At 55.3% G+C, this 57,671-nt stretch carries 36 protein-coding genes (2 of these 36 cut by a window edge); 29 read left to right on the forward strand and 7 right to left on the reverse strand.

Annotated features, from left to right (window positions below; all coding sequences use genetic code 11):
* From F1379_RS21185 to F1379_RS21210, 6 genes are all read left to right on the forward strand, one after another.
* On the forward strand, positions 1 to 1,263 hold the 3' portion of the coding sequence (locus F1379_RS21185; RefSeq protein WP_150273676.1) for a response regulator. 387 nt of this gene lie to the left of the window's left edge; the window shows 1,263 of its 1,650 coding nt (coding positions 388-1,650); its start codon lies off the left edge, out of view; the stop codon is at positions 1,261 to 1,263.
* A 3-nt stretch (positions 1,264 to 1,266) separates the two neighbouring features.
* Positions 1,267 to 3,093 (forward strand): sensor histidine kinase, encoded by a 1,827-nt coding sequence (locus F1379_RS21190; protein ID WP_150273678.1) that lies wholly within the window; start codon positions 1,267 to 1,269, stop codon positions 3,091 to 3,093.
* The gene (locus F1379_RS21195; RefSeq protein WP_150273680.1) at positions 3,090 to 4,130 is read left to right on the forward strand and encodes a substrate-binding domain-containing protein; all 1,041 of its coding nucleotides are present in this window, start codon (positions 3,090 to 3,092) and stop codon (positions 4,128 to 4,130) included. The genes F1379_RS21190 and F1379_RS21195 overlap by 4 nt, the downstream gene beginning before the upstream one ends.
* A gap of 181 nt (positions 4,131 to 4,311) precedes the next feature.
* Positions 4,312 to 5,361: a galactose ABC transporter substrate-binding protein gene (locus F1379_RS21200; protein ID WP_150273682.1), complete on the forward strand. Its 1,050-nt coding sequence runs from the start codon at positions 4,312 to 4,314 to the stop codon at positions 5,359 to 5,361.
* Positions 5,362 to 5,528: 167 nt separating this feature from the next.
* The gene (locus tag F1379_RS21205; protein ID WP_150273685.1) at positions 5,529 to 7,490 is read left to right on the forward strand and encodes a WG repeat-containing protein; all 1,962 of its coding nucleotides are present in this window, start codon (positions 5,529 to 5,531) and stop codon (positions 7,488 to 7,490) included.
* A gap of 308 nt (positions 7,491 to 7,798) precedes the next feature.
* Complete coding sequence (locus F1379_RS21210; RefSeq protein ID WP_150273687.1) at positions 7,799 to 8,590, forward strand: CAP domain-containing protein; 792 nt, start codon at positions 7,799 to 7,801, stop codon at positions 8,588 to 8,590.
* Between the two features lie 193 nt (positions 8,591 to 8,783).
* On the opposite strand, the gene F1379_RS21215 is transcribed toward F1379_RS21210, so the two are convergent.
* Positions 8,784 to 10,616, reverse strand: coding sequence for an ABC transporter permease (locus tag F1379_RS21215; RefSeq protein ID WP_150273689.1), 1,833 nt, complete (start codon positions 10,614 to 10,616; stop codon positions 8,784 to 8,786).
* Positions 10,617 to 10,631: 15 nt separating this feature from the next.
* A complete protein-coding gene (locus tag F1379_RS21220) occupies positions 10,632 to 11,324 on the reverse strand; it encodes an ABC transporter ATP-binding protein (RefSeq protein ID WP_150273691.1) in 693 nt (230 codons plus the stop codon).
* A 276-nt stretch (positions 11,325 to 11,600) separates the two neighbouring features.
* Between F1379_RS21220 and F1379_RS21225 the strand changes: the two genes are divergently transcribed.
* The 7 genes from F1379_RS21225 to F1379_RS21255 all read left to right on the forward strand — a co-directional run bounded on the left by F1379_RS21225 (position 11,601) and on the right by F1379_RS21255 (position 20,685).
* On the forward strand, positions 11,601 to 12,497 hold the full coding sequence (locus tag F1379_RS21225; RefSeq protein ID WP_150273693.1) for a GDSL-type esterase/lipase family protein: 897 nt from the start codon (positions 11,601 to 11,603) through the stop codon (positions 12,495 to 12,497).
* 29 nt (positions 12,498 to 12,526) lie between these two features.
* Positions 12,527 to 13,507 (forward strand): ABC transporter ATP-binding protein, encoded by a 981-nt coding sequence (locus F1379_RS21230; RefSeq protein ID WP_150273695.1) that lies wholly within the window; start codon positions 12,527 to 12,529, stop codon positions 13,505 to 13,507.
* Positions 13,500 to 14,489 (forward strand): ABC transporter permease, encoded by a 990-nt coding sequence (locus tag F1379_RS21235; RefSeq protein WP_150273697.1) that lies wholly within the window; start codon positions 13,500 to 13,502, stop codon positions 14,487 to 14,489. Before F1379_RS21230 ends, F1379_RS21235 begins: the two co-directional genes overlap by 8 nt.
* Positions 14,490 to 14,557: 68 nt before the next feature.
* Positions 14,558 to 16,540: a DNA topoisomerase IV subunit B gene (gene parE / locus F1379_RS21240; protein ID WP_150273699.1), complete on the forward strand. Its 1,983-nt coding sequence runs from the start codon at positions 14,558 to 14,560 to the stop codon at positions 16,538 to 16,540.
* Positions 16,541 to 16,978: 438 nt separating this feature from the next.
* A complete protein-coding gene (gene gyrA / locus F1379_RS21245) occupies positions 16,979 to 19,417 on the forward strand; it encodes a DNA gyrase subunit A (RefSeq protein ID WP_150273701.1) in 2,439 nt (812 codons plus the stop codon).
* A 187-nt stretch (positions 19,418 to 19,604) separates the two neighbouring features.
* A complete protein-coding gene (locus F1379_RS21250) occupies positions 19,605 to 20,132 on the forward strand; it encodes a GNAT family N-acetyltransferase (protein WP_150273703.1) in 528 nt (175 codons plus the stop codon).
* 121 nt (positions 20,133 to 20,253) lie between these two features.
* Positions 20,254 to 20,685 (forward strand): MarR family winged helix-turn-helix transcriptional regulator, encoded by a 432-nt coding sequence (locus F1379_RS21255; protein ID WP_150273705.1) that lies wholly within the window; start codon positions 20,254 to 20,256, stop codon positions 20,683 to 20,685.
* 70 nt (positions 20,686 to 20,755) lie between these two features.
* Here F1379_RS21255 and F1379_RS21260 read toward each other — a convergent pair whose 3' ends face one another.
* Positions 20,756 to 21,499 (reverse strand): RluA family pseudouridine synthase, encoded by a 744-nt coding sequence (locus F1379_RS21260; RefSeq protein ID WP_239004753.1) that lies wholly within the window; start codon positions 21,497 to 21,499, stop codon positions 20,756 to 20,758.
* 3 nt (positions 21,500 to 21,502) lie between these two features.
* Positions 21,503 to 22,366, reverse strand: a complete 864-nt coding sequence (locus F1379_RS21265; RefSeq protein ID WP_150273707.1) for a class I SAM-dependent methyltransferase — start codon at positions 22,364 to 22,366, stop codon at positions 21,503 to 21,505.
* Positions 22,367 to 22,532: 166 nt separating this feature from the next.
* Between F1379_RS21265 and F1379_RS21270 the strand changes: the two genes are divergently transcribed.
* From F1379_RS21270 to F1379_RS21290, 5 genes are all read left to right on the forward strand, one after another.
* Complete coding sequence (locus tag F1379_RS21270) at positions 22,533 to 23,054, forward strand: hypothetical protein (protein ID WP_150273709.1); 522 nt, start codon at positions 22,533 to 22,535, stop codon at positions 23,052 to 23,054.
* Positions 23,055 to 23,101: 47 nt separating this feature from the next.
* On the forward strand, positions 23,102 to 24,004 hold the full coding sequence (locus F1379_RS21275; protein WP_150273712.1) for a helix-turn-helix domain-containing protein: 903 nt from the start codon (positions 23,102 to 23,104) through the stop codon (positions 24,002 to 24,004).
* 19 nt (positions 24,005 to 24,023) lie between these two features.
* Positions 24,024 to 24,434: a VOC family protein gene (locus F1379_RS21280; protein WP_239004754.1), complete on the forward strand. Its 411-nt coding sequence runs from the start codon at positions 24,024 to 24,026 to the stop codon at positions 24,432 to 24,434.
* A 194-nt stretch (positions 24,435 to 24,628) separates the two neighbouring features.
* Entirely contained in the window at positions 24,629 to 25,081 is a 453-nt protein-coding gene (locus F1379_RS21285) for a flavodoxin (protein ID WP_150273714.1), read from the forward strand.
* Between the two features lie 2 nt (positions 25,082 to 25,083).
* Positions 25,084 to 25,863 carry a hypothetical protein gene (locus F1379_RS21290; RefSeq protein WP_150273717.1) on the forward strand — a complete coding sequence of 260 codons (780 nt, stop codon included), beginning with the start codon at positions 25,084 to 25,086 and terminating at the stop codon, positions 25,861 to 25,863.
* 85 nt (positions 25,864 to 25,948) lie between these two features.
* Here the strand turns inward: F1379_RS21290 and F1379_RS21295 are convergent, their stop codons facing one another.
* Both F1379_RS21295 and F1379_RS21300 read right to left on the reverse strand, forming a co-directional pair.
* Positions 25,949 to 26,800 carry a GNAT family N-acetyltransferase gene (locus tag F1379_RS21295; protein WP_150273719.1) on the reverse strand — a complete coding sequence of 284 codons (852 nt, stop codon included), beginning with the start codon at positions 26,798 to 26,800 and terminating at the stop codon, positions 25,949 to 25,951.
* Between the two features lie 35 nt (positions 26,801 to 26,835).
* On the reverse strand, positions 26,836 to 27,126 hold the full coding sequence (locus F1379_RS21300; protein ID WP_150273720.1) for a GNAT family N-acetyltransferase: 291 nt from the start codon (positions 27,124 to 27,126) through the stop codon (positions 26,836 to 26,838).
* A 212-nt stretch (positions 27,127 to 27,338) separates the two neighbouring features.
* On the opposite strand from F1379_RS21300, the gene F1379_RS21305 reads away from it, so the two are divergent.
* A complete protein-coding gene (locus F1379_RS21305) occupies positions 27,339 to 28,256 on the forward strand; it encodes an ArsR/SmtB family transcription factor (RefSeq protein WP_150273722.1) in 918 nt (305 codons plus the stop codon).
* Positions 28,257 to 28,268: 12 nt separating this feature from the next.
* Here the strand turns inward: F1379_RS21305 and F1379_RS21310 are convergent, their stop codons facing one another.
* Positions 28,269 to 32,738 carry a non-ribosomal peptide synthetase gene (locus F1379_RS21310; RefSeq protein WP_150273724.1) on the reverse strand — a complete coding sequence of 1,490 codons (4,470 nt, stop codon included), beginning with the start codon at positions 32,736 to 32,738 and terminating at the stop codon, positions 28,269 to 28,271.
* Between the two features lie 159 nt (positions 32,739 to 32,897).
* Between F1379_RS21310 and F1379_RS21315 the strand changes: the two genes are divergently transcribed.
* The 10 genes from F1379_RS21315 to F1379_RS21360 all read left to right on the forward strand — a co-directional run.
* The gene (locus F1379_RS21315) at positions 32,898 to 33,977 is read left to right on the forward strand and encodes a serine hydrolase domain-containing protein (protein ID WP_150273726.1); all 1,080 of its coding nucleotides are present in this window, start codon (positions 32,898 to 32,900) and stop codon (positions 33,975 to 33,977) included.
* A gap of 236 nt (positions 33,978 to 34,213) precedes the next feature.
* Positions 34,214 to 37,210 (forward strand): cyclic peptide export ABC transporter, encoded by a 2,997-nt coding sequence (locus F1379_RS21320; RefSeq protein ID WP_239004755.1) that lies wholly within the window; start codon positions 34,214 to 34,216, stop codon positions 37,208 to 37,210.
* A 2-nt stretch (positions 37,211 to 37,212) separates the two neighbouring features.
* The gene (gene uvrA / locus F1379_RS21325; RefSeq protein ID WP_239004756.1) at positions 37,213 to 39,942 is read left to right on the forward strand and encodes an excinuclease ABC subunit UvrA; all 2,730 of its coding nucleotides are present in this window, start codon (positions 37,213 to 37,215) and stop codon (positions 39,940 to 39,942) included.
* Between the two features lie 13 nt (positions 39,943 to 39,955).
* Positions 39,956 to 40,984, forward strand: a complete 1,029-nt coding sequence (locus F1379_RS21330; RefSeq protein ID WP_150273730.1) for an O-methyltransferase — start codon at positions 39,956 to 39,958, stop codon at positions 40,982 to 40,984.
* Positions 40,985 to 41,005: 21 nt separating this feature from the next.
* Positions 41,006 to 42,430: a condensation domain-containing protein gene (locus F1379_RS21335; protein ID WP_150273733.1), complete on the forward strand. Its 1,425-nt coding sequence runs from the start codon at positions 41,006 to 41,008 to the stop codon at positions 42,428 to 42,430.
* Positions 42,417 to 43,571: an archaeosine biosynthesis radical SAM protein RaSEA gene (locus F1379_RS21340; RefSeq protein WP_162551231.1), complete on the forward strand. Its 1,155-nt coding sequence runs from the start codon at positions 42,417 to 42,419 to the stop codon at positions 43,569 to 43,571. The genes F1379_RS21335 and F1379_RS21340 overlap by 14 nt, the downstream gene beginning before the upstream one ends.
* 37 nt (positions 43,572 to 43,608) lie before the next feature.
* Positions 43,609 to 51,234, forward strand: a complete 7,626-nt coding sequence (locus tag F1379_RS21345; RefSeq protein ID WP_150273737.1) for a non-ribosomal peptide synthetase — start codon at positions 43,609 to 43,611, stop codon at positions 51,232 to 51,234.
* On the forward strand, positions 51,231 to 56,207 hold the full coding sequence (locus F1379_RS21350; RefSeq protein ID WP_150273739.1) for a condensation domain-containing protein: 4,977 nt from the start codon (positions 51,231 to 51,233) through the stop codon (positions 56,205 to 56,207). The genes F1379_RS21345 and F1379_RS21350 overlap by 4 nt, the downstream gene beginning before the upstream one ends.
* Before the next feature lie 3 nt (positions 56,208 to 56,210).
* A complete protein-coding gene (locus F1379_RS21355; RefSeq protein ID WP_239004757.1) occupies positions 56,211 to 57,389 on the forward strand; it encodes a pyridoxal phosphate-dependent aminotransferase in 1,179 nt (392 codons plus the stop codon).
* Positions 57,386 to 57,671 carry the 5' portion of a B12-binding domain-containing radical SAM protein gene (locus F1379_RS21360; protein WP_150273742.1) on the forward strand. 1,298 nt of this gene lie beyond the right edge of the window, so only the first 286 of its 1,584 coding nucleotides appear in the window; the start codon lies at positions 57,386 to 57,388; the stop codon falls past the right edge of the window. The genes F1379_RS21355 and F1379_RS21360 overlap by 4 nt, the downstream gene beginning before the upstream one ends.

A 57,671-nucleotide genomic window follows, 5' to 3' on the forward strand; every position in this document is an offset into this window, starting at 1 on the left:
AAGGAGAATGTCTTTGTCCTCAGCGAGCATTACCGCAAAAGTCTGCCGGTGCTGCGGGAGCAGTTCTTGTCTTCTCTGGTGTCACGGCGCCTGCCGGCGGCGGAAATCGCCGCAAAGAGCACAGAATATGATCTCAATCTATCGGGCCGGCTGTACCAGGCTTCAGTTATCCGTGTTGATTATGTGCGGACGGAGGCACAGACGGACAGGGCGGAGGGGCATCCGCTGTCGCTGCGCGATACCGGTGACCGCAATCTTCAGCTGTTCGCCGTACTGAACATCGCCGAAGAGCTGTGCCTGAAGCATGGCTTCGGCAAAGTGTTCATCCACCGTGATGAGGTCGTGCTGCTCTCGGTCAGCCCTGCGGATGACAAAGGCGCTGTCAGCGGACAGACGCTGGCGCTGCTGGAGGAGATCCGGCGCCATGTGCAGCGCTTCCTGAAGCTGACAGTCACCGCCGGAGCGGGAACCGTCTGCACGGCCCCCGCCCACTTGTCCGATTCCTTCAGCGACGCGCTGCAGGCGCTTGATTACCGGCTGATCCTCGGCAACAACCGGGTCATCTGGATTGAGGACGTGGAATCGCGGGCCAACCAGCTGCCGGCTTATGATGAGCTTAGCCGGCAGGCGCTGATCCGCACGATCAAGCTCGGCACCGTGCAGGAGCTGACAGAGGTGATCGACGGGCTGTTCGGCGGACTGGATGCGGACCAGCTGTCTACAGCCGATTATGAGATTTTCCTGACGGAGATCATTACATCCGTACTGCGGGTGGCCAAGGAGGCGGGCAGCGACACTGCCGCTTTCCTCGGACCGGGCATTTCCGCGCTGGCCGAAATCCATAAATTCAACAACATGGGCGAAGCCAGGCAGTGGATCGTTAGCGTCTGCAGCAAGCTGATGGAATTCATCGCCCGCGACCGGCAGTCCGGATACACGCAATTGGTCGAGGAGGCGCTGGAGTATATCCGGAGCCACTATCAGGAGCCGGATATGTCAATCGGCAGGGTCTGCCAGCACCTGCATATCAGCACCGGCTATTTCAGCAGCGTCTTCAAGAAGGAAATGAAGCTGACCTTTGTTGCTTATCTGCTGCAAATCCGGCTGGAGGCGGCCAAGGAGCTGCTGCGTTCTACGGAGCTGAAGGCTTTTGAGATTGCCGAACGGATCGGGTTTGCAGATCCCAATTATTTCAGCTTTTGCTTCCGCAAGAAATTCGGATTCTCGCCGAAGGAATACAAGAACAGCGCGCGGGGAGGCTGAGCCATGCGGGAGCGGAAATACCGTTTCTTCCCGCTGCGGCCGCAGCACACTCCGGGCGGAAGGCGGCGGAGATCGAACAAGCTGCGCAGCATCCAGCTGATTATTACGGTTTCTTTTACAGCGGTGACAGTACTGGTTGCGGTCATTGTCAGCTTCATGCTGTACAACAAATTCGCCCGGACGGCTGAGGAGAACGCCAATATCAACATGCAGCAGATTATTGAGCAGGTGAACTACAATCTGGAGCTGTATGTGACGGGGATGAGTCGAATTTTCGCCACCGCCGAAGGCCAGATTACCGGCAGTGCCTCCATCGATTCACCGCTGCTGTCGGAACGGATGGATACGCTGATGAGCAGCCGTGAGGATCTGGTGTCGGTCTCCGTGTTCACTCCGGAAGGGGATTACGTGGTCGGCACGCCGGGGCTTGTCCTGCAGCAGAACACCCAGCTGGAGAATCAGAGCTGGTTCACCTCCGCCAGTAAGTCAGCGGAAATCGCCTATTCGGCGCCGCATGTCCAGAATCTGTTCAAGGGCAACTATCCCTGGGTCGTCTCGATCAGCAAAATGATCTCCTACCAGGAACAAGGACAGACTCATCAGGGCATTCTGCTGCTCGACTTCAATTTCCGCACCATCGACGAGCTGAGCCGGCAGGTCAAGCTGGGCAAGAGAGGATACGCTTACATTCTGGATTCGCTCGGCAATATTGTGTACCATCCGCAGCAGCAGCTGATCTACGCCGGCCTGAAATATGAGAATGTGGAGCCGGTGCTGGAATATGCCTACCGCAGTTATATTGATACTTCGACAGGCGACAAGCGGCTGATTACCGTGCGCACCCTGGCGGAGACCGGCTGGAAAATCGTCGGGGTCGCTTATTACGACGAGATTGTGACCACCAAACGCGACTTGAACCAATTTCTGTTCTGGTTCCTGGGAGTAGTCATTTCACTGGTCATTGCCGTCTCGGTGCTGCTCTCGTGGCTGATTGCCAGTCCCATCCGCAGGCTGGAGCGTACGGTCAAGCAGGTGGGCGAGGGGGATTTGCATACCCCGATCCAGGTCAGCGGCGCTTATGAAGTGGAGCAGCTGTCGCTGCGCTTCAATATGATGCTTCAGCGCATCCGCCAGCTGATGGATCAGATCATCTATGAGCAGGAGACCAAGCGCAAGGGCGAGCTGGAGGTGCTGCAATCGCAGATTAACCCGCATTTTCTGTACAACACGCTGAATTCCGTGATCCGGCTGGCGGAACGGGGAAAGACCGATGATGTGATTACAATGATCCAGTCACTCTCCAAATTCTTCCGGATCAGCCTCAGCCGGGGCAAGAATTTCATCACTGTACAGGAGGAGCTCGATCATATCCGTCATTACCTGGTCATCCAGAGCTTCCGCTTCCGGGGCAAATTCCGCTTTGAGATCAAGGCGCAGGAGGAAGTGCTGCAGTACCAGACCATCAAGCTGATTCTCCAGCCGATTGTGGAAAATGCGCTCTACCACGGCATCGAAATGTCACCGGACGAGGGCTTCATCTCTATTGCCGCCAGTCTGCAAAGCGGCAGCATTGTCATCACCGTTGCGGACAACGGACTGGGCATGTCCCCGGAGACGCTGGGCTCCCTGCTGAAGGGCGGAGTGCGGACCGGCGGCGGTTCCGGCGTCGGAGTACGCAATGTGAATGAACGGATCGGATTGTTCTACGGCCGGGAATACGGCCTGAGCTTCGCCAGCGAGCTGGAGGAAGGCACGACGGTCACGATTGTATTCCCGGCAGTGCCGGCGGAGATTCCCGCAGAATCCGGAGAGGAGGACACTTCATCATGAGAAACGGAAGATTCCGGCTGAAGCCGCTGCCTTGTGTGGGGCTGTGCGTGCTGCTGGTATTGCTGGTGCTGGGTGCGACCTCCTGCGGCGGGGTGAGGGAAGGGTATATCAATACGGACCGGGCGCGCAATATCCATATGATTGTCAAAATGAATCAGGGCGACTACTGGAACACGGTCAGACTGGGAGCCGAAGCCGCCGCTCAGGAGTTCAACGTCAACCTGACCTTCAAAGCGCCGGATGCGGAGAGTGAAATCGACAGGCAGATCACCATGGTGGAGGACTCCATCGCACAGAAGGCGGATGTGATTATCCTCGCGGCCAGCAGCTATATGGGACTGGCGCAGGTGGTCGATCAGGCCGCTTACTCCAGAATTCCCGTCATCTCCGTGGATGCCGAGGTCGGCTCGGCGCGGGTAAGTACCTATGTAGGCTCGAACGGCTATGAAGCCGGACAGAAGTCGGCACAGCGGCTGATCGAGCTGCTGGACGGCCACGGGGAAATCGGTATCCTGAACTTTACGAAGTCCTCGGCAGGGAGCTCGCTTTCCGGCGGTGCCATTGATTACGGAGCACGCGACGCGGAGGAGCGTGAAGAGGGCTTTCTGAACTATGCCGCCCGTTATCCGAACGTGGAGGTGGTGCAGATTTCCTATACTTCGTCGAGCGTAGCCGATGCCGAGCGTCTGACCCGTGAGATGCTGGCTGCCCATCCGCAGCTGCGCGGCATTGCTACCTTGAATGAGACCGCCTCGCAGGGAGCGGGCAAGGTGATCCAGAGCCTGAGCGCCCATTCGGTCAAAATGGTAGCCTTCGACAGCTCCCCGACGATGATGGAAATGCTGCAGGATGGAACGGTCCAGGCGACCGTCATTCAGAATCCGTTCAGCAACGGGTATCTGGCGGTCAAATATGCGCTGGAGCTCACGGAGGGGCTCGATGTGCCGGAGCGGGTGGATACCGGAACGAAGCTGATTGATCTGGGCAATATGCTGTGGCCGGAGAATCAGAAGCTGCTGTTTCCGTTCGTCCGCTAAGGGAGGCCGGGCATCCGTTCCGGAGCCGCCCGGGAATTTACATCCGGAATTTTTATAAAGAGATGAGAATTTTAATAGGAATGCGCAGAATATTATATGGGAACCCGCATTGGCACAAGCCATAATAAGGATACGGCAATGGCTCGCCTGCCTCAGTTCATCTCGCTCCAGGAGGTTAATCATGAAAAAAACAGCTTTCCTCTGCCTTGCCGGGGCCGTATTGGCTGCCGCTTTGGCAGGCTGTGCCGGGCAGGCTGAGGATACCGGAAACCGCCCGGACCGCGTTAGCCCGGGCGGCGTGAAACCGAAGCTGGGCGTTGCCATTTATAAATTCTCGGACACCTTCATGATCGGGGTCAAGAGTGCAATCAAATCCTCCGCCAAGGGTATAGCCGATTACGAACTTGTAGACAGCAAGAATTCCCAGCCGGACCAGAATGGTCAGGTGGACGGTTTTATCGCGAAGCGCGTCGACGCCATGCTTGTCAATCCCGTCGACCGGACGGCCGCCGGCGTCATTATAGATAAAGCGCAGGCGGCGGATATCCCCGTGGTCTTCCTGAACCGCGAGCCGCTCGAAGGTGATATGCAGAAATGGGATAAGGTCTATTATGTCGGAGCCCAGGCCAAGGAGTCAGGCACGATGTCCGGCCAACTGCTGGCCGATTACTGGAAGGCCCATCCGGAAGCGGACAAGAACGGGGACGGTGTGCTCCAGTATGCGATGCTCAAGGGTGAGCCGGGGCATCAGGATGCCGAGCTGCGTACGACTTTTTCCATCCAGGCGATAGAGGATGCAGGCATTAAGGTGGAGAAGCTGGCGGAGGATACCGCCAAGTGGGACCGCGTCAAGGGCCAGGAGAAGATGGCGGCCTTCCTGGAGACCTACGGCGACCGCATCGAGGCCGTGCTGGCCAATAACGACGACATGGCGCTGGGCGCGATCAAGGCGCTGAAGGCTGCGGGATACTTCAAAGGAGACAAGTATATGCCGGTGGTCGGCGTCGATGCCACGGAACCGGCGGTGAAGGCGCTGAAGGACGGAACTATGCTCGGGACGGTGCTCAATGATGCCGCCAACCAGGGCAAGGCTGCAGTGATGCTGGCCGCCGTACTCGCCCGGGGCGAAGCGCCGACCAGGGATAATGTAGGGTTTGACATTACCGACGGCCAGTATATCTGGATTTCGTATAAGAAGATCACCAAGGATAATGTGGACGAGGCGGACTGAATTCCTGCTGGCAAGGGGAGCGGCCGCCGAATGCTGATTGTTGAGTGCAGGCAAGCTGACCGGGAAGCCGGAAGGCTTGCCTGTTCTTTTCTGCCTCCGGCAAGTCACGCTTTTCCCGCTCTTCACATATTCTATGGGCAAATGCCTTTGTAAGGGAGAGCGAAGACATGCTTAGAATCAAGCTGAACGAGCTGACAAAAGGGACCGACAACGGCCTGCTTCAGACCGAGGTGTGGAGGTGGGACGGCATCGGCTGGAATGAATATATCGCCCAGCAGGAGGAGGACTTTATCCGCGCGGATGACGATTTCTTCGTGACGATTCCGGCAGAGCCGGGACTGTACCGGGTGGATCTCTCGGCCAGGCCGCTTGACGGGCTCGCTGCCCTGGGCGAAGCCGGGCTGGAGGGACTACGCGCCGATGTGCTGCATCCGGCGCCGTTTACCACCAAGGAAGGGCTGCTGTGGGGATATATCAGCAGCGATGGCGGCACGGCCATCGAGCCGCGGTATGCCTATGCCGAGGAATTCCAGCCGAACGGGCTGGCGATTGTGCAGCGGGGGAACGGCAGCGGACTCATTGACCATACCGGACGGGAACGGGTCAAACCGGTGTATTCGTTCATCGCTCCGTTTGCGGAAGGCCGTGCCGTCGTATCGGACGCCAAAGGATATACCCTGATCGACGAAATAGGCAAGGAAGTGACAAAGGCGCGCTATGATTACCTGAACTCGCTGCAGGAAGGGCGGGCGTTGTTCTCCAAATATAGTCCTTCCGGCGCTACCCGGTACGGTTATCTGGACGCGCAAGGCAAGGAGGTGCTGCCTGCAAGCTATCTGGACGCGGCTGATTTCATGAACGGCACCGCACTGGTGAAGCTGGCGGAACGCGAATTTGCGCTGATCGACCTGCAGGGGCAGGTGCTGCATACGTATCCTTATCCGTACGTCGGAAGTCCCGGAGACGGTCTGCTGGCCTATCAGGCGGATGAGAACGGCAAATACGGTTATCTGCGCACGGACGGCAGCATCGCCATCGCCCCGCAGTTCACCTCTGCACTGCCCTTCTCCGGCGGACGGGCGGTGGTCAACACGGCGGAGAATTACGACAATGCCTACGGCCTGATCGACGGGCAAGGCCAGTTTATTATCCCTCCGCAGTATTACGAGGTGCAGCAGCTCGGCGAAGACCGGGTAGCTCTGGGCACACCGCTCTATCCCGATCAGCCTTACCGCGGCTCGCGTTATGTAATCGCAGACAGTGTGACCGGACGGATTCTGGCCACCCATCCGCTGCTCGGCGTGAACAATTACGTGAACGGGCTCGCCTCGGTTTATGATGCCAAAGACACCTATTTCATCGACCGCAGCGGCAAGAAAGCCGCGCAGCCGCCGACCGTGCCCGGATCGGGAGCACTGTCCTTCAGCGGCAGTCTGATCCGCGCGGATGTGGACCAGCGCACGGCCTATTATGACCGCCGGGGTAAGTTGGTGTGGCGGCAGAGTGATGTTATTCCGCTGCGGCCGCCATACAGTGTTCTGGAGAAGAAATACAAGCCGAACCGGAATTACCTGGTATATTATCCGCAGGTGGAAGGCATCGCCAGCATTGAAACGTCCAAGAAGGTCAATGATGAGCTGCGCAGCCTGTCGCTGGCTGAAGGAGCGGGTGCAGGGGGAGAAGACCAGGATTTCAGCTATACCGGGGATTTCTCTGTCTCCTTCTTCCGCAAGCATCTGCTGGTGCTTGAGCTCAGCGGCTATAAATATCCGTTCGGCGCTGCCCATGGCATGCCGACCCGGCTGTTCCCGCACATTAACCTGAAGAACGGCCGTTTCTACAAGCTGAGTGATCTTTTCAAGCCGGGCAGCAAATACACCGAGAAGCTGAGTGAAATCGTCGGCAAGCAGATCGCGACCGATCCCCAGTATAGCTACGTCTTCCCGGATACCTACAAGGGGATTGCCAGGGATCAGCCGTTCTATGTTGATGAATCGGCGCTGTACTTGTACTTCGCCCCCTACGAAATCGCTCCTTACGCTGCTGGCTTCCCCACCTTCCGCATTCCGTTTGCGGAGATTATGGGCCTGATCTCCACCGAGGGAGAGTTCTGGCAGGCTTTTCATTGAATGAGGCTTTCCTTACATGCAAACCGCTGAGTCAGCACATATGGAACAGAAACAAGACCGTACCGATCAAGGTTACTCCTTGCCCGGTACGGTTTTTATTTTTACGCAGAAGTCTACGGATTGTTATTCTAATTATATGTTCACATGTTAGACATATAATCTAAAGTTTTATCAAAGTGTAAAAATTTAGAAGCGCACAATGCTAGATTATGTGCTACAATGACTGAGTAAGAAATGACAACTTTGTAATCTTTGCCACTGATTCACTGGCGGCACGGATAATACACCAAGAATAGGGAGATGGATGAATGAAGCGCAACACGTTTAGAAAAGCAATCGGGGGAAGCGTGGCCGCAGTGCTGGCGCTCAGCATTTCGTTGCCACTGCAAGCTAATGCCGCAGACAGCAATTCGGGAGCGGCGGCTGCCAATAACGGATTTACTCAATTCCTGCAATCTATTAATTCCTATAGCATCAAGACCCTGCACTTTAGTGGCGGAAGCATCGCCAAGGGGCAAATCTATTACTTCAAGAAGCCGGTAGTTACGGCAGCTCCTGTTGCTACCCCTGCAGCTACGGCCCAGCCGGCCGCTACAGCTAAGCCGGTAGCTACACCAGCAGCAACTGCGAAGCCAGTGGCGACGCCTGCAGCAACTGCGAAGCCGGTGGCAACACCTGCAGCAACTGCGAAGCCAGTGGCAACAGCAGCTCCAGCCGCTGACAGCACACAGGCCTCGTTCGTGAAGCAAGTGGTGACGCTCGTGAACAAGGAACGTGCCGCTGCCGGATTGTCTCCGGTTACCGCGCTGGACAGCCTGAACAAAGTGGCTGCCGCCAAGGCGACCGATATGCGCGTCAATAATTACTTCTCGCATACTTCGCCAACGTATGGTTCCCCGTTTGATATGATGAAATCCTTCGGCGTTACTTACCGTGCCGCCGGCGAGAACATCGCTATGGGGCAGAAGACGCCGGAAGCGGTTATGACCGCCTGGATGAACAGTGAAGGTCACCGGGCCAACATTTTGAGCCCGAACTTTAACTACATCGGCGTAGGCTTTGACAACTACTACTGGGTGCAAGAGTTCATCGGCAAATAAGTCAGGCGTAGCCTGCATATTGACGATATCTAACCTGGCATAACCATGCACAGCCCGCTTTTCCGTTTTATCGGACGAGCGGGCTGTGTTTTGTTATGCGGTTCATGCAAGGCTCTGGTAGCCGGGTTATAGACTGTTTTACGGGCTACCACGGTCGTAGTAGCCTGCAACTTATACTAGCCCGTCATAACGCTCAATAACTCTGCTTCAGCCGCTCCACCACATTTTGCCGGGAAATAGTGTACCCCATTAACCGGATCACACCGCCCAAGATGAGTGCAATCACCGCCCCATACAGGATGATCGCTGCACCCGGGAAGCGGTAGCTGATGTAGGAGAGCCCGCCGACCCGGCTTACGGCTGAGGTCAGCCAGTATCCCAGGAGGTTGCCTAAGCTGAATGCAAATGCAGCCGATCCTGCAATAAGCATGCACGCTTCATACGTGAGCATAGCGGTCAGCTGTTTCCGCTTCATACCGATCGCCTGCATGATCCCGAGTTCATAGGTCCGCGCCACAATGGCGGCGATCAGGGTGTTGAGCAGGTTCAGGAGGCTGAAGGCGGCAATGCAGCCGATCAAAGCATACCCGGCCAAGGTGATTGACCGGAAAGCGTCCCGGAAGGACTCCGCTACTTCCTGATAAGAAACCAGCTTGAGTGTAGCCATCCCCTTTTGCGCCATAAGCTGCTGTATATCCTGGCCTACCTGCTTCTCCATATGATTGGCAGCGGATATTTCCATGCTCTGCGCCGGGTTGAAGCCGGCCAGCGCCGGCATGGTTTCGGATGCCGCAAGAAAGAGCGTGCCGGAGTCCGTATCGCGGATCTCCCCGGCAATGACTGCCTCATGCTCCGACTGCCGGCTGCCGCTGCCGGTACGGAGCAGTACTCGGTCGCCTACAGCAAGCTCGAGACCATAGGCGGCATACTCGCTGCTGGCGCTGTTGATGACAAGTGCAGGAGCACCGCCGGATGTATGCTCCGGAATTGTCCCGGTTATCAACTGCTTATCCAGTTCCCCGCGATTATGCTCCGTAATATTCGCAATGCCCACCACCACCGGCTCCCCGGTGTTATTCATGCCTGCCAGTTCGGCCTCAAGGTATTGATGAACATAGACGGCCTCTACTCCAGCTATCGACAGCAGCTCATCGTGCAAACCGGCGGATAACTCGCCTTTGCTTTGGAGATCGTCCAGACCTACCTCCGGGGAGTAGAGCGCATCATCAAGCTGCACGCTGAATTGTCCGCCGCCCGGGAAATAAGCCTGTGCCCTTGAAGCCGGATCTGCGGATGTCAGCAGCGCGGCGAAGACCATGAACAACACACCGCTAAAAGCCAGCGACAACAGTGAGAATACGGTCTTCTTCCTGCTGCGGGAGAGCTGGAGCCAGGCGAGACGAAAAGGGGATAGCCGGCGCGTGCTGATCCGCTTCTGTCCACCGGAGATGCTGGCTTCGATATGGCGGATGCCTTCGGCCGGTGTGATTTTGGCGGCATAGGAGGCTGGTGTACGCAGCGAGATTCTGACGGTCAACCCTGTGAACGCAGCCGCCAGCGCAGCAAGCAGCAGGGCAGTCCACCCGTCCCACCCTGAAGAGACCATAAGTCTTCCGGCGAGATAACCCGGCAGAATTCCGCAGGGAATAAATCTCCGGGACAGCAGTTTACCTTCGTAAACAACCAGCTGCCGGATCTGTTGATGCACAGCGCCGAGCGCCCGTAGCCGCCCGTAGAAGCGGACTCGCATTGCGACGGATATGTAGAAAATATTGTACACCGCCATCCAGCAGGCCAGCAGAATTATCAGTACCACCGCCAGGAGGGCCAGGAGCCCATCAGCGGATACGGAGGGGACAGCAGCATTGTGCCCGGCACCCTTCATTATGAAATAACCGTAGGTCATGACCACGGTCAGCAAAAAAGCGGCAGCCGCAATAACGGTACCGGCCAGCACTGTTTTTACCTTCTCGGCCTTGAGATTGGCCGCTGCCATTTTATGAATAAACGATTCTTTGCTCTTCAAGCGTTACACCTCACTTTAGACTTGGACAACGTCATTAACAGTATCGGCTGTGATAACTCCATCCTCAATCCGCAGGATTCGGTCGGCCATTGCGGCGATTTCGGGATTATGGGTAATCATAATCAGCGTCTGGTTATACTTCCGGTTGCAGCTGCGCAGCAATTCCAGCACATCCTGGCTTGACTTGCTGTCCAGATTCCCTGTCGGTTCATCCGCCAGCAGGATTGCGGGCCTGGTGATCAGCGCTCTGGCGATGGCCACTCTTTGCTGCTGTCCTCCGGATAGCTGGTTCGTCATGGCTTCCTGTTTGCCTGAAATTCCGAGCATCCGCAGCATTTGTTCAAGCTCGTTCCGCTCCATCTGCTTGTCGTCCAGCTCCAGCGGCAGAACAATGTTCTCGTAGACATTCAGGGACGGCAGCAGATTATAATGCTGAAAAATAAACCCGATTTTACGCCTCCGGAACTCCGTCAGCTCATCCTCACTAAGCCGGGACAGCTCACAGCCGTCGACCTTCACCTGTCCTTCCGAGGGGACATCCAGGCCGCCCAGCAGATTCAGTAAAGTTGATTTACCGCTGCCCGAGGTGCCCACAATCGCTACGTATTCGCCCTCTTCGACGGTTATATTGATGTCTTGTAGCGCCCGGACCTTGTTCAGCGCCGTTCCGTAATGCTTGCATACTTGCTTTGTCTCCACAATGGCCACAGTATCCATCCTTCCGTGATTCATTTGGTATTCAAAAATTTTCAAACTGTATTCACCGATGTTAGACGCCGTCCGGCAGATTATCCCTGCGGAAATCCTGCGCGGCAGCCTTTTGAAGAGATTTAATTTCAAGGTCCGGCGGAAGTTGACACAATTTGTACAGCCCGGTCCGTATATTTGCATATTCAAGATAGAAGAATTATGTTTATCTACATAGTTAAGAAGTACGAAAAAAGTGGCACACTGGAACTATGAACGGCACACGGAGGGATAGCTTTGAATGATTCCAAATGGACCTGGCGGCTCGTCAGCCTGTCCTCCATTGCGACAACGATACTGCTGCTTGTCGGATTTATTTACGCCGTGAGCGACATTCTCTACCCTAAAGGCGAGGCTGCGGTTACTTCACTCCCGGCAGAGACACAGACTCCCGCAGCGGCTTCCGGCGGCGAATATAGAATTATGGCGCTGGGAGATTCTCTGGCCAAAGGGACCGGCGATAACACGGGAAACGGCTTTGTAAAGCGGACGGTGGACGGGCTCCTGCAAGACGGGAAGGCCCGGCTGGTCGGCAATATGGGCATTAACGGCCTGACGACCGCCGGACTGCTGGAGAAGCTTCAGGAAGAGGGCGTCCGCTACGCAATGCGCCAGGCAAATATCATTCTGCTCTCGATCGGCGGCAACGATCTGTTCGGCGATTCGGGAATTCTGGATACGGGCGGCGACGGCGGGGCCGAAATACCGGAAGGGGCATCGGTGCCTGTGCTTCCCGGAACAGCGGCCGGGGATACCGGCACTGACTTGACGGAGGAAGAAGCGCCCGAGCTTACACCAGAGTCCCTTTTGGCGGGGCTGCCGGAGGCGGCTGGACGCTTGGGCGAGGCGCTGCAAAGGATAGCGGAGATCAACCCGGAGGCGCACATTTACTATGTCGGACTGTATAATCCGTTCGGCGATGTGCAGGAGCTGCTGGTTCCGGGCAATCAGGCGGTGACCGCCTGGAACAATGCCGTGATGGACCTGATCAACACTCGTGGCAATATGACGCTGGTACCAACCTTCGATCTGTTCGGCGGCCATCTGGACAAGTATTTGTCGAGCGACCATTTTCATCCGAACGGCGACGGCTACCAGCGGATCAGCGAGCGGATCATTCAGGCGGTCCGATAATTTAATGAACCTGAGGAGCTGGTGAGTGGATGTTATTGGAAAAGAACGTCGGCGGCCCGCCCGTTGTCCTGGCGGTCGAAGGCGTCCGCAAAAAAATCGGCCGCAAATGGATCATCGACAATGTCACATTTGACGTCAAAGAAGGCGAAATCTTCGGCTTCCTCGGACCGAACGGCGCCGGCAAAACGACAACCATCCGCATGCTGGTGGACCTGATCCGTCCGACGGAAGGCACGATCACGGTATGCGGCTACAATGTCAACAAGCATCCGGAGCAGGCGCTGCAATTTGTCGGCTCCATTGTCGAGAATCCGGAGGTCTATACGTATTTGACCGGCTGGGAGAATCTGCAGCATTTTGCCCGCATGCAGCCGGGAGTGGACAAGGCGCGCATCGCCGAGGTGGTGGACATTGTCCGGCTCGACCAGCGGATTCATGACAAGGTCAGCACTTATTCACTGGGGATGCGGCAGCGGCTCGGGATCGCACAGGCTCTGCTGGGGCGTCCGCGGCTGCTGATTCTGGACGAGCCGACGAACGGGCTGGACCCGAAGGGAATCAAGGAGCTGCGCGAATTCGTCCGCAAGCTGGCCGGGGAAGGGATGGCCGTATTTGTCTCCAGCCATCTGCTCAGCGAAATCCAGCTGCTCTGCGACCGGGTGGCGATTATCAGCAGGGGCAAGGTGCTGGCGGTCGGCGGCGTCAATGACCTCGTGGCCCGCAATTCGCCTTATGTGCTATGGGAGCTGGAGCCGCATAGCCAGGCTGAGGCCTTGCTGGGCATGCATCACGGTATCTCGGTGCTGCCTCCGGACGAAGTGACGCTGGACGATGCCGTCACCGCCGGAATGGGACCGAATTCCATTGTCACTGTTATGGAGGAAACGCTGATTCCGGAAGTGGTCTCCCTGATGGTCGGCGCCGGTGTAACCGTACGGGCCGTGCATAAAATCAACCCCACACTGGAACAGCTATTCTTGAAGCTAACGGAAGGTGAAACTATTGATTAATCTGCTTCCCCTGATCCGCAATGAATGCCTGAAGATCATCAAGAAGAAACGCTTTTATGTCATTCTGCTCATTCTGGTAGTGCTCGTCCCGATGTTCACCTATGCACAGATGCGCATCTCCGAGCGCAGCCGGGATAAATTCAACTCCGACTGGCGGCTGGAAATCCAGCAGCAGATCACCGATAACCAGAACTCGCTCAGCAGCGACCGGATTCCCGAGGAGTGGAAGACGTACCGGCGGATTTTTGTGCAGCAGCTGCAGTACTATCTGGACCACAACGTGAATCCCAATGAACCGAGCGGCGTGACGTTTACGCGTGAATTCCTCGATAACTCGGTCAATTTGTTCATTCCGCTGCTGATTATGGCGGTTGCCTCCGATCTTGTGTCGGGGGAGCGGACGACAGGCACAATCAAGATGCTGCTGACCCGCCCGGTCCGCAGATGGAAGGTACTGCTGAGCAAGCTGGTGGCGCTGCTGATGTTCGTCTCGCTGATTGTGCTGTCGGTGGTGATCATCAGCTATCTGATTTCCGGGCTGGTTTTTGGCTATAAAGGCTTCAATGTCCCTGTGTTTACCGGCTTCCAGATCAGCGGGGATACGGTCGACATGTCCACGGTTCATGCGGTTCCGCAGTGGAAATACCTGCTGATGCAGGGCGGACTGATCTGGTTCGTCAGTGTGGTCGTCGCGCTCCTTGCCTTTATGGTGTCGGTGCTTGTGCGCAGCACGGCCGCCAGTATTGTGGTGATGATGGCAGCGCTGATTGCGGGAACGATTCTGAGCAACATGGCTTCTGCCTGGACAACGGCGAAATATTTATTTATGGTCAATTTAGGCCTGACCGGGTACCTGGCCGGCACGCCGGCGCCGATTGAAGGGATGACGCTGACTTTTTCCATGGCTGTACTGGCGGTTTGGGGACTGATTTCCATAATCATTTCATTCGCCGTCTTTACGAAAAGGGATATTTTGAATTAGAATGAACAAAGCAACGAAAACGTTTGTTTGCATGTTCATAGATAGCGTAACTTAAAGGAGGAGCATGAATGCTCGAACAGATCGATATGTTTGCAAAAGTCTCCAAGAACGGCGGGCAAGCCGGGACCGGATACGATGCTGACGACATTCAGGTGCTCGAAGGGTTGGTTGCTGTACGCAAACGGCCCGGTATGTATATCGGCAGTACAAGTTCTTCGGGACTGCACCATCTCGTATGGGAGATTGTGGATAACGCCGTAGACGAGCATTTGGCCAAGTTTTGCTCGAAGATTGACATTTCGCTGCGCAAGGACGGTTCGGTGACGGTGGCGGACAACGGCCGCGGCATTCCGACCGGCATGCACAAGACGGGAGTGCCGACTCCGCAGGTGGTCTTTACCATTCTGCACGCAGGCGGCAAGTTCGGCGGCTCGGGCTACAAGAAATCCGGCGGACTGCACGGTGTCGGAGCATCTGTCACCAACGCGCTCTCGGAGTGGCTGGAAGTGGAAATTTACCGTGAAGGCAAAACGCACCGGCAGCGTTTCGAATATTGGGTGGACAAGAAGGGCGTGGAGCATGTCGGTGAGCCGGTTACTGGACTCGAAGTGCTCGGCAATACGAACAAGACCGGTACGAAGGTAACCTTCAAGCCGGATATTCGCGTCTTTGCAGGCGGCATCTCCCTGAACTACGATACGCTCGCCGAGCGGGTACAGGAGATTGCTTTCCTGAATTCCGGACTGCGGATCGCTCTGAGCGATGAGCGCAGCGGACGTCAGGATGAATTCTACTATGAAGGCGGAGCGAGCCAGTTTGTGCAGTTCCTGAACGAAGGCAAGGACGTGCTGCATGAGGTCGTCCACTTTAGCGGGGAGAAGGACGATATCGAGGTCGAGGTGGCACTGCAGTATAACGCTGGTTACACCGAGACGCTGGCTTCGTTCGTCAACTCCATTCCGACGCGCAGCGGGGGGACGCACGAGACCGGTTTTAAGACGGCCTATACCCGCGTGCTGAACGAGTACGCACGGCGTACACAGCTCCTGAAGGAGAAAGACAAGAATCTGGAGGGCAACGACCTGCGCGAGGGCATGATGGCTGTCATCAGCGTCAAGATGGCCGACGTGGAATTTGTCGGCCAGACCAAGGATCAACTGGGCAGCGCCTCGGCACGGAGTGCGGTAGACACCATCGTCTCCGAGCATATGGCTACCTTTCTGGAAGAGAACCCGCAGGTTGCCCAGAGCCTGCTCAAGAAATCCATTCAGGCGGCCAAGGCCCGGGAGGCGGCGCGCAAGGCCCGCGATGAAATCCGCAGCGGCAAGAAACGCAGCGAGAGCCTGAGCCTCGGGGGCAAGCTTTCGCCTGCCCAATCCAAGGATGTAACCCGCACGGAGCTGTTCATCGTGGAAGGTGACTCCGCCGGCGGCTCGGCCAAGCAGGGACGGGATTCCAAGCACCAGGCCATTCTGCCGCTGAAGGGCAAGCCGATGAATCCCGAGAAGGCCAAGCTGCTGGATATTCTGAAGAACGACGAATACAAGGCGATTATCTCCGCCATCGGGGCAGGAATCGGACCGGATTTCGCCGTGGAAGACAGCAATTATTCCAAGATTATCATTATGACCGATGCCGATACCGACGGCGCGCACATCCAGGTGCTGCTTCTGACCTTCTTCTACCGGTACATGAAGCCGCTGCTCGATGCCGGCAAGGTGTTCATTGCCCAGCCTCCGCTGTTCAAGATCACGCGCAAATCCGGCAAGCTGGAGACGGTGCGCTATGCCTGGAGCGACGAGGAGCTGGCGAATTACCTGAAGGAATTCGGCAAGAGCTTCGAGCTGCAGCGCTATAAAGGGCTAGGCGAGATGAACCCCGAGCAGCTGTGGGAGACGACGATGAATCCCGAAACACGTACGCTGCTGCAGGTGCAGATTGATGATGCCGCGAAGGCGGAGCGGCGCGTATCCACGCTGATGGGCGACAAGGTCGACCCGCGCAAGCGCTGGATCGTCGAGAACGTCGATTTCACCGAGGTGGAGGAATAACGCGTTCCGCGAATGCCGGATGCCGGAGCAACCGGCGCAACACCGGCTACCCCGGCGCTACACCAGCCGCCCCGGCGCAACACCGGCTGCCCCGGCGCAACACCAGCCGCCCCGGCGCAATACCGGCTGCCCCGGCGCGCAATACCGGCCGCATGACCTGCGGCCACATCAATGCCGCATATTCCATGCGGCATGCTGTTTGTACGGAAGTGACGAAACCTTCCGTTTTCTTAAAGTTTGGTGATTAGAGGAGCGAAGGGGAATTTTGGAACTGGAGGAGCGCGAGCGTCCGCCTTTGTCTTCGGATTTCAACCGCTAATGCGGTTATTCAGGAAATCCTAAGACAACAGCGGCCGGAAGTCCAAACATTCACCGCAGCTACAGAGCGATCACCAGCCTTTTTGCAAACGGACAGAATGAGGAACAGAAGGTGAGCCAATGAGCAGTTTAGAAGAATTTTCCCCGGCCGTACTCGAAGAGGTCGTCGGCGACCGCTTCGGCCGGTATTCCAAATATATCATTCAGGACCGGGCGATTCCCGATGTCCGCGATGGCCTGAAGCCGGTGCAGCGCCGGATTCTGTATGCCATGTACGATTCGGGCAACCACCCGGATAAACCGTACCGTAAATCCGCCAAGACCGTCGGCGACGTCATGGGGAATTATCATCCCCATGGCGACTCCTCGATCTATGACGGCATGGTGCGGATGGCCCAGCCTTGGAAGATGGGCCATGTGCTGGTCGATGGCCACGGCAACTGGGGCTCGATGGACGATGATCCGGCGGCGGCGATGCGTTATACCGAAGCACGCCTGTCACCGATCGCTCTGGAAATGCTGCGCGACATTGAGAAGCGCACCGTACAGTTCAAGGACAATTTCGACAACACCGCCAAGGAGCCTGTTGTGGTCCCTTCCCGGTATCCGAATCTGCTGGTCAACGGGGCCAGCGGAATCTCCGCCGGATTCGCGACGGAGATTCCGCCGCATAACCTGCGCGAAGTCATCGACGCCTGCATCGCAGTGATGCAAAAGCCGGAGATCGAGCTGGAAGAGATTATGACCTTTATTAAAGGACCGGATTTCCCGACAGGCGGCACCATTATGGGCGGCGAGGGCATACTTGAGGCTTACCGGACCGGTAAAGGCCGGATTTATTTGCGGTCCAAGACGGAAATCGAGAACCTGCGCGGCGGCAAGCAGCAGATTGTCATTACCGAGGTGCCGTTCCAGGTCGTGAAATCCCGTATGGTCATCGCGATGGAGAACATCCGTCTGGAGAAGAAGATCGACGGCATCGCCGAGGTGCGCGATGAGAGCGGGCGGGACGGCCTGCGCATCGTGGTGGAGCTCAAGAAGGATGCCGACGCCCAGGGCGTTCTGAACTATCTGCTGAAGAAGACGGATCTGCAGGTGACCTATAACTTCAACATGGTGGCCATCGTCAACAAGGCACCGCATCAGCTTGGCCTCAAGGCGATTCTGGAAGCCTACATCGCGCATCAGCGCGAGGTGGTTACCCGCCGCACCCAGTTCGATCTGGAGCGGGCCGAAGACCGGGCGCAGGTGCTGGAAGGGCTTGTTAAGGCACTCAATATTCTGGACGAGGTTATCGCAGCGATCAAGGCCTCGAAGAACCGCCAAGACGCGCAGAACAACCTGGTCTGGATGTTCGGGTTCACCGAACGCCAGGCAGACGCTATTCTTACCCTGCAGCTCTACCGCCTGACCAACCTGGAGATTCATTCGCTCCAGAAGGAGCTGGACGAGACGCAGGCGCGCATCAAGACCTTGCGGGGCATACTGGAGAGCGACAAGAAGCTGGTCTCCGTCATCCGTAAGGAGCTGCTGGAAATCCGCGACAAGTACGGCATTGACCGGCGCTCGGTAATCCAGGGTGAAGTGGAGGAAATCAAGGTCAGCCTGGAAGTGCTGGTGAACGCCGAAGACGTGCTGGTGGCGCTGTCGGCTGACGGCTACATCAAGCGGACGGGCATGCCGTCGTTCACCCGTTCCGGCGGCGAGCGGCAGAGCTCCGGGGTCAAGGACGGCGACCACATTGTCAAGGTGCTGGATCTGAATACCCGCGATAACCTGCTGGTATTCACCCGCAAGGGCCAATATTTCCTCCTGCCGGTGCATCAGATACCGGAATTCAAGTGGAAGGACCCCGGCACGGCCATTGTCAATGTCATTTCCCTGGCCAAGGGCGACGGCATTGTCAGCGTGATCCCGGCCGGCAATCTGGATGAACCGCAGCGCAGTCTGGTGTTCGTAACCCGCAAGGGCCAAGTGAAACGTACGGAGCTGAAAGAATATTCCACCTCCCGCTCCGGGGCGGTGGCGGCCTGCAAAGTGGCCGACGGCGATGAGATTGTGACCGTAGCGATGAGCAGCGGCAACAAGGATATCGTGCTTGTCACCCGTGAAGGCATGAGCATCCGCTTCCGTGAGAATGAAGTCAATCCGATGGGCCGGGTGGCCAGCGGAGTGCGCGGCATCCAGCTGCGTGAAGGCGATGAGGTGGTCTCCTGCTTCTGGGTGGGTGAGGATGAAGGCGAGATTTTGACCGTATCCGATCTGGGGTATGCTAAGCGTTCCCTGCTGGTCGATTATCCGTCGCAGAGCCGCGGCGGCAAGGGTATGCCGACCTTTGAGTTCAAGGAAGGCAAACGCGTCAAGCCGAACGGCAGCCGAATTGCCGGAGCCTTCCATTGCACGGAGCCGCTGGAGCTGACGGCGATTACCCGTGAAGGGGAGCTGCATGTCTTCAGCTCCGAGGCTGCACCGCTTGGAGAACGGAAGTCCATCGGCAAGCAGCTTATCCCGGTTGAGAAGAAGGATGAGATCGTTCATCTGCTTCTGTCGGTGAAGTAGACATATACAATTATGACAGTGCTTGAAGGTGCCTTAGGGCCGGCAAGCACTGTTTTTTTATGAGAATCCTTAAAATCCTAGGAATTATCAGTGATGCTCTTGGTTACACAGGGGAAATTTCTATGATAGTATGGAATTACCTGGAATATGACGGTAAACCGGTTGACTGGAAGGAGGCCATTACGGTATGTACCTGCAGCATGGCAATTTGCTGATCCGTGACGCGCGTGAAGAGGATGCCATGATATTGTGCAAATGGTGGAACGATGGAAGAATTATGGCGCATGCAGGCTTTCCCTTTGGCCTGAGAACGACGGAGGAGGCTGTGAAAGACAGCATCCAAGCAGCTACGGATCATAACCGCCTGCTTATGGTCGAAATCGACGGCGGGCCTGCGGGAGAGATGAACTACCGGACGCTTCCCGGCAACGCAGCGGAGATCGGTGTCAAAATTTGCGACTTCCAGCAGCAGGATAAAGGCTATGGCACTGTTTTAATAACTATGCTGATCGGCTCATTGTTTAAAGAGATGAAGTATGACACAATCAGATTGGACACCAATGTGAAGAACACCAGGGCTCAGCATGTGTACGAGAAAATAGGCTTCAAACGCAAAGCGCTTCACACCGATTCCTGGAAAAATCAGCTCAGCGAATGGCAATCTTCGGTTGAATATGAAATGGGCAAGGAATATTATTTTTCCCGGTTTGGCTGATGCCTTGTATGGCCGGGCTATCAACGGAGATTAAATTTTCAGAGTCAGGCAGGAAATGGAATTTATTTCGCGAAATCATGTAGTATAACGGATTCAATCCGCAGGGAAGGAAGGAATAAGTGTGCATTCCGCTGAATTTAGTAAAATATGGCACAAAATCTTAAAAGATTATAAGCTGCATATGGATACCAAACTCGCCCCGACGCTGACCGATGCCCAGCTTACCGTGCTGGAACTGCTTCAGGAGCGCGATGCTATGAAGCCTTCCGACCTGGCGCCGCATCTGGCTACCAGTCCGGCGGCGGTTACCATGCTGCTTGACCGGATGGAGAAGCATGATCTGATTAACCGGGAGCGCGATGCGGTAGACCGGAGAATCGTCTGGGTAAGCATTACGGAGACGGGACTTAGGGAGACGGAGCGCGGACTGCGCATCCGCAGTGAGTTCTTCGCAGAGGTTCTGGATCCGATCTCCTCTCATAATCAGCAGCTTCTGCTATACCTGATGGGCAAGATGGTGATGGCTCCGGCCACGGAAACCTCCGCCACTTAAGCCGCTGCCAAGGATACGGAACCAGAGATATTGCATTGATATCCTGACATACATAAGAACAGGCCGTCCGTTACCGGACGGCCTGTTCTTGCAAATGACGCGGCCACAGATTCCAGGGATGGGTCTGCGAAGGCAGCGAAATCAGTTCAATCTCTTCTTTGCTGACCGGATGCGGAAATCCGACTACAGCTGACCAGAGCGCAATCTGCTGTCCCGGCTTGTTCACGGCTGCTCCGTATTTCTGGTCTCCATAGAGGGGACAGCCGATTCCGGCAAGCTGCACGCGAATCTGATGCGAGCGGCCGGTGAGCAGATCAATTCTAAGCAGACTGAAGCCCTCGGCGCTTCCCAGTACGGTGTAGTCAAGAATGGCTTCTTTGCCGCCCGGGGTTCCCTTGCGGACGATCCTGACCGTGTTGCTCTTCTCATCCTTGAGGAGGGTGTTAATCAGCCGGCCGCTGGCTGCGGGCGGCTTACCATGCACCACGGTCAGGTAGATCTTGCGGAAGCTGTGGGTGCGCACGCTGTCCGACAGGCGCGAAGCGGCCTTGGAGGTCTTGGCGAAGATCATTGCTCCGCCGACCGGGCGGTCCAGCCGGTGAACCAGACCCATGAAGACATTGCCCGGCTTGCTGTAGCGCTGCTTGACGTCTTCCTTCAGCAGGCTCAGCAGGTCTGCATCCCCCGTAGCGTCCTCCTGCACCGGGATATTGACAGGCTTCACGATTCCAAGCAGGTGATTATCTTCATACAAGATCTCGAACCGTGAACTATCGCTGCCAGCCATTCCTGCACCGGATGGATGCTCCGCCATGGCTTAAGACTCCCAGCGGCCCAGAATGCCGCAAGGCAGCGTCATGCCGGAAGCCGTAATCGGCAGACCGATCTCGCCCGAGGACAGCTTGCCGCCGAAGCGCTTGCCCATTGTCATGGCCAGCATGTTGCGCAGTACCGTCGGGGAAATGCCGGTAGTGTAGGAGTTGATCAGCAGGAAGAGCGGCTTGTCGCTCATAATCTCCATACAGCTTTCCAGGAAGGGATAGAGACTGGTCTCCAGCTTCCACATTTCGCCGTTCGGGCCTCTTCCGTAGGAAGGGGGGTCCATAATGATGGCGTCGTATTTACTGCCGCGGCGCTGCTCACGCTGGACGAATTTGAACACATCGTCGGTGATGAAGCGGACCGGACGCTCGCCCAGACCGGACAGCTGCACATTCTCCTTGGCCCATTGCACCATGCCCTTGGCGGCATCCACATGCACGACCGAAGCTCCGGCGCTGGCCGAGGCCACCGTTGCTCCGCCGGTATAAGCGAACAGATTGAGCACGGAGATCGGACGGTTCGCCGCAGCGATCTTGTCCATCATCCAGCTCCAGTTCGCCGCCTGCTCGGGGAACAGCCCTGTGTGCTTGAAATTAGTCGGGCGCAGATGGAATTTCAGCTTGCCGTAATTAATCTTCCAGTCGGCGGGAATCGGCTTCTTCATTTCCCATTGGCCGCCTCCGGAAGAGCTGCGGTGATAATGTCCATGAACATCGCGCCATTTGCCGGAATCACTCGCGAGCGGCCAAATAATCTGCGGGTCCGGCCGGCGGAGAATGACATCCCCCCAACGCTCCAGCTTCTCGCCGCCGCCGGTGTCAATAACCTCATAGTCTTGCCAATCGCCTGCTATATACATGAGTAATCCATCCTTCAAAAAAATTCATTTAGCCTTAATTGTACAACATTACCCCCTGCCGCTACAAACCGTTTTCTGCCATTCCTGCGACTATTCTCATTTTGTCCAGAGTGAAGCCCGTGTATAATATTTCCATTCATTATTAAAAAAGAGGTGGAGAGCCATAATGATCCCAAGCAGATGGAGAGCATGGATTACAGGAGGCGTGATAGTAGCGCTTCTTGCGGTAATTGGTTATGATCAAATCAGAATGCACCGGACTCCCGTGGAGTACCGGCTGGATATTGCCACTGAGGATTTCCGGATCAATAACATCAACCTGGTTGCTTCAGCTAATCATGTATATCTGGCAGGAGGCTGGTTTCTTGAATTGACCGGCGGCAACCCTGCGGTTGATCATATAGTGATTGACGGCAGGGCCGGCGGGACAAGATTGCTGGATATGGCAACGGGCGAGCCCTTCCTGCGCAGTGATGTGATGCCGATCACCAATGGATCGGTATTCGATGGACTCAGTCTGAGCGACCGCTCTGTACTTCAACTGAGAATCACATACACGGTGGACGGAAGGAGCAAGACCTACGAGGATAAGCTCTTGCTTGGAGACAGCCGCAAGCCGTTCGCCGAGACGGGCAGACCGGAGTATAAGCTGTACGAAATTCGGCCGCGGGAGACGGTAATGAGATAAAAGACCACAATGTGGGCAATTCCAGGGTCTAAGGAGGAGCGGAGCACATGTTTGACCTCTCAGAGCTATTTATTCCGCTCACGGCGAATCCGGCGGCAGCCAGCGAATTCGCGCCGTGCCGCGCGCTGCGGCCCTATATCCGCTGCTTCTGGGGCACGGCCGATGTGCAAGGCAGCGGACCCGAACCTGCACCGGAGCTTTCCCCATCCGGGGGAAGCGGTGCAGAGCTGATCATACCGGATAGCTGCATGGATATTATCTGGCAATTGGACGCAGTCTCCGGCCGTTCCGGGGCCGTCTTTAGCGGGATCAACGACGCTCCCTTCGAGACGGAGGCGGGCAGCGCCACAGGTATGCATTTCGGCATACGGTTTCATTTCTGGGCGGTGCATCTGTTTGCGGACGAGCACCTGAGAGAGGTGCTGAATGTGCACACAGAGGTAGAGCAATATTTCCGCTCATTCCACCGTGAGCTGGGGGACAAGCTGCTGGCCGCGTGCTCCCTTGCCGAGCGGATCGCTGCTGCGGAAGCTTACCTGCTGCAGCGGCTGGAGCGGAGGAGCCGCAGCCATGACGGGATGATGAATGCCGTGTACTCCATCGTCGCACGCAAAGGGGTGGTGTCCGCCAAGGAGCTGGCGGATGAATCAGGCATCAGCGGACGGCAGCTGGAACGGCTGTTCCGCGAGCTGATCGGAGTGGCACCCAAGCGGGCGGCTGATCTGGTCCGCTTTCAGAATGTATGGCGGGAGCTGTACCGGTCCTCCAGACAGACACGGGATATCCAGGACATTGTGTACACCTACAATTTCAGCCATCAATCACATCTGATCAATAATTTCAAGAAATATGCCGGAAGAACACCCGGCGAGGCGCTTGCCTTTGCGCATGGGGGCAGAGAAAGGTCGCTTTTTTGCAATACGGGCAGCAGGGATGCGGGTACACTATAGAGGCAGGCATCAAGCGTGGGTGCCAATCTATTCAGAATCGAGGGATCAGCTGATGATATCGTCCTTTGACGGAATCAATCTGTACAGCAAAGACACAGCAGCACTGGCCGCGTTCTATGCGGAGGTGCTCGGTATACCGGTGCCGTTTGAGGGCTTCGGCGGCTTTGACGGAGCCAAGATCGGCTTTCACCGCCACCAGCCCGGCCTGATTATCTGGGATGAGACCAAGTGGGGGAAGCATACAACCGGCGTCGTTAATATGGTGTTCTCCTGCTCTAACCTCGATGAGACCTATGAACAGCTCAAAGCCAAAGGGCTGGATTGCCATCCTCCGGAGACGATGGAATACGGCGGGCGGGAGATGAATTTCCGTGATCCCGACGGGAATGGCATTACCTTGCTGGAAGGCGGATATCTGGCTCCGGAATAAACGGTTGACCGGTGAAAAGTACGAACTTTAGTCCCGATTCTGCGGACGAGGGTTCGTATTTTTCTTTTTCTTATTGACATTGATAATCATTATCAAATAGAATGTGGTTAGCAATCCCGGTAGACGATTTGGATGAATGATCCAGCGAATTTAACAATGCAGCGAACTTGATGAATCATAGGGAGGAACTATAGATGCCGAAGGTATTGGTGGCATTCGCCAGCTTGACGGGCAACACCGAAGAAATGGCGGAGCTCATTGTAGAAGGAATACGCGCAGCGGGCGGGGAAGCGGTAATGAAATCGGTCACCGACTGCAACGCGGTTGAGATAGCGGAATATGAAGGGGTACTGCTCGGAGCTTATACTTGGGGCGACGGTGAGCTGCCGGATGAATTTCTTGATTTCTATGAAGAGATGGATGAGCTGGACCTGAAGGGGCTGAAGTCGGCTGTGTTCGGCAGCGGGGATACCGGGTATGAGATTTATTGCGGCGCGGTAGATCAGCTGGCGGCGAAGCTGCAGGAACGGGGTGCGGTCATCGTGCAGGACAGCCTGAAGGTCGAATATGGACCGAATGCAGCGGAAAAAGAGCTCTGCCGCGGCTTCGGCCGCCAGTTCATCGAGACCTTCGCGGCGGTGTCCTGATCATGGGCCGCGCGGCGGGTGGATTGATGCCCCACAGGCCGGAGCAGCAGGTCTTCCGCTACAGCCGGATCAATGATTTCCGTGCCGAGCATATGATGCTGAGCGGAGCCGGAAATCCTGCCTCCGGAGGTACGGGGACCGGGCTGCCTGTGTGGAGGCAGCAGGTACAGTATGCGGTAGGCCATACGCTCAACGATTTCTACAGCCTGCAGCCGGAGGTACGCCGGGAGACGCCGATTCAGTTCCTGCTGGAGCGGCGCTGGCCGCCGAAGGGGAATGCTTTTCCGTCGCTGATGCATTACTGGGATGTGAAGACCGCCATTGCCGACGAGCTGATGCGGATCGTCTCCGGCAATCATCTGCCGGATATCCCCGTCAAGCTGTATGAGCAGTGGCATGTTCAGGTGCCGGAGCTGGAAATTGAGCTGGCAATGATCTTTCAGCTGGTCTGGAATTCACAGATGAGCGGGCGCTGCCTCAAGATTCAGAAGTTCATGGTCAGCGGACAGGAAGATTTAATTACGGGCTTCCTGCATATGAGCAATGTATTCTGCCACAAGGCATACGGCAAGCCGGCGGAGACGGTGGAGGTGTTCTCGTTGCTGGACGGCGCCAGGCATTGCTATGATGGCTCCGGTATTTCACTTACAGAATCGCTGGATTATGTCCGCCTGCTGGCGGTAACGCTCAAGCTGGAGGAAGAAGCGGAGCAGGCCGCAAGGCTCGGCGGCCGTGCGGCTGAGCGGCCGGCCGCCTGCTTCGGCGGCTATGGATTAATGTAACCGCTAAAGTGGTGTCAGCGCTCATAGCCAAAGCTAAACAGCCTGCTCCTTAAATGGAGCAGGCTGTTTAGCTTTAAGCTTATAGTTATCCGTTGTAGCTGTAATAATTCTGCCGGTTCTGAATGACGAACCCGCAGCTTTCGTATAACTTCAGGGCGTTCGGATTATGGAGCGCCACTTCCAGGCTAATCCCGTTGCCGTGCTGCCGCTCCCGCTCGATCGTCTGGAGCAGCGAGCTGCGGCCGATACCTTGGCCGCGCAGCCGCTTGTCGACGACGAACCCGTAAATCCAGGTTTCGCCGTCTTCGGTGTACAGCCGCATTTTGCCGGCGGGCTGTCCGCTCCATTCAATCAGAACATGCTCTTCCGGTGTGCCGGATTGCTGATTGTACATCTCGGCGGCGTCCGTTTCGTTCATCTCGAAGCCATCCATGTCCAGGGCGATGAGCAGCGCGGTCTCATCGGTACGCGCCGGCCGCAAGATGACATCTCCCGCAGCGGCCGGGACTGCACCGTTCGCTTGCTCCGCAGCAGCTGCGCGGTCCCATTTCATCTGGTATTCGGCATGATGGAAGGAGACAGGCAGCTTCTTCAGGAAGCCGGCGGCCGAGGCCGACGTCTCGGGAGCGTTGAGCAGAACCGAACGGGACGGTCTCTTGGCGAGCATGTCTTGGGCCTGCTGCCACAGGCCGGTGAAGATTCCCCGGCGGCGGTAGCCCGGGCGGACCATCCCGCAGATTTCCAGCTCACTCCCGATGCCGTACAGCCCGATGAACCCGACCAGCTGATCCTCCTCATAAGTTACCAGCCACTGCACCCCGCTGTCCTCGGACGGTTGGCGCAGCATATCCCAGTTCAGCTTCAGGCTGATGTTCTCATATTGCTCGCAGCGCTGCTGCAATTCCTCTATTTGCTTCAATGTTTCTTCATTATTCAAACCTTGTTCCTCCCAGCGATTACACGCCGGTCTGCTTAGTTCCCGGAAGCGTTAGGGCTTAGGACATCCGCATATTCGGCGTGTTTCTTGAATTGATGTGCCGCATAAGGGCACTCTGGTACAATCTTGACCTTCTCCGCACGGGCTTTGTCCACCACGGCCCGTACCAATTGTTCGCCCGCACCTTGGCCGCGCAGATCCTCGGACACAAAGGTATGATCTACCACGAGATCCCCGCTGCCCTCGTCCGATCTGTATGTAATCTCGGCCAGGTCCTTACCGTCGCCAGCAATATAGAAACGATTATCTCCATTTTGAATTTGCATCTTATAGGCTCACTCCTGTTCAATGTAGTGTTTATATTGTACTACCCGAAATTGGAAAAAGCGAGGTAGAGACTTTTTTAGAACTAAATAACCTCCAGGATTAGTTTTAACAACGCCCGAATCAGCGGTCTGCTTGCGTTTGTCTTATAAAATGCCCTAAGATGAAGACACTAACGCTGCAATGAATAGAAGTGGCATCAGGAGGAATGTCTGTGGATTATGTGACACAAGTTGAATTTTGGCCGGTTTACGAATTAGTGAACAGCATACATACGTATATCTGCAAGAAATCTGGCAAGAAAATCGAGCTCGGCACCGAGTGGTCCGCTGAGGTGTACGCCACGCTGAGTCCGGAGCTGCGTGCCGCGCTGGAGAGGGCAGAGCTGGACAACGACTGGAAGCTGCTGAATCTGCTTCTCTATCTGTGTCCGGACAAGTCTACGGTGGAGGGGGCGCTTCTGTGGCTTGAGCAATTATCGGTCGGGGAGATGTATGAGACCCTTTCCGGGTACGTCAGTATCTTTCCGGCTCAAATGAATGAATTCCGCAGCCGGATGCTCTTTTTGCTTACGGAGTGGAACCGGCAATATTTCAGCGCGGGCAATGCGGCCGTCCTCAGCAAGCTCCACGAGCATGCCGAGGAGCGGAAGGCGAGGCTGTCGGCATGCCCAGCCCGGGAGTTTGTGGATGAGACTACGAACGGGTTCGTCTTCCTGCCGGTAGAGGGCTTGCGTAAGCTGGTGCTGATTCCGCAGTTTCATTTCCAGCCGGTCAACATTATTTATAACTTTGGTTCACTGACCCTCTGCCATTATGCGGCGCGGATTAATGCCGGTGAAGAGGAAATCTCTCCGTCCATGTACAAAGCCTTGCGCAGCCTGAGCGAGAAGAGCCGCTTGAAGATTCTGAAGTCGCTGGGACAGGAACGCAGAACCTTCTCGGAAATCGCCAGAAGTGCCGGTATCTCCAAAGGCATCGTGCATGACCATGTGTTCAGCCTGCGCTGTGCCGGTCTGCTGCATGCGTATATTGAAGGCGAGGCGGTCACCTCCTACAGTCTCAGGCTGGAAGGCGTCCGTCAAATGAACACGCAGCTGCTGCAATATTTGAGCCCTGCAGATGGAACCTGAGTACATTCATCATTATTCGAAAAGCGTATCCAAATCCTGTTGGCTGACTCCGGCGAATTCAAAGTCAGACGGGGTAAAGCTGATTTCGGATTGTGAAGCTGCCAGGTCAATCAGCCGCACCAGGTTGGCGGAATAGAGCCTGTTGAATTCTTCCATTGAACCCCTGTTAAAGTTGTTCTGGCTATATTGGATGGAATAATGAAGCTTACGCTCGGCAATCATGCAGTTGATCTCGATCACTGCGGTTAATGCTTCATACTCTGCCATCGCCGGGAAAACCGCATCATGCGCATAAATATAATCCCCGCTCTGAGCTTGACTGTCAAAGCTGCCTAAGTAATTGAACCGGAGCTGACTTGGCCCCTTATCCCGAGGAAGCTCGCTCGTTAAATATTTGAGTATGCCATAACCGATTCCCTGATTCGGCACGCTGCGAAGCTGTTCCTTCACATGGGTGATCAGCTCTTGCGAGGTACCCTCTGCACGTATTCTTAACGGGTACATCGTTGTGAACCAGCCTACTGTTCTTGTGACGTCCAGGGCATCCAGGTGCCTGCCGTGATGTTCGATTTCATAGGTGAAATCCTCAAGTCCTGCCCAGTCCCTCAGCGTTGCCGACAGGGCGGCAAGCAGCATGACCTGAGCCTCCGCCTGGAAGGCCCTGACCCCTTCCCGCTGCAGCGCCTCTGTAGCGGCTTCGGTCAATTCACCTGTCACGGTCTGCCGGGAGGCATAGTCCGCCGTCTCCGCTCCGTACCGCAAGGGAAGCACCGCCCGGTTCTCCGCAGCTTCCAGCCAATAATTCCTTTCCTGACGGATGCTCTCCGATTCCGACAGTGACTGAACCGCCGCTGCATATTCCTGGTATGAGGCAGTTTTATCGGGCAGCATAATATCCGTATTCTCCTGTATAGCACGGTAAACGTTGAACAGGTCCTCCAGTATAATTCTCCAGGAGATGCCGTCGATCACCAGATGATGGGCGACAATCAGCAGCTCCTGCTGGCGGCCCGGGTAATCAATCAGCGCGGCTCCAATGGGAAGCCGGCTTGAAATATCGAGCTGTCCGATCAGTTGTTTAAACACGTGATGACGCTCATCTTCATTCGAAGCAGTACCGTTTAATCCGGGAGTGTGGGGAAGCAGGCTGAATTGCTTCTCCGAGAGGGCATCATTGTAGAATAAGCCTCTCTCCGGTGTAAAGCTCAATCTTAAGGCATCATGATGGGTGATCAGCTTCCGGAAAGACTGTTCCAGGACATCGGCGGCAGCCGGTGTCGTTAACCGCAGCAGCACAGTCTGGGTATAGCGGTGGGGGGCTGTCAGCTGCTGGTTCAAGAACCAGGAGACGATGGGGGTAAAGGAGATTTCTCCCGTCGCCGTGCTGTGAGCCGGGGACTGCGTCTGCGTAACGGCATGCATTGCGAGCTTGGCGATATTCCGGTAAGCCATTATATCTCTGGCCAGCAGCTGGATTCCCCGTTGATGGAGTCTGGAGGCAATTTGTATGGCTTTGATGGAATCGCCGCCCAAGGCATAGAAATCGTCAAAGATGCCGACAACCGGCAGTTTCAATACCTCTTTCCAGACATCGGACAGAATAGCTTCACGGTTATCGCGGGCCTGTACAGGCTCCGCAGCTGAATGCCGGCTGAAGGAGGGCGCCGGAAGCTGCTTTACATCGATTTTGCCGTTTTGGGTCACAGGGAATGAAGGGACACGGATGAGATGATGGGGAATCATGTACCCGGGCAGCCGGGAATACAGGTAAGTCTCCAGCACTACCTCACTAATCTCCTGATTTGATTGATAATACGCACATATGTATTTACTCCCGTCGCCATGTTCGAGAAGCTTGACGGCAGTTTGAAGTATCCCGATGTACTCCGAGAGCACATTTGCGATCTCCCCCAGCTCGATTCTATAGCCTCTTACCTTGACCTGCGAATCGATTCTTCCTTTGTATTCCAACACCCCGTTCTCGAGCCACATGCCCACATCTCCGGTCCGGTACATCTTTTTGCCGGATATAAACGGATTGTCCACGAACTTCTGGGCTGTCAATTCCGGTTTATTTCTATACCCGAGTGCCACTCCGTCCCCTGAAATATATATTTCTCCCTTGGTCAGCACAGGTGCCGGCCTTAAAGACCGGTCCAGAATATAAATCATGACATTGTCTGCCGGTAGTCCGATAGGGACGGATGAGCGTTGGTCTTTAGTATAATCGTAGCGGTGAATCATGCACCCGACGACGGTTTCGGTAGGGCCGTATTCATTGAAAATGTTGAGGTTTCCCCGGAAGTTCTCGTAGATGCGCTTCGCCAGGCTGACTTTCAGGTCTTCTCCGCCAACAATGAACGTCTTGACCTTCGTCTGATCGAAATTCATGTCTTGAAGCAGCGACAGATGGGCTGGGGTGAGCTTGACGATACTGGCCTGCTGTTCCCGGATAATCCGCTGCAGCACGAATTCAGAGGAGTCATCCCTGTAGATGACGATCTGATGGCCTCCGATCAGTGGGGTGAAAATGGAGGTGACGGTCAAATCAAACGCAATCGAAGAGTATAAAGCAAACACTTCAGGATCTTGCGCCGTGTAGGTCTTGTTAGCCCAATAGATATAATTGACAAGCCCTTGCTGGTGAACCATGACGCCCTTGGGCTGTCCGGTGGAGCCGGAAGTATAAATAATATAGGCAAGGTCTCCGGGACCGCTCACGGGTGACAGATTTGCGCCGTCCTCTTCATAAATCGCTTCATCCTGCAGAATGTATTCTTCAACTGCCAAGCTGAAGCCGCCGGTCAAAGCTTCATCTCGCAGCAGCAGGACAGCGCCGGAGTCCTCCAGCATATACCGGATGCGGTCAGCCGGCGAATGGGGGTCGACAGGAAGATAGGCTCCGCCTGCTTTCAATACTGCCAGTATAGCAGTGATCAATTCGAAGGAATGGGGGGAAGCGATACCGACCACCGAGCCTGCTCCGATACGCTTGCCGCGCAGAAAACGCGCCAGGCGGTTTGCCCGCTCGTTGAGTACGCTGTAGCTCATGGAGGCTTCGCCCATCCTGCATGCGGTCTGCAGCCCGGATCGCTCCACTTGCTCCTCAAACATACGGGTGATAATAACGGCAGAAGGATAGGGGGACGAGGTGGCGTTGAGGTTATGGATCAGCTCATGGTGTTCCTGGGGGGTGAGAAGGGCGATATCGCAGATCCGGCTGTGCGGCTTAGAGATTATAAAACGGATGATATTCAGAAGCTGCTCGCCGAGCTTATCAATCTGGATTTCACTGTATTCTTGGATGCGGTAATCGAAATCAACAGCAATTCTGCCGTCTTCTTCCCAATCCCTGATGACAATCTGCAGCTTATACGGCTGGTTTCCATTGAATATTTCCGTATTCTCATAGGGGCTTCCGTCAAAATCCGGGCTGAATTTAATGCTGTAATAATTGACGCAGAGGTCAAAGAGGGCTTCATGCCCCTGTTTCTGTAAATTCAGATCCCCGGCTAACAGGTTGTAAGGATACTTCTGGTGGACATAACAGCCCATCAGCTCGCGTGCCGTTTCTCTAAGGAAGGTACCAATCTCTGCGGTTTCCGTAATTGTTTTGCGGAAGGGCATCGTGCTGGCAAACATTCCGAAGGTGTTCTTTTCCTTCTTCCCCGACCGGTTGAGCACCGGCGTTCCGATAATGGCATCATCCTCATTCATTACAGCATGCATATAGATGAGCACGGAAGATATGAACAGGGAATTAACCGAAAGCCGGTGTTCGGCTATAAACGTCCGGATCTCTGCAGACAAGCTGCTGTCCAGCGTGCAAGTCTTTCTGGAGGCGGCTGTTTCCCGGTGATTGGCTATTGCCATTGTTTCGGGCAGCACTGCGAATTTATCGTTCCAGAAGCTCTTGTTCTTCAAAAAACGCTCTGACTGCAAATAGACTTGTTCCTGCTCTATAACATCAACGTATGATGGAGCCGCTTCAACACTGCAGGGTGCATCGTTTATAAGCTGTGAGTAATATCGGGCGATGGATTCTCCGGCAATTTGCAGAGACCAGCCATCGGAGATAATGTGATGGAATTTGCCGACGTAGCCCATATCATTGCTACCGATTTTGAACATGGCGAAATAATAGAGCGGCCCGTTCAATAATGTGAAGCCGGTCTGTCGTAAACGATCAAGCCACTGTTCAAAGCTTGCAGCAGGATCGTCGGCGCTGCTGAAATCGAAAAAGTCGATCTGTGCCGGTTCATATGCTTTGAATACCTGCATGGGCTCGCCGTTATGCTCATGGATCTGGAGAGTGACGCCGGCATGGTTAGCTATAAACAGCTCTATGGCTTCGGATAATTTCTCTATGCGAATATTCTTCCTAATGCGCACCAGGCCAAGGATATTGTGCATAGCCGGGTTGCCATAAATTCTTTCATTGTTCCATATTCTTGTTTGGGGCTGGGTGAGTCCATACTGCATCATAGTTCCTCCAGATCAGCGGATTGAGGATGATCAATAATAGGCAGAATTGAGAGAAATGCGGTCATTGCCATATATTTGATTTGATGTTATCGTAACAGAAATACATATTCAAGGCTCAAAACCAAATATTAGGTGAAGATTTTGCGGGGGATACCGATGCCAAAACGATTGGAAATGTTCATAGATTTAGAGCGCGAGATGAAATTGGAGCATGTTCCGGGAATGGGAATTGCCGTCTTCGAGCACGGACAAATCATCTGGCGGCAGGGCTTTGGTGTGCTGGAGGAGGGCAAGGCCCGTCCGGTGAAGGCGGATACCCTCTTCCACGCCTGTTCAATCAGCAAGATGCTTACCGCAGCGGGGGCTCTGAGACTGGTTCAGGAAGGAAGGCTGGGACTGGAGGATGACGTGAATGGCTATTTGCGCTCATGGAAGCTGCAGGACAATGAATATACAGCGGAGACGAAAGTGACACTGCTTCATTTGCTGTCGCACCAGGCAGGGTTTATTGATCCTGAAGGCAGCTTCGATGTGCTCAGCAATCAAGATCCGCTGCCTGCAATGACCGATATTCTGTCCGGGCGGACGCGGTTCCTTGAGGAACCTTTACAGGCATCCTGCACGCCGGGAAGCAAATTCTCGTATTCGGATGCAGGCTATTGTCTGGTGGAACGCTTGATTGAAGAAGTGACCGGGCTGCCCTTTAGCGCAGCTATGAAGCGGCTCGTGCTGCAGCCGCTTGGCTTACAGCGTTCCTTGTACTGGAACATGTACAGTGTGAAGCAGCCGCGCGGAACGTCTGCCGGCCATGACTCGCATGGCAGAACAGTGAAGGGCAAACGCGCATATTACCCGTACCTGGCCGCGGCAGGCCTATGGACGACCCCCGCCGAGCTGGCAGAATTCGTGATCCGTCTGCTAGCTGCAAGGGAAGGCGGGCATCATTTTATCCTAAGTCCGGAGTTTGCCCGGCTGATGCTTAGCGGACACGGCTGCAGCGAGGAAGCTGGACTTGGCGTATTTGTTCCCCGTGATGCTGAGGGCCAAGTCTATCTGGTCTCCCAAGGCTGGGGTGTCGGCTTCCAATGCAAGATTTATGCATTTCCTGCAGAGGGAAGCGGTGTTGTCGTCATGATGAATTCCGATCCGGGTAAACCGCAGAACGAATCTCTGGTAGGCAAAATTATCAATGAAATCGGCAGCAGAAGCGGCTGGCCTAGCTTTCAGCCGATGTAAGGTCATAGAATCTTCAATTGTTCTAATATGGAATTTATGTTAGTATGTGTTTTGTATTTATGTGAAAATATACACAATATTGCATCTCGTGTATCTGTCATTTCAAATTTTTGAGAGAAAGTTGGAAACGGGATATGGAGCTTGCACAGAGACGAAATTGGACTAAAGGGCTGCTATCGATCCTATGTATAATTTTACTAGCATGCTTCCTTGGCCAAAGTACGGCTTATGCCGCATTGGACAGTGACAAGGCGGAGGAAATCGAAGCTTTTATCCGAACCAAAATGAAAGAGGGCGAAATCCCGGGAATGACCGTGGTCATCGTGCAGGGAACAGAGATTTCCTACATGAACAGCTTCGGTTATGCGGATATTAAGAGCAAGGTCCCCGTTACTCCCCAGACCAGCTTCGAAATCGCCTCCTGTTCCAAAGGTTTTACTGCACTTGCCATTCTCCAGTTAGAAGCTCAAGGGTTATTGAAACTCGATGACCCGGTGTCCAAGTACTTCCCCTGGTTTCACGCTGAATATAACAACCACGCCTTCCCCATTACCCTTCGGCAGCTGCTGCATCATACCAGCGGCATTCCCTGGTACACGATTACCGATATTCCCATCTCCAATGAACCCGATGCCTTAGAAGAAGTTGTACGAAACATAGACGGAGTTCGTCTTAATCACCAGCCCGGTGAACAGTTTGAATATGCAACGATCAATTATGCGATCCTTGGCGCGGTTCTTGAGCAGGTGACCGGCCTGAAGTATGAAGATTATATGAGAGACCAGGTGTTTCTGCCGCTTGGACTTGAACATACAACGTTATATCCGGAGACGGCGGGTTCAACACTGGCCACCGGTTACAAGACAGGATTCTTCCAGGCCAGAGAATATGCTTCGCCCACCTTCCGCGGCAACCGGCCTGCGGGTTACGTCATCATGGACAGCGAGGACCTGGCGAAATGGCTAATGTACCAACTAGGCACTGTAACCTCTCCGCTGACTCCGCTGATTATGAAGACCCATGAGCCTGACCGCACGGTACCGCCAAGCAAGTTCGACTACTCCTCCTATGCGATGGGCTGGGCTGATTACCAGCATGGTAACGGCGAATTGTCCAAAGCCGGGCTTAACCCCAACTTCTCCGCATACATGGTGCTGCGGCCGGAAGATCAGCTTGCCGTTGGCGTAATGGCCAATAATGGCACGACCAATACATATATTACGGGGCATGGAATCCTTGATATTTTGCGGGACAAGAAGCCTGCCTCTCCCTATGAGCCTGACCGGAAGCTGGATAACGCCTATTCGGTGATCGCCATCATTATCGCAGGCTTTGCACTGGTGGTTGCCGGGCTACTGGTATGGACCGTTGCCGGCATCCTCCGCAAGCAACGTTCCTGGCAACCGCCGGGGCGCAAGGCTCTGCTTACAGGACTGGGACTACTGGCTGCTTCAGCACCGTTCATTTACGCTGTGTTTTTAATTCCGAAGGCCATGCAGGGTGTATCGTGGACTACAGCGATAGTCTGGTCACCGATCAGTCTCCCGGCCGCTGTGGCAGCGGCGGCGGCAACTGCTTTCCTGTGCTGCGCTTATCTGATTGTGTCAACGCTGTTTCCGGAAGCCAATGAGAACAAGCGGCCCATTCCATCACTGATTATGCTCGGATTGCTGAGCGGTGTAGCGAATGCCGTTGTCATCTTCATTGTCAATTCCTCGGTGGGCTCAGAGATCCCGCTCCGCTACTTGCTGTATTACTTCCTGCTGGCTTTGGCGCTGTATATCTTTGGCCGGAAAATCATTGAAACCAAGCTGATCAAGCTTACCTATCGTTTGATCTACCAGAGACGGATGGAGCTGCTGCGCAGGATTCTTAATACCTCATATCCCAATCTGGAGAAAATGGACAACGGCAGGGTTATCGCTACCTTAAATAACGATACCGAGCTCATAGGGCTGTCTGCCAATGTGCTGGTGGGCTTCGCTACCAGTCTCTTAACCGTCATTTGCTGCTTCATATATCTCGGAACGATTTCTTTCTGGGGAACGTTAATTTCCCTGGTTGTGATTGCTGCGATAGCCGGCCTCTACATGATTGTCAGCAATATGGCCAACCGCTACTGGGAAGAGGCCCGGGATACGCAGAATGTCTTTATGGGCCTAATCGACGCCATGCTTAAGGGATACAAGGAGCTTAGCCTGCACCGAAACAAAAAACTGCAGTTCCGCGGGGATGTGCAGGACAGCTGCGAGCAATACCGTGATAAGCGCATCCTGTCGCGTATTAAATTCACCAATGCGCTGGTAACCGGCGAATCTTTGCTGATCCTGATTCTGGGCGTGGTCATATTCTTCTTCCCCCGAATTTTTCCGGATATCAAAGATTTCACCCTGGTTAAATTCATCATCGTATTCCTTTACCTGATCGGCCCGATTAACGGATTAATGCAGGTCATTCCCGATATGCTGCAAATCAGGGTGTCCTGGAGAAGAGTTGAAGCTTTTAATCAGGAGCTGCCTGAGAAGAGCATAGACGCAGACGATGAATGGAGCGCATTCAGCGATGAACCCGGGATCGAAAGTATTGCTTTCCACCGCCTTGCTTTCTCCTATGCCGATGCGCTTGGGGAGAGAAGCTTTGCGGTAGGTCCTGTTTCTTTTGAAGCCGAGCGGGGGCAGATCCTATTTATAACCGGCGGCAACGGCAGCGGCAAATCGACCTTGGCCAAGCTGATCACCGGTCTGTATCCCTCTCAAGAGGGACATATCGCCATCAATGGCAATGTGCTTGAACCGGGCCGTGCAGGAGAATATTTTTCCGCAGTATTTTCCGATTTTCATTTATTTGACCGCATCTATGACATTGATTACGAAGGGAAACAGGATGAAATTGACCGTTACTTGAAGCTGCTGGATCTGGACGGCCAGGTCAGTATCGATAACGGGCGGTTCAGTACGCTCAAGCTGTCAGGCGGTCAGAGGAAACGGCTGGCACTGCTGATTTGTTATCTGGAGGACCGGCCGATCTATCTATTTGACGAGTGGGCGGCCGATCAGGACCCGGAATTCCGCAGGTTTTTCTACCTGACGTTGTTACAGGAAATGCGGGCGGAGGGCAAGATTGTCATTGCCATTACGCATGACGACCATTACTTCGATCTGGCGGACCGTCTCTTTAAGATGGATGCCGGCCAGCTGCTGGAATTGGGCAATTTCAAGAATAAGGCGGGATGATGTTGCTGCAGAATCAGATTTATATCAAAGGCGCCAGACAGAACAATCTCAAGAATATTACGCTTCATATTCCCCGGGACAAGCTTGTGGTCTTCACCGGCGTCAGCGGCTCGGGTAAATCCTCGCTGGTCTTCCATACCATATACGCTGAGGGACGCCGACGCTTAATGGAATCGCTCTCCGCGTATGAGCGCGGCAGTCTGCGCAAGACGGACGAAGCGGAGGTTGACCTGATTGAGGGGCTCTCCCCGGCTATAGCCATCGAGCAGAAGACCGTATCGCGCAACCCCCGTTCCACGGTCGGGACATTGACCGATATCGGCGCCTATCTGAGGCTGCTGTTCTCTCGGGCGAGCAGAGCGGTATGCCCGCATGGCCATGGTGATATTCCGGTCAATAAGAAGAGACAGCTGATCCGCCATCTGATGGGTTATCCGGAGGGGACGACGCTTGAGATCTATACGCGGGACGATGTTCTTCTCGGGACGTTTACTGTGCACCCTCAGCAGCACAGATCGCTGCAGGCATTGATCGATGCCGCCCTGGAGGCTGGTGAAGGCTTTATGAAGCTTGGGGTCAAGCGGGACGGTGTTCTGGCGTTCGACTCTGTCTTGGGTTGTAGCACCTGCGGGATGGTGGCTTGTGAGGCAGCGGCCGGTGCATTCAGCTTTAATACACCCTTGGGCGCCTGTCCGACATGCACCGGTCTCGGCAGACATTATTACGTCGATCCGGATCTGGTCATTCCCGACAAGACCAAAAGCATCGGTGACGGTGCTATCCAATTGATCGGCTGGCAGTGTGAGAAAGACAAGTTCGCCAAGAACCGCAAGATTTTCGAAGCCTTGGCGAACCGGTATCATTTCGATCTGTTTACTCCTGTGGAGCATTTGCCTGAAGAAGCGCTGAACGCTGTGCTGTACGGTACGGGCGGCGAGAAAATAGCGATAGAGAATCCCTCCATCGGCGGCAAGCCGATGAATGAGAGATTCGCGGGAATCATCAACATCGTGTATGAGCGGTTTAACGGCTATGCGAAGAATGAGCTGAGTGAGATTAAGGGCGAGGACAAGAGTGTGATGCGTGAGCAGCTCTGTCCGGAGTGTGCCGGAACGCGGCTGAAGCGTCAGCGGCTTCTGTACCGGATCGACGGGCAGAGCATTCACGACTTATCCGAGATGCCGATCCAGGAGCTGCGTGAATTCTGCCAGCGGCCGTTCCGGCAGGGATTGAGTCCACAGGAGGAGGCCGTGGCTCAGCCCATTTTCCGGGAAATTGCTGCCCGGTTAACCTTTCTGATTGAAATCGGACTGGGCTATCTAAGTCTTAGCCGTCCGGTGACTATGCTCTCGGGGGGAGAATCCCAGCGGATCCGGCTGACTACGCAATTAAGCTCGGGGTTAATGGGGATGATCTATATTCTGGATGAGCCGACCGTCGGCCTGCACTCCATGGACAGCGGAAAGCTGCTCCGTATGCTGCAGCGTCTCCGGGACCTGAATAATACTATTCTTGTGATCGAGCACGACGAAGAGTTTATTGCGGGTGCCGATCATATTGTGGAAATCGGCCCCGGTGCGGGAGCTCTAGGCGGAGAGGTTGTTGCGGAAGGAACTTTGGCGCAGCTGAAGTCCAGCCCGTTATCCTTGACAGGCCAATATCTGTCGGGGGCGAGAGTCATTGAATTGCCCCGGAGGCACAGGCTTCGGGATGTGGATTTACAATCACGGAACACCCGCTATCTGGAGATCCTTGGCGCGCGGGAGAACAACCTGAAGAATATTGATGTGCGGATTCCCTTGGGTTGTTTTGTGGGAATTACGGGGGTGTCAGGCTCCGGAAAAAGCACACTGGTTAATCAAGTGCTGGTGGAGAAGCTTCGTTCCCAACTGGAGCGAAGGGCGTCCCATCTGACAGCCGATGTGGAAATCAGGGGCATGGAATGGATTGAAGATGTGGTTTATATGAACCAGCAGCCCATCGGCAGGAATTCGCGGTCTAACCCGGCAACCTACATCGGAGTATTCGACCATATCCGCCGGCTATTTGCAGCAACAGCTCAGGCTAAGGCGGCGAAGATGAAGGAGAGTTACTTCAGCTTCAACACGGCCGGCGGCCGCTGTGAGGTATGTTCCGGACTCGGCGTTCTGGTGACCGAAATGCAGTTTATGTCCGATATCGAAGTCGTGTGCGAGGCCTGCAAGGGACAACGGTTCAAGGAGGAAATCCTCGACATTGCGTACCGCGGAAAGAACATTGCCCAGGTGCTGGATATGAGCATAGCGGAGGCCGCAGATTTCTTCGGTGACCAGCCGCCTATTCATCACAAGCTGACGCTGATGAACCGTCTGGGCATGGGGTATCTGAAATTGGGCCAATCGGCTGTCACCCTCTCGGGTGGAGAAGCGCAGCGGATTAAGCTGGTGGAGGAGCTGGGCGGTGCGAAGAAAGGCATCGGCAAGCTGTACATTCTGGATGAACCGACAACGGGGCTGCATTTCGCCGATATTCAGCGGCTGCTGGATATCTTTCAGGAGCTGGTGGCCGAGGGCAATACGGTGCTCGTCATCGAGCATAACCTGCAGCTGATCAAAACGCTCGATTATATTATTGACCTCGGACCCGAAGGCGGGAACCGGGGAGGACAAATTGTTGCTGCCGGTACCGTGGAGGAAGTGGCCGCCGTGGAAGCTTCTTATACCGGGCAGTATCTGCGACAAATTCTTGGCTGAGCCGGAGGGAACGATGACTACCATTGCGCATTGTTTAAGGTTCCTGCCTGTGGAACCGCTCAAGCATTATATTCACAAAAGGTATAACGATCTGCCGTGGGTGCATAAATTCGGGCTGGATCATATTCACTTCCAGGGTGAAGTGCTGGCAATACATCACTCCAGGCCGGGTTTCGTCGCATTATCTGCGGAGCAAGCCGGGGAACTTAAACAGTCGGTGGAGGAAGGCAGAACAGACTCAGCAATTCTGGACCTGCTGCCCAAAGACTGGTTCCGGGAAACAACCGGCAGCGAGCTGATTGACGGGCTGCTGGACAAGGTGCTTATTCCGGGACTCTTTGAACGGCTGACGCCGGAAAATCTGAAGCTGCCTGTAACCGATCCGGAATCACGGCGCCTGCGCAGCATTCTGGAAGAGGTTCCGGACCGGATGCCGCTGTTTCCGGCGATTCAGAACCCTTATGAGCTCCGGGCATTTCTGGAGCTGGTCCAGAGAAGGAAGCCGAAGACCGTGGTGGAGATCGGAACGGCCGGAGGCGGCGTATTCTACAGTCTGTGCCAGCTTGCGGATGCCGATGCCCGCCTGATCAGCATTGATTATCCGGGCGGCCCGTACGGAGGCGGACAGGATGAGTATGAGGTGCAGCTGTACTCCGGCTTTGGCGCACCGGGCCAACAGCTTTCTTTTATCCGCGACCGGTCGTTCCACCATTCCACCAGGCAGGATTTAATCAGGCTCCTGGGGGACCGGCAGATTGATTTGCTGTTTATCGACGGGGATCATTCCTATGGCGGAGTGAGTTCAGATTATCACATGTACCGCGAGCTGGTGTCGCCGGGTGGACTTATTGCCTTTCACGATATCCATCTGCATCCCGAGACTTGGGGCCGGGGGTATGATGTCGGAGTTTTCTGGAATGAGGTAAAGCTGGGCTGCAGCTCCTGCGAAGAGATTGCCGATCCGCACGGGTGCCGGGAGCCGTTAGGCTTCCAGCAGAAGAGAAGCTCCTTGTCTTACGGAATCGGGATTGTTCACAATTAACGGGACGAGGGGGAAGTAGCAATGACCAATCACCGTCCGATCCGTAAAAGCCTGGTGGAGGATATGCTGAAGCTTACTTCCATGCAGGAAGGGATGTTATACCATTGTCTGCGGCATCCGGATTCCGGCTTATATTTCGAACAATACAGCTACACTTTGCTCGGGACGATGGATCTTACCGCCTGCGTACGGGCCTGGAACTGGACCATACGTCATAACGAGATGCTGCGGACCGTGTTCCGCTGGGAGAATATCGAGCATCCGGTTCAGATTATCCTGAAGCACCGGCAGATTGCCATGACCGTGCATGATCTTACCCTGCTAAACGAGGCGGACAAGGAGGAAGCCTGGCAGGAGATTCTGCAGGCCGACCGCTCCAATCCGTTTCAGCTGGCTGATCTTCCCTTGTTCCGGGTTATGGTTACCGAGTGGGATGATGAACGGTTTATGATGACAGTTAGCCACCACCATATTCTGTATGACGGCTGGAGCAATGGAATCATTCTCGGCGAGTTCATGGAGGCTTATGAGGCATTTCATGCCGGAAGACGCCCCGGTACGATGTATAAGCCCGGCTTCAGGGAGTATTTGAAATGGTTGCACGGGCAGGACCCGGGCGGCAGGCGGGAATTCTGGCAGCAATATTTGGAGGGGTATGACATTCGTCCGTTGCTGACGCAAGGCCGCGATTCCATGGCGGCCGGGGGCAAGGAAGCCGGATATGATTCCTGCATCATTGCAGATGAGCTAAGACAAGAGCTGATGCAAGCGGCCCGGGCAACAGGGGTGACGGTGGGGGATATTTATACGGCGGCATGGGGGCTTCTGCTGCAAAGGTACTCGGAACAGAACGATGTTGTGTTCGGGGTCACCGCATCCGGCCGTACCGGCAATCTGCCCGGCATGGAGCGGATTGCCGGGCTGCTCATGAATACGGTCCCGGTGAGGGTACGTGCACATCATGAATCCAGGGTTATCGACATTCTGCTGGATATCCGGCAGTCCAATCTGCGGCGGCAGCCGTATGAGACCACTCCTCTGGTCGACATTCAGGAGTGGGTGAAGGGCAGCAGCCGGAAGGAGCTTTTCGATACACTGCTGGTAATTGAGAATTATCCGTTAAATATCCGAACGTTCGGCAATTTGCGGCTGCAGGATTTTTCCGGATACAGCAGAGTGAACTATCCTTTACTGCTCTCCATTACGGATATTCATCAGACGGCCTTTCATTTTGTTTACCATAAAGAGCTTTTTGACAGGGAAGACATTGCCTTGCTCCGTGAAAGGTTTGTCGGAATGTTAAGACTTATGCTTTCGGATCTGCAGCGGCCGGTGTGGCAATTGGGTAGCCTGACCGACCTGGAGCGGGAGCTGAACGAAATCTGGGACGTGGAATTCAAACTACAGCCGGCATCAGGAAATGGAGGGTATTATGAGCAATCTTAGCAATTGGGGAGGAATGGACTCCTACACCTGGACGGGCTCCAAAGAAACCGTGAAGTATTACCGCCAGATTGCACGGGCTATGGAGGCTATCCATGCCAAGATCCCCAAGCAGCAGTTCCATTTGAATACGGTCGCCACAGAGACGGACATCCGGGAGGAGAATTTTCAGGGAACCAATTACCAACGCGCAGTCATGTATTTGATGTCCAACGGCTGCGAATGGGCGCTGAAGAACGGCAACGGCTGTACCATGTGCGGCCATTTGGCCAAGCAGACCCGATCCGATACAGCAATCTCGGCAGACAATTATATTGCGCAGTTTGAGAACGAGTTCAAGTGGATTCCATTCGACCAGTTCCCGCTCTTAAATGTGTACAACAACGGCTCCATTATCAATGATCGGGAGATTCCTTCGGAGGCCCTGTGGAGAATTCTGCAAATGATCGGTGAAACGCCCGAAATCAAAATGCTGGTTCTGGAGACCCGGCCGGAGTTCGTTACCGAAGAGAAAATAAGGGAGATCAAGCGGCTCCTTCCGGACAAACATATCGAAATCGCGATGGGATTGGAGCTTGTCGATGATTTCCTCCGGTATGTTTGCATCAATAAGGGATTTACGCTTAAACAGTACAACAAAGCGGCAGAGATCATCACCCGTGAGATGCATATGCGCACTTATGTCCTTTTGAAGCCCCCTTTTCTGACGGAGATGGAGGCTATTGAACAAGCAGTATTGGCTGTTGAGCATTCCTTCCGGGTCGGAGGGACTACCGTGTCGCTGGAAACCTGTACCATCCAGGACTACACCCTGGTCCAGGTCCTGAGCGAACGCAACGGTTACAAGACGGCCTGGCTGTGGAGTATCCTGGAGGTCGTCAAGCGTACAGCCCATCTGGGAAAATTGATTGTCGGACTGTTCCAGTTCTATCCGTCGCCGGTGGGACTGCCCTATAACTGCCCGGAATGCAGCGACAGGGTGCTCGCGGCCTTGAAGGAATACAACCGTACACTGGATGTATCCGCACTCCACGGACTGGATTGCAGCTGCAGACAGCAATGGGAAGCGGAGCTTCGCGAGGAGCCGCCAACCTTTGAGTCCCGGTTAGCTGTTCTGGAGGATGAATGGACGGCTGCAGAGTAGACACAGTGCTTGGATTGTACACAAAGGGGAGCTGTGCATGGTGTATGATGTTGATCTGAGGAGCAAAATCATAGATGAATATTGGATGAAGAAGCTGTCACCGCAGCTGCCCAAGGAGATGCTCCCGGCACAAGATCCTTCAGCAGGGAGCTCTGCCGGAGACAAAGAATGCTGGGAAGCCGTCATACCTGAGACAACCGTGCGGCAGCTGGAGCAGGTGTCCGGCGGATCAGAGCTGGCCAGGCTTATTATATTGCTGACTGCTGTTTCGGGTCTGCTATCCCGCTACACCGAGCACGGAGAGACGCTCATGGGTACAACCTCATTGCGGCGGTCCGGTCAAGAGACCGGTCAATTGCTCTATCTTAGAAACCGCGTCGAGCAGGGCAAGCCCTGGAAGACGCTGCTGGATGTCATGCATGCCGAGCTCTCCCGTTCGTTCAATCATCAAGGGCTCCCGCTTGAGCGGGTCACGGAGAGATTGCTATCACTCCCGGGCTTCCAGCGCGAAGCGCTGCAGCAAATCGCCGTTGTTGATGAAGGGCTTCAGACCTCTCCGGCCGGGCTCATGCTGTTCCCGCTGGTGGTCAAATGGAAGTGCGGTGATTGCGCACAAGGACCAGGACTGCAGTTCATGTTCGATCCGAATGTGTACGACAGCGCTATTATTCGTTCTTTTGCCGCCAATCTGGTCCATGTGCTGGGCGTCTTGACGAAGGAGCCCTGGTCGTCTCTGGACGCCGGCGGATTCCCTATGCTCGCACCAACTGAATGTGAGATTCTCTTAACAACGTTAAATAACACTTTTTATAAGAAAAATAGCGTTTCGTTATTGCACCAGTTCCTGGAGGAGCAAGCCGCAAGAACGCCGGATCAGACAGCGCTGGTCCAGGACGAGCGGAAGATTACATACCTCGAGCTTAACCGGAGAGCCAACGGGCTGGCCGGAATACTGCGGGAACACGGAGCCGGGCCTGATCGGATTGTGGGTATTATGGTGCGGCAGTCCATCGAGATGATCGTCGCCATCAACGCCGTGTTGAAGGCAGGGGGCGCTTATTGTCCGCTTGATCCGGAGCTCCCGCAGGAACGGCTGCGGCAGATGATGGAAGACAGCGGTATGGAGCTTGTGCTGACAATTGGAGCGCACCTGGAAGAGGCGGGTCCCTGTAAGTCCATTGATATTACCGCTCCCTTCGTTGCCGGCTGCGAAGCGGATAATTTGCCTCCGTTATCGGCACCGCATCATTTGGCTTATGTGCTGTACACCTCCGGTTCAACCGGCCGCCCGAAGGGTGTCATGATTGAACACCGGAGTATTGTGAATCAAATAGCTGGATTGATGCTGCGTTATCCCTTTGACGCTTCACTGCGTCATGTGCTTCTGGCTCCCTATACATTCGATCCCTCGGTACAACAGGTATATCTGCCTTTGGCAACCGGCGGCACATTATATCTGATTCCCAAGGCCAAAGTAACCGATCCGGATTTCTTCTGGGGACTGGTGCGCCAAGAGAAAATCAATGTCATTAATACCGTTCCTTCGCTGATGGAAGTGCTGCTGGAGCAGACGGACGGGCTGCCGCATCAGCTTGCTTACGTAATCATGGCGGGTGAAGCCTTTACGCATGAATTGGCTCACAGACTGAAGCAGTGCTTCGATATCCGCTACCTGTTCAATATTTACGGGCCTACTGAAGCGACCATCAATACAACCTTGCATGAATGGCAGCCGGGCAGCAAGTCCGGCACTGTACCTATCGGCAAACCCCTGACCAATTATCAGGTGTATGTGCTGGATGACCGGCAGCGGCTGCTGCCCTACGGGGCTGCAGGTGAGCTGTATATCGGCGGAGCTGGCTTAGCCCGCGGCTATATCAACCGCCCGGAGCTGACCGGCAAGGCATTCGTCGCTCATCCTTTCTCGCCGGGAGCAAGATTATACCGTACCGGGGACCAGGTGAGATGGTTGCCTGGCGGGAATCTACAGTTTATCGGACGAATCGACCATCAGGTCAAAATTAACGGGATGCGGGTCGAACTGGGCGAGATTGAGAATATCCTGCGGGAATACCCCGGGATTAAAGAATCGGCGCTGGTCCATGGCGGCTCCGCCAGTTCAGCCGAATTATCCGCCTTTTATACCCGTTCATCTGCGGACGACAGTCCGGCTGACGCGATTACGCAGGAGAGACTCGCTGCGCATCTGAGGCGGTTTGTGCCCGAGTATATGGTTCCGGTTCATTTCGTTGAATTGGCAAGAATGCCGGTGACAGTGAACGGTAAAACGGACAAAAATGCGCTGAAGGTGCCGCGAAGGCTGACCGGATTCGCCGGCCCGCGAAATGCAGCTGAAGAAAAGCTGACGGAGATTTGGCGAAAGCTGCTGGGCAGCGAGGATTTCGGCATACACAGCAGCTTCTTTGAATCGGGCGGCAACTCGCTGTCCGTAGTCCGGCTGCAGAGCCGGATTAACCAGGCCTTTCAGGTGAAGCTGACCCTATCGCAATTGTTCACGCACCATACGATTGCACTCCAGGCGGAAGCGCTGCAGCCAGCCAAGGCGGAGAAGGCGAATGCAAAGAGGGACGATCAACAGCCTGTACAATCGCGGAATGCAGGGTGGAATGTTGGCGGCAGCAACGGCAGCAACGGCAGCAACGGCAGCAACGAAAGCAACGAAGGCCGATCACGGGAAAATAACGATATTGCGGTAATCGGAATGGCCTGCCGGTTCCCCCAGGCGGAGTCCTACGGGGAATTCTGGGATAATCTCTGCCGGGGCGTGGACTCGGTCGGTGTCATTTCGCAGCAGCGTGTGCGCGACATTCTTCCGGAAAGCGCAGTGTCAGGCGAGCTTGCGGCCAGCTTTCCAAGAGGCGCCTATCTGGATAGAATCGACACCTTCGATCCGCAATTCTTTCAAATATCGCCGAATGAGGCGGCCATGATGGACCCGCAGCAACGTCTGTTCCTGCAGGTCGTCTGGGAAGCATTTCTGGATGCGGGATATGGGGAGAAAGAGGTATACGGCTCACGGACCGGCGTTTTTGCCGGGACGGGCAAGCCGAAATATCTTGAGCTTATGGATCAAATTGAACCGTCTGCGGTTCCGGGGAATTTGCAGGCTGCCATCGCAGGAAGAATTGCGTATGCCTTTAATTTAACGGGGCCGGCCGAAGTGATTGATACGGCATGCTCTTCCTCGCTCGTTGCCGTGCATCATGCCGTTCAGGAGCTGCTTCTGGGCGGCTGCGACATGGCCATTGCCGGCGGAGTGAACCTCTATTTGTCGATGGTGGATCAGAATGTCTATGAAATGGGAATCGCCTCGCCCGATGGACGCGCCAAGACCTTTGACCGTTCAGCTGACGGGACCGGTGGAGGAGAGGGTGTAGGCGCGGTACTATTGAAGCCGCTCCGGCAAGCAGTAGCCGATGGCGATCATATTTATGCCGTCATCAAAGGCAGTGCGGTGAATTCGGACGGGAGGTCCAACGGAATTACCGCTCCGAATGCGGCGGCCCAATCACATGTCATTGAGGAAGCCTGGAAGCGGGCAGGCCTGGACCCGGAGACGGTCACATATATTGAGGCCCATGGTACGGGAACGAAGCTTGGGGACCCCGTTGAAGTGGAGGGCATCGCCGCCGCATTCCGTAAGCACACGGAGCGCAGGCAATTTTGTGCAGTCGGGTCGGTCAAGACCAATATCGGTCATTTGGATGCAGCGGCAGGCATTGCCGGCTTCATCAAAGCGGCGCTTGCTGTCTTCCATGGCTATATCCCGGCCTCGCTCCACTTCTCCGCTCCCAACCCGCATATTGACTTTCAGGATATGCCGGTGTATGTGGCCGATTCAGGAGAGGCGTGGCGCCCGGAATGCGGAGTCCGCAGAGCGGGTGTCAGCTCCTTCGGACTCAGCGGAACCAACTGCCATGTCATTCTGGAGGAATATTGCATTAACCCTGAGCCGCTTCCGGCTGAAGCCGGGCAATTATTTACTTTGTCTGCCTGGTCTGCGGAAGCGCTTCTGAAATATGTGGACCGTTTCCTGCGGTTTCTCCCGGTTACCGAAGCCTCCCTGGCGGACATCTGTTATTGTTCCAGCCTGAGCCGCTCGGGTTATACCCACCGGTTAGCGGTAACCGCGAATTCCGTTCAGGACCTGCAGCGTAAGCTTGCAGTCTTTAAATCCGCGTATCTCCTGGAAGGACATGCTTTCGAGATCGGGGAAAGCGAGCAAATCTATTGGAATCAACTGTCCAAGGCGGCTATGGACGGCGGTCAGGCAGAACTGAAGCCGGATGCTGCTTTGTCCGAGGTTGCCGCAGCCTATCTGCAAGGTGCAGCCATTGACTGGAGGAGCTATTACCGCGGGCAAGCCCGCAAGCGGGTGCCGCTTCCTGCGTATCCCTTCGAGCAGAAACGCTGCTGGGCAGCTCCGGCCAAAGCACAGCCGGAGGCACCAGCCCCAGTAACGCCAGAGCAGGTGCCGGCTGCCGTCCAGGCTTCGGATTTCCTGCATATTCCCGGGTCGGCATTCCGCATGGGCGGCCAATTGCTGACAGAGGGCAGCTTTGACTGGGAACCGGAATATAAAGCGGATCTCGATCATTTTGCCGTTCAACTCATTCTGCAATACTTCCGCAGTTACGGATTGCTCAACGGCCAGAGCGTATATTCCGGGCAGGAAATGATCCAAAAGGCGGAAATCGCCCCTCACTATCTGCGGCTGCTCAGCTATATGCTGTCCTTCCTGCGGCAGAAGGGATTTCTGCAATCCGAGGGCGACCTTCATTCTTTAAGCGGTGCACACCCCGATAGGGATGTGAAGGATTTATGTGCGGAATATTGCCGGCGATATCCGGAGTTTGCAGGCAGCTTCCAGGTTCTGCTTTATTGCTTCCAGGCCTATCCCGATGTTCTATCCGGCAGACGTTCCCCGCTGAGCGTACTTTTCCCGGACGGAACCTCCCGTTTTCTGCAGTCATTTGCCAACCGGGGACGGACTTTGGGTGATCTGCATGAAATCATGGCGGTGCAAGCCTTGCAGCAGCATATCGCCGTGTTGGCCCGGCTTCGCCAGCCCGTCCGGATTCTGGAGGTGGGAGCGGGCTCGGGGACTATAGGCAAAGCGATTTTCGCCGGACTTGCCGGGCTGCAGGTCGAATACTGCTATACGGATTTAGGGCGGTCGATTGTCCTGGAGGCCAGTAAGCAATTCAAGGAATATCCGTTTGTGCAGTTTCAGGTCTTTAATATTGAGGAAGACCCGTATGCGCAAGGGTTCGAGCCCGGCCAATTCGATATCATCGTCGGACTGAATGTGATTCACGCCACCCGCAATTTGAGACGTTCCTTATCGCAGCTGAAGAAGGTTTTAGCAGCAGGCGGGGTGCTGTATCTCATTGAAAAAGTGCTGAGCGAGCCCGGTGAGAACCTGGTGTGGGGCTTAACCGAGGGCTGGTGGCACTTTGAAGATACGGATTTACGGCCAGAATCTCCGCTGCTCTCTGCTCTGGCATGGGAGAAGCTTCTGCAGGAAGAGCAGTTCGCGGATGTCCGAAGCTACTCACTGGAATGGGCGGGGGCTTCGGGTACGCAAACCGACACGGCACTCATCACCGGTTCAATGGGCAAGACTGTGGCCCTGCAGCCTGAGGAGCTGCTGTATGAGGTGCGCTGGATTCCCAAGGCACCGGATGCGGGTCCGGTCAGTCCGCCCGGCGGCAGCTGGCTGATCTTCCGGGATGAGCTGGGAATCGGGGATCACTTGTCCAGGCAGCTCATGGAGCGGGGATGCAGCATTATTACAGTGGATAAGGGAAGTGAATTCACCTTCCAGAACGGCAACCGGTTTGCAATAGATGCCGGAGAAGAGGTTCATTATATCCGTCTTCTGAGCATTCTGGCTGAACAAGGGCGGCAGATTTCCGGTGTGATTCACCTCTGGCCGTGTACGGCCCTTACGGAGGTGCCCGACAGTAGCACGGCAGACGAAATGCTGCAAGCAGGGCTCTACAGTGTCACCTACCTCACAAGAGCCATGCTGAGCTTCGGGAACCTTGAGGGGGCAGATATCCGGGTCGTGACCAATCAGGCTGTGATGCTCGCCGGAGACAAAGCCATCTCTCCCGGGAAGTCGTCGCTCCTGGGACTTGTCAAAGTCATCTCCCAAGAGCATCCCAAGCTGCGCTGCTATGCGCTCGATGTGGATACCGGCGCATACTCCGCAGAAGAAGTGGCGGCTTTGATCATGAAGGAGCTCACGGAGAACAAGAATGACGGGCTGGTCGCTGTCCGCCAGGAACGATGGGTTCAGGAGCTGACCCGTTTCCATCCGGAGAATCACCCCCGGCAGGAATTTAGGGTCCGCGAGGCTGGAATCTATATCGTTACCGGCGGTGCGGGCAGGCTGGGTATGGAGATCAGCAGGTATCTGGCCCGGGAGAAGCCGGTCAAGCTGGTCATTATCAGCCGCTCCGTATTGCCGGACAAGCCTCTCTGGAGACAGTGCCTGGAGCACCCGCCCGAAGGTATGCATCCTTCGGATATCCGCAAGCTGGCGGCGTTCCTGGAAATGGAGGACAACACCGGGTCGGAGATTTACTATTTTGCCGGAGATGTTGCCGATGAGGAACGCATGAGCGAGATTATGGCGGAAGTCCGGGGAATACCGGGAAGCATTCACGGGGTTGTCCATTGCGCGGCGGCACCGGGTGCCGCCAGTCAACCGCTGGAAGTCCAGACTCCGGAGAAATTCCGCCAGGTGCTGCAGCCCAAGATTCAGGGAACGATGGTGCTGGACAGCCTGCTGGCTCAAGATCCACTGGATTTCTTTGTGGTCTACTCCTCCGTCGCCTCGCTCTGGGGCGGTGCCGGAGGAGCCGATTACGCCGCCGCCAATGCCTTCCTGGATGCCTTCAGTGCCGGACGCAATGCACGCGGCAAGAACACGCTGGCCGTGAATTGGTATGCATGGGAAGGGCTGACCGACCCCGGCTGCATGGGCTATATGCCGGTCGGCGATGCCTTGGCCGCCCTCCGCATCGGGCTTTCCCGCCGGATGGATCAGGTGGTTATCGGAAAGTTCGACCCGCAAGTGCTGGCCGAGTGGGCGCCGATGATGAAGATCCGGCTGGCGCCTGATGTGCTTCGCGCAGCTTCCTCCGACGCTCCCAAGGATAAGGGTGAGCCCGTTCCGATACTTGCCCCGGTCAGCGTGAAAGAGGTCCGCCTGAAGGGCAGGGATGACGGAGGATTTACAGAGCTGGAGAAGCAGATTTCACTGATTTGGGCTGAGGTGCTGGGTTACGAAGAGATTGACGTCAACGACAACTTTTTTGATATCGGAGGTGACTCTCTGCTGATCCTTAAGGTCTTGAACCTGGTCAATGAGCAGGTAGATCCGGAGGTAGAAGCAGGTGACTTATTCTCCTATGGCACTGTTGCCAGGCTGGCGCAATATATCGGAGACAAGCGAGCTGCCCCGCAGGAAGCGGCAGTACTGCAGCCATCGGCGGGATTAACGGCACCGGTACCGCCGCCAGCGGCGGGAGCAACGGCTCCGGAGGATGACGCCTTGCGGCGGCTGATTAAGAGCGTCAAGAATGACGGCGTCTCTGTCGGCGAGGCGATGAAAGGATTTGAGGAGCTATGAGCAATCCGTTTATTGAATCCATCTTGCAGCTTGTTGCCAAAGATGAACTTTCGGAAGACAATGCCTACTCGTTGATCAAGGCCCACCAGTCGGCTGCCGGTGACCTGTCGAAAGACATTGCCATTATCGGCATCTCCTGCCGGTTTCCCCAAGCAGGCAACAAGGAGGAGTTCTGGCATAATGTGGCCAGCGGCGTGAACGGCATCCGGCCATTTCCAGCCGGCCGCATGGAGAGCATCCGGCCCTTCCTGGGTGAAGACGATTCCGGGGGCCCTTATTATCAAGCGGGTTACCTGGACGACATTGATACCTTCGATGCGGAATTCTTCAATATTCTTCCCGGCGAAGCCCAATATATGGACCCGCAGCAGCGGATCTTTATGGAGACCGGCTACGAAGCGATTGAGGATGCCGGGTACGGCGGGGAACGTATCCGCAACGCCGATACCGGTGTATATGTCGGCTTCAGCGAAGCCAGATATAAGGACATGGTATCGGAGGAGGTCCCCGCAGCATTTGTGGGCAATTTCCCGCCGGTGGTGGCAAGCAGGCTATCCTATGCCTTGAACCTGTCCGGACCGGCGGTAAGTATTGCGACAGCCTGCTCGTCCTCTCTGGTTGCCCTGCATCTGGCCTGCGAAGGATTGCATGCGGGAGACTGCTCGATGGCGCTGGTTGGAGGCGTAGCCATCGGACCGCTGCCGGCCAAGCTGGAGAACGGGGGCGGTTTGGGGATTACGTCCAGCGAGGGCAAATCCCGCAGCTTTGATGCCGGCGCGAACGGTACTGCGTGGGGCGAGGGCTGCGGAGCAGTTCTGATCAAGCCGCTGAAGCAGGCGGAAGCGGACGGGGATTATATCTATGCCGTCATCAAGGGGAGCGCGATCAACCAGGACGGAACCTCCAACGGTATCGCGTCCCCCAATGCTTTGGCCCAGGAGGAGGTGCTGGTCAAGGCGTGGACCCGCGCGGGGATTGACCCGCTGACCATCAGCTACATCGAAGCCCATGGGACCGGCACCAGGATCGGAGATCCCATCGAGATCAAGGGGCTGACCAATGCATTCCGGAGATTCTCACCGAAATATCACTTTTGCGGTGTCGGCTCCGTCAAGAGTAATATCGGTCATCTGGATTCCGCTTCGGGCATGGCCGGCTTAATCAAGACGGTAATGGCCCTCCAGAAGCGGCTGATGCCGCCGTCCATCCACTTTGCCGAGCCCAATCCGCTGATGAGCCTGCAGCGGTCCCCGGTCTATATCAATACCCGGCTGAAGGAATGGAGCGCTCCGGCCGGCCAGCCCCTGCGGGCGGGAGTGAGCTCGTTCGGGCTCAGCGGCACAAATTGCCATGTTGTAGTGGAAGAGTACCGGCGCCGCCAAGCGGTCCGCAGGCCGCCGCTGCGCCCAGTGCAGATATTTGCGCTTTCGGCACGCAACGAAGCTTCCTTGCGGAGGCTCATCGGTAAATATATTGAATTTATCAGCGGCATTGATGCAGCCGCAGACCTGGAGGAAATCTGCGCTGTGCTCAGTACAGGGCGTGAGCATCACGCTTGCCGCCTGGCGATCCCGGCAGCAGACCCCGAAATGCTTCTGCACAAGCTGCGCCAGGCTTATCGTGCCTGCGGCCCGCAGGATTGGCTGGCCCTGCGTCAGGAAGGGGTGTATTCCTCGCTCTGTCCGCCGGGCCATCCGCTGCGGGCAGAAGACAGCGATGATGAGCCGGCTGCGCTTGCCCGGGCCTATGCGCAGGGAGGGAGCGTCCAGTGGCCGGAGTATTATCCGCAGGCCAGCTACGCGAAGCGGCCCTTGCCCACCTATGCATGGGAACGCACAAGGTACTGGGCGGAAGCGCCGGCCCGGCGGCCCGGCCGCCGTAAGCAGGAGGATGTACGGGGAACAACGGAAGTCCGGCTCTCGGACGGCGGAGGCTCTACCCCGACGGAGTCGGAGCACCGGCTGGCCCGGCTTTGGGGCAAGGTGCTCGGCCTGGAGCGGCTGGATGTAAATGACGATTTTTTTCTGCTGGGCGGAGATTCTCTGCTGGCCACAGATCTGATCAATCGCATCAAAGGGGAGTTCGGAGCCGGAGTGACCATGGCCCAGTTCTTTCAATTCCCCAGCATTCGCGGGCTGGCTGGTCTGCTCCCGGCTGCAGCAGAAGAAGCTGCAGCAGCGGCCGCACCGCAAGAAGCTGCAGAAGCGGCTGCATCGGAAGAAGCTGCTACAGCAGCCGCTTCCGGCCAGGCCCGGGAGTTCTACCCGCTCTCCCATGCCCAGAGAAGGCAGTTTGTTCTCAACCAGCTGGCCGGACAAAGTCTGAACTACAATATGCCGGGTGCTGCGGTCATCACCGGACCTGTAGATGTGCAGCGCTTCAAGGATACGTTCGCGGAGCTGATCCGCAGGCACGAATCCTTCCGGACGGTATTTGACGTTACAGAGGATGAGATTGTCCAGCGTATCTTGCCTGATGCCGATTTTAGGGTCCAATATGAAGCGGAAGCCAGAGAGGTTAGCCCGGAGGACATTTTACGGAGCTTTATCCGGCCTTTTCAGCTCGAAGAGGCTCCGCTGCTCCGGGTGGGATTATTCAGGCTCAGGGCACCGGAAGGAGGCGGGGAGCGGCATCTTTTCCTGTTCGATATGCATCACATTATCTCCGACGGTGTATCGATGGAGCTCCTGCTGAAGGAATTCTCAGCGTTATACCTGGGGAACGCTCTGCCTGCTCTAAAGAGCCAATATAAGGATTATGTTCTCTGGCAATCCGCGCAGATGCACAGTGATGTCATGCGGCGGCAGGAAGCCTATTGGAGCCGGATATTGGCAGAGGATGATCATGGACAGCTTCCGGTCCTTGACATGCCCCATGACTTCCCGCGTCCTCCGATCATGACGTTTGAAGGGGACGTGTACAGCGTAACGATTCCGTCCGGGCAGGTGGACCGGCTGAAGGCCCTGTCGCTGGAGCACGGGGCAACGTTGTACATGACGATGCTTGCCGTGTACAGCGCACTGCTTCACATCTATACAGGACAAGAGGAGGTGGTGATCGGATCGTTAATCGCGGGGCGCCGTTACCAGGGTTCCGAGCAGATGATCGGCCTGTTTACGAATTATTTGCCGATCCGCAGCTCTCCGGCTGGCACCCTCCGGTTCAAGGATCTGCTCAAAGCGGTGGTCAGGCAGACGGTCGAAGCTTACGACCATCAGGATTACCCGTTCGAGAAAATGGTCGATCTGTTGAAGCGCAAGCGGGATCTGTCCCGAAACCCGATCTTCGATACCATGCTGATCCTGCATAACCAGGGAACCCGGAATCAAAGGTTCGAACTGGACTCTATCCTGATCGAAATGATGGACTGGGAGAGAACGACCTGTACCCTGGATTTGAAGCTCGATCTGTTTCAAGGCTCGCAGGGTGAGCTGAATTGTTCTTTTGAATTCTATACACGCCTGTTTCGCAAGGAGTCGATTGTCCAATTTGCCAAGCACTTCCTGTCTCTGGTGGAGCAGATCGCGGACGATCCGGAGCGCAGACTGTCAGAATACCGGATTCTCACTCTCCAGGAGGCAGCAGTCATCGAGCGCAAAAGAAAAGTGAAGCAGGGACAATTCCAGCTCCCGCCGCTGGAGAGGGTGAAGTCTACGGGGCACAGTCCATTATCCTTCCGGCAAAGGCAGATTGTCCGCAGCAGGGAGACGATGAACAATCTTGTTGTCCATGCCCTGCTCCAGGGGGAGGTTCAGCAGGAGGTGCTTGCCAGGGCACTGGAAGTATTTCACCGGGAGACGCCAGATGCCAGAATCGTACTGCTGGAAGATGAGAGGGGACATGGGCAGGCTGTTCTGGAGTCAAGTGCCCCCGGGCCCGTTATATCGCCTCTTCCGGAAGATAGGAACGGTGAGCAGCCCATTTCGGCGCTGCTGCTGGAGGAAACGCGTCACCGCTTTGAGTTGTCCAGAGGTCCGCTATACCGGATAAATATGCTCCAGGACAGTAAGGATCTAAACCATATCATCTTAACGGTTCACCCGTTCATTGCAGAATGCCTGGATGTAAGCAGAATGCTTACTGACATCCTCCGGAGCTACCGGGAATTAATAGAAGAGCTGACGGCCCAGCAGCCGCTGAAGCTGCCGAAAGCGAACAATCCGGGCGCAGCCGATGTTAAGGAAGCGGCGTATGCCTTGAGCTTTGCAAGCTGGCAGCAGCGTCTGCTGAATGAAGGTTATCTGGAGCCGCAGCGAACGTATTGGACTGGAGCGCTGAGGCAGCCCCTGCCGCGGCTTGAATTCAGACTGAAGCGCGGCGGGCCGGATCAAGCCGGTGCCGGAATTCCATGGCACCATACCGGCATCACCCTGCCTCACCAGACAATAGATCTTCTTCACCGTTTCGCTGCTCCTTATGATGCCGATGTAACAGAGCTGCTGCTGTCCTGTTATATCATGCTGCTCCGGCAGCTTACCCAGGCAGAGGAGATATTGGTAGGCACTGTGATGAACGGAAGCGTCCGGTCAAGTGAGAGCGGATTACCCTTTAACTACCAGCCTCTGATTCCGCTGCGGCTGTCGCTGCAGCAGAGCACTTCCTTCGGCGCGCTGCTTGAGCTGGTCAAGCAGGAGATTGAAGCGGGAAGATCATCCATGCTATATCCCTATGATCTCCAGCTGGTTAACGCCGGGAGGACACCTGAATTCAAGGAAGCCTTGTATCAGGTGCTATTTTCGGAAGAAGAATGGCCCTTGACGCCTGAGGGTGTCCACCTCCCGGAATTTCATCAGTATATGCCGGAAGAAGCGCTTCTTAAGCTGGCAGTGGCCAGAAGTGATCAGGGGTTGCACTGTACGTTCTATTGGGACGATTCCCGTCTGGAAGCAGGCTATGTCCGTTCCATGGCACAAAGATACCAAAAAATACTAGAAACGCTTGTTCAGAGCGTTACTAATCCCAAGGAGGAATAAGTAATGATGGAAATGAGATCGCCGATTGAATTTCATGACAACCGGTTCTTAATGTTTGTGCTGGACCAGATGGCCAATGACTTTGAGCAGGAAGGGGTCGACGATGTCATTCGGATGACCTTGGGGAAATCGGAGCTGCCGCTGCATCCCGAGATCATCGGAGCTATGAAGGATGCGCTGGATACTTTTGAGAAAAGCACGCTGGTATTTCCCGGAGGTCTGCCTGAATTAAGAGAAGCCCTGGCCGAGGATTACAAGAAGAACTACGATCTTGACATTAAGCCGAGCAACATTGTGATCAATGTGGGAACCAGCGCCTTGTTCCGGAATCTGTTCTATCTTCTGGCCAAGGAAGGCGATGAGGTGCTGCTGCCGCTCCCTTACTATTCGCTCTATCATTTCTGCGCCCAGCTGGTTGGGGCCAAGGTGCGCTACTACAACATAGATCTCGATACTCTGTCACTGGATATGGACTCCTTCAAGGCCAACTTCACGGATAAAACCAAAATCGTGGTCATTAACTCACCGGGCAATCCGCTCGGCAACATTCTGACCCCGGAAGAGCTGTATGCGATTGACGAGATTATCGACGGCAGAGCAGTCGTCATCAACGATGAGATCTACGCCAGTGTGTGCTTTGATAAACGCAGCACTTCGGTGTTGGAACTGAAGGATACCAAGTCGATGTTCATCACGACCAATGCGTTCTCCAAAGGCTACAGAATGTACAGCCGTCGCGTAGGCTACTGCATCGTTCCGGATGAACTGGTAACCCCGCTGACCGTTATTCAGCATCATACGCTGCTTACAACCGATCCGGTGGTGCAATACGGCGCACTGGAAGCCTTGCAGCATCCGGAGGAAATCGAGCAGCTGGTGGGGCTGTACCGGGACCGCCGGGATTATACGGTGGAGCAATTCGAGAAGGTTCCGCTCGTCAAAGCCATTCCGGCGCAGGGCAGCTTCTATTTCACCTTGAATTGCCAGGATTATATGAAGGAGCACGGACTGTCTACCAGCCTGGAGCTGGCAGAGGAGATTATGAAATACAAACATGTGGCCACCGTTCCGGGTTCCGACTTCGGTCTGCCGAATACGCTGCGTCTCTCGTATTCCAACAGCCGCTACCACGAAGGGATTGACCGGCTGGTAGATTTCTTTACGAATAAAGCAACGGGATGATGAAGGTTCTATTCGTTAATCTGTATCCCTCCGACAGCGAGCGCGGGTATTTATTGTCTTCCTACGTTCTCAAAGGATATCTGGAAGCTTACAGTGTGCAGCCGGAAGATCTCGATGTTGAAGTGAGCAATTATTCTACGGATGGTGATGCATCGCTGATTGCCCGCGACATCATTCAAAGCCGTGCCGATGTGGTCGGATTCAGCTGCTATGTATGGAATGTCGAGAAGATCGGCGCGCTGCTGAAGCATCTCAAGCCCAGGACAGATGCTTGTTATGTGC

Origin of the sequence: Paenibacillus tepidiphilus (assembly GCF_008635795.1) — a bacterium.
Classification (GTDB): Bacteria; Bacillota; Bacilli; order Paenibacillales; family Paenibacillaceae; genus Paenibacillus_AQ; species Paenibacillus_AQ tepidiphilus.

Bases quoted from the DNA above. Each gene is read 5' to 3' on its own strand.
- F1379_RS21190 (WP_150273678.1), top strand. From the start codon at position 1,267: ATGCGGGAGCGGAAATACCGTTTCTTCCCGCTGCGGCCGCAGCACACT.
- F1379_RS21195 (WP_150273680.1), top strand. From the start codon at position 3,090: ATGAGAAACGGAAGATTCCGGCTGAAGCCGCTGCCTTGTGTGGGGCTG.
- F1379_RS21200 (WP_150273682.1), top strand. From the start codon at position 4,312: ATGAAAAAAACAGCTTTCCTCTGCCTTGCCGGGGCCGTATTGGCTGCC.
- F1379_RS21205 (WP_150273685.1), top strand. From the start codon at position 5,529: ATGCTTAGAATCAAGCTGAACGAGCTGACAAAAGGGACCGACAACGGC.
- F1379_RS21210 (WP_150273687.1), top strand. From the start codon at position 7,799: ATGAAGCGCAACACGTTTAGAAAAGCAATCGGGGGAAGCGTGGCCGCA.
- F1379_RS21230 (WP_150273695.1), top strand. From the start codon at position 12,527: ATGTTATTGGAAAAGAACGTCGGCGGCCCGCCCGTTGTCCTGGCGGTC.
- parE (WP_150273699.1), top strand. From the start codon at position 14,558: ATGCTCGAACAGATCGATATGTTTGCAAAAGTCTCCAAGAACGGCGGG.
- gyrA (WP_150273701.1), top strand. From the start codon at position 16,979: ATGAGCAGTTTAGAAGAATTTTCCCCGGCCGTACTCGAAGAGGTCGTC.
- F1379_RS21250 (WP_150273703.1), top strand. From the start codon at position 19,605: ATGTACCTGCAGCATGGCAATTTGCTGATCCGTGACGCGCGTGAAGAG.
- F1379_RS21260 (WP_239004753.1), bottom strand. From the start codon at position 21,499: ATGGCGGAGCATCCATCCGGTGCAGGAATGGCTGGCAGCGATAGTTCA.
- F1379_RS21265 (WP_150273707.1), bottom strand. From the start codon at position 22,366: ATGTATATAGCAGGCGATTGGCAAGACTATGAGGTTATTGACACCGGC.
- F1379_RS21270 (WP_150273709.1), top strand. From the start codon at position 22,533: ATGATCCCAAGCAGATGGAGAGCATGGATTACAGGAGGCGTGATAGTA.
- F1379_RS21275 (WP_150273712.1), top strand. From the start codon at position 23,102: ATGTTTGACCTCTCAGAGCTATTTATTCCGCTCACGGCGAATCCGGCG.
- F1379_RS21285 (WP_150273714.1), top strand. From the start codon at position 24,629: ATGCCGAAGGTATTGGTGGCATTCGCCAGCTTGACGGGCAACACCGAA.
- F1379_RS21290 (WP_150273717.1), top strand. From the start codon at position 25,084: ATGGGCCGCGCGGCGGGTGGATTGATGCCCCACAGGCCGGAGCAGCAG.
- F1379_RS21300 (WP_150273720.1), bottom strand. From the start codon at position 27,126: ATGCAAATTCAAAATGGAGATAATCGTTTCTATATTGCTGGCGACGGT.
- F1379_RS21310 (WP_150273724.1), bottom strand. From the start codon at position 32,738: ATGCAGTATGGACTCACCCAGCCCCAAACAAGAATATGGAACAATGAA.
- F1379_RS21315 (WP_150273726.1), top strand. From the start codon at position 32,898: ATGCCAAAACGATTGGAAATGTTCATAGATTTAGAGCGCGAGATGAAA.
- F1379_RS21330 (WP_150273730.1), top strand. From the start codon at position 39,956: ATGACTACCATTGCGCATTGTTTAAGGTTCCTGCCTGTGGAACCGCTC.
- F1379_RS21335 (WP_150273733.1), top strand. From the start codon at position 41,006: ATGACCAATCACCGTCCGATCCGTAAAAGCCTGGTGGAGGATATGCTG.
- F1379_RS21340 (WP_162551231.1), top strand. From the start codon at position 42,417: ATGAGCAATCTTAGCAATTGGGGAGGAATGGACTCCTACACCTGGACG.
- F1379_RS21345 (WP_150273737.1), top strand. From the start codon at position 43,609: ATGGTGTATGATGTTGATCTGAGGAGCAAAATCATAGATGAATATTGG.
- F1379_RS21350 (WP_150273739.1), top strand. From the start codon at position 51,231: ATGAGCAATCCGTTTATTGAATCCATCTTGCAGCTTGTTGCCAAAGAT.
- F1379_RS21355 (WP_239004757.1), top strand. From the start codon at position 56,211: ATGATGGAAATGAGATCGCCGATTGAATTTCATGACAACCGGTTCTTA.